The sequence below is a fragment of the Paraburkholderia sp. MM5482-R2 genome (assembly GCF_050436125.1).
Taxonomy (GTDB): Bacteria; Pseudomonadota; Gammaproteobacteria; order Burkholderiales; family Burkholderiaceae; genus Paraburkholderia; species Paraburkholderia tuberum.
In genome coordinates this window covers 1,438,031-1,494,513 of record NZ_JBNDLP010000002.1, presented here as the reverse complement: position 1 = coordinate 1,494,513, position 56,483 = coordinate 1,438,031, and the positions used below count along the sequence as shown (strand labels likewise).

At 61.6% G+C, this 56,483-nt stretch carries 53 protein-coding genes, 3 tRNA genes, 3 rRNA genes and 3 pseudogenes (2 of these 62 running past the window's edge); 19 read left to right on the top strand and 43 right to left on the bottom strand.

Translation table 11 applies throughout. The features are described from left to right. Window positions 1–463 carry the end of an amino acid aminotransferase gene (locus OKW37_RS09810; RefSeq protein WP_429406781.1) on the top strand. 737 nt of this gene lie to the left of the window's left edge, so only the last 463 of its 1,200 coding nucleotides appear in the window; its start codon lies beyond the left edge, outside the window; it ends in the stop codon at window positions 461–463. A gap of 155 nt (window positions 464–618) precedes the next feature. On the opposite strand, the gene OKW37_RS09805 is transcribed toward OKW37_RS09810, so the two are convergent. Beyond that, a complete protein-coding gene (locus OKW37_RS09805; protein ID WP_429406783.1) occupies window positions 619–1,851 on the bottom strand; it encodes a patatin-like phospholipase family protein in 1,233 nt (410 codons plus the stop codon). Window positions 1,852–1,861: 10 nt separating this feature from the next. Then, window positions 1,862–2,659, bottom strand: coding sequence for a 3-hydroxybutyrate dehydrogenase (locus OKW37_RS09800; RefSeq protein WP_184062157.1), 798 nt, complete (start codon window positions 2,657–2,659; stop codon window positions 1,862–1,864). A gap of 235 nt (window positions 2,660–2,894) precedes the next feature. Here OKW37_RS09800 and OKW37_RS09795 point away from each other — a divergent pair, with 235 nt between their 5' ends. Together OKW37_RS09795 and OKW37_RS09790 are read left to right on the top strand one after the other, a co-directional pair. Next, a complete protein-coding gene (locus tag OKW37_RS09795) occupies window positions 2,895–3,866 on the top strand; it encodes a potassium channel beta subunit family protein (RefSeq protein ID WP_184062158.1) in 972 nt (323 codons plus the stop codon). A gap of 119 nt (window positions 3,867–3,985) precedes the next feature. Beyond that, on the top strand, window positions 3,986–4,831 hold the full coding sequence (locus tag OKW37_RS09790; RefSeq protein WP_184062159.1) for a 23S rRNA (adenine(2030)-N(6))-methyltransferase RlmJ: 846 nt from the start codon (window positions 3,986–3,988) through the stop codon (window positions 4,829–4,831). 77 nt (window positions 4,832–4,908) lie between these two features. Here OKW37_RS09790 and OKW37_RS09785 read toward each other — a convergent pair whose 3' ends face one another. The 4 genes from OKW37_RS09785 to cueR form a co-directional block, all read right to left on the bottom strand. Beyond that, a complete protein-coding gene (locus OKW37_RS09785; RefSeq protein ID WP_429406786.1) occupies window positions 4,909–5,949 on the bottom strand; it encodes an ABC transporter substrate-binding protein in 1,041 nt (346 codons plus the stop codon). Window positions 5,950–6,174: 225 nt separating this feature from the next. After that, on the bottom strand, window positions 6,175–6,483 hold the full coding sequence (locus OKW37_RS09780; protein WP_429406788.1) for a hypothetical protein: 309 nt from the start codon (window positions 6,481–6,483) through the stop codon (window positions 6,175–6,177). Window positions 6,484–6,770: 287 nt separating this feature from the next. Then, complete coding sequence (locus OKW37_RS09775; protein ID WP_429406790.1) at window positions 6,771–6,917, bottom strand: DUF3563 family protein; 147 nt, start codon at window positions 6,915–6,917, stop codon at window positions 6,771–6,773. 294 nt (window positions 6,918–7,211) lie between these two features. Further along, a complete protein-coding gene (cueR, locus tag OKW37_RS09770; RefSeq protein ID WP_018418651.1) occupies window positions 7,212–7,634 on the bottom strand; it encodes a Cu(I)-responsive transcriptional regulator in 423 nt (140 codons plus the stop codon). Between the two features lie 134 nt (window positions 7,635–7,768). Between cueR and OKW37_RS09765 the strand changes: the two genes are divergently transcribed. Continuing rightward, complete coding sequence (locus OKW37_RS09765) at window positions 7,769–7,972, top strand: heavy-metal-associated domain-containing protein (protein WP_090803824.1); 204 nt, start codon at window positions 7,769–7,771, stop codon at window positions 7,970–7,972. An 11-nt stretch (window positions 7,973–7,983) separates the two neighbouring features. Further along, window positions 7,984–8,907: a dTDP-4-dehydrorhamnose reductase family protein gene (locus OKW37_RS09760; RefSeq protein ID WP_429406792.1), complete on the top strand. Its 924-nt coding sequence runs from the start codon at window positions 7,984–7,986 to the stop codon at window positions 8,905–8,907. Between the two features lie 59 nt (window positions 8,908–8,966). Here the strand turns inward: OKW37_RS09760 and OKW37_RS09755 are convergent. Then, window positions 8,967–9,158: pseudogene (locus OKW37_RS09755) on the bottom strand (transposase domain-containing protein); the annotation flags it as partial. 403 nt (window positions 9,159–9,561) lie between these two features. On the opposite strand from OKW37_RS09755, the pseudogene OKW37_RS09750 reads away from it, so the two are divergent. Both OKW37_RS09750 and OKW37_RS09745 read left to right on the top strand, forming a co-directional pair. Next, a pseudogene (locus OKW37_RS09750) lies at window positions 9,562–9,914 on the top strand (IS110 family transposase); the annotation flags it as partial. Between the two features lie 75 nt (window positions 9,915–9,989). Then, window positions 9,990–10,148 (top strand): annotated as a pseudogene (locus OKW37_RS09745) (IS3 family transposase); the annotation flags it as partial. Window positions 10,149–10,418: 270 nt separating this feature from the next. Here the strand turns inward: OKW37_RS09745 and rrf are convergent. From rrf to OKW37_RS09715, 6 genes are all read right to left on the bottom strand, one after another. Continuing rightward, window positions 10,419–10,532 (bottom strand): 5S ribosomal RNA (gene rrf, locus OKW37_RS09740). 227 nt (window positions 10,533–10,759) lie between these two features. After that, window positions 10,760–13,641, bottom strand: a 23S ribosomal RNA gene (locus tag OKW37_RS09735). Window positions 13,642–13,985: 344 nt separating this feature from the next. After that, window positions 13,986–14,061 (bottom strand) — tRNA-Ala (locus tag OKW37_RS09730). Window positions 14,062–14,114: 53 nt separating this feature from the next. Then, window positions 14,115–14,191, bottom strand: a tRNA-Ile gene (locus tag OKW37_RS09725). Window positions 14,192–14,265: 74 nt separating this feature from the next. Next, window positions 14,266–15,798, bottom strand: a 16S ribosomal RNA gene (locus OKW37_RS09720). Together the 16S, 23S and 5S rRNA genes with 2 tRNA genes alongside form the textbook arrangement of a ribosomal RNA operon. 469 nt (window positions 15,799–16,267) lie before the next feature. Beyond that, entirely contained in the window at window positions 16,268–17,383 is a 1,116-nt protein-coding gene (locus OKW37_RS09715) for an AI-2E family transporter (RefSeq protein ID WP_090803817.1), read from the bottom strand. Window positions 17,384–17,655: 272 nt separating this feature from the next. Between OKW37_RS09715 and OKW37_RS09710 the strand changes: the two genes are divergently transcribed. The 4 genes from OKW37_RS09710 to OKW37_RS09695 all read left to right on the top strand — a co-directional run bounded on the left by OKW37_RS09710 (window position 17,656) and on the right by OKW37_RS09695 (window position 21,552). Further along, on the top strand, window positions 17,656–18,870 hold the full coding sequence (locus tag OKW37_RS09710) for a DUF2863 family protein (RefSeq protein WP_184028728.1): 1,215 nt from the start codon (window positions 17,656–17,658) through the stop codon (window positions 18,868–18,870). A 213-nt stretch (window positions 18,871–19,083) separates the two neighbouring features. Next, on the top strand, window positions 19,084–19,965 hold the full coding sequence (locus OKW37_RS09705; protein ID WP_090803814.1) for a response regulator transcription factor: 882 nt from the start codon (window positions 19,084–19,086) through the stop codon (window positions 19,963–19,965). A gap of 120 nt (window positions 19,966–20,085) precedes the next feature. Next, entirely contained in the window at window positions 20,086–20,760 is a 675-nt protein-coding gene (locus OKW37_RS09700) for an energy-coupling factor ABC transporter permease (protein WP_184028785.1), read from the top strand. Window positions 20,761–20,934: 174 nt separating this feature from the next. After that, window positions 20,935–21,552, top strand: coding sequence for a BspC domain-containing protein (locus OKW37_RS09695; RefSeq protein WP_429336051.1), 618 nt, complete (start codon window positions 20,935–20,937; stop codon window positions 21,550–21,552). 111 nt (window positions 21,553–21,663) lie between these two features. Here the strand turns inward: OKW37_RS09695 and OKW37_RS09690 are convergent, their stop codons facing one another. Together OKW37_RS09690 and yaaA are read right to left on the bottom strand one after the other, a co-directional pair. Continuing rightward, a complete protein-coding gene (locus tag OKW37_RS09690) occupies window positions 21,664–22,830 on the bottom strand; it encodes a M14 family metallopeptidase (protein WP_184059284.1) in 1,167 nt (388 codons plus the stop codon). 51 nt (window positions 22,831–22,881) lie between these two features. Continuing rightward, window positions 22,882–23,664, bottom strand: coding sequence for a peroxide stress protein YaaA (gene yaaA / locus OKW37_RS09685; protein WP_184059287.1), 783 nt, complete (start codon window positions 23,662–23,664; stop codon window positions 22,882–22,884). 57 nt (window positions 23,665–23,721) lie between these two features. On the opposite strand from yaaA, the gene OKW37_RS09680 reads away from it, so the two are divergent. Then, entirely contained in the window at window positions 23,722–24,228 is a 507-nt protein-coding gene (locus tag OKW37_RS09680) for a putative toxin-antitoxin system toxin component, PIN family (protein WP_429356892.1), read from the top strand. Window positions 24,229–24,414: 186 nt separating this feature from the next. Continuing rightward, a complete protein-coding gene (locus tag OKW37_RS09675; protein WP_429406797.1) occupies window positions 24,415–25,587 on the top strand; it encodes a pyridoxal phosphate-dependent aminotransferase in 1,173 nt (390 codons plus the stop codon). Window positions 25,588–25,696: 109 nt separating this feature from the next. Here OKW37_RS09675 and OKW37_RS09670 read toward each other — a convergent pair whose 3' ends face one another. Then, complete coding sequence (locus OKW37_RS09670; protein WP_429406799.1) at window positions 25,697–26,344, bottom strand: glutathione S-transferase; 648 nt, start codon at window positions 26,342–26,344, stop codon at window positions 25,697–25,699. Between the two features lie 127 nt (window positions 26,345–26,471). Between OKW37_RS09670 and OKW37_RS09665 the strand changes: the two genes are divergently transcribed. From OKW37_RS09665 to OKW37_RS09640, 6 genes are all read left to right on the top strand, one after another. Beyond that, window positions 26,472–28,028: a 3-hydroxyacyl-CoA dehydrogenase gene (locus OKW37_RS09665; RefSeq protein ID WP_429406801.1), complete on the top strand. Its 1,557-nt coding sequence runs from the start codon at window positions 26,472–26,474 to the stop codon at window positions 28,026–28,028. Next, the gene (locus OKW37_RS09660; protein WP_184059295.1) at window positions 28,025–28,813 is read left to right on the top strand and encodes an oxepin-CoA hydrolase, alternative type; all 789 of its coding nucleotides are present in this window, start codon (window positions 28,025–28,027) and stop codon (window positions 28,811–28,813) included. The genes OKW37_RS09665 and OKW37_RS09660 overlap by 4 nt, the downstream gene beginning before the upstream one ends. A 21-nt stretch (window positions 28,814–28,834) precedes the next feature. Then, window positions 28,835–29,551, top strand: a complete 717-nt coding sequence (locus tag OKW37_RS09655; RefSeq protein WP_184059297.1) for a histidine phosphatase family protein — start codon at window positions 28,835–28,837, stop codon at window positions 29,549–29,551. A gap of 20 nt (window positions 29,552–29,571) precedes the next feature. After that, complete coding sequence (locus tag OKW37_RS09650) at window positions 29,572–30,678, top strand: phosphotransferase (RefSeq protein WP_184059299.1); 1,107 nt, start codon at window positions 29,572–29,574, stop codon at window positions 30,676–30,678. A gap of 57 nt (window positions 30,679–30,735) precedes the next feature. Continuing rightward, entirely contained in the window at window positions 30,736–31,995 is a 1,260-nt protein-coding gene (locus OKW37_RS09645) for an acyl-CoA dehydrogenase family protein (RefSeq protein WP_429406804.1), read from the top strand. Window positions 31,996–32,122: 127 nt separating this feature from the next. Then, window positions 32,123–32,824 (top strand): glutathione binding-like protein, encoded by a 702-nt coding sequence (locus OKW37_RS09640; RefSeq protein WP_429406806.1) that lies wholly within the window; start codon window positions 32,123–32,125, stop codon window positions 32,822–32,824. 98 nt (window positions 32,825–32,922) lie between these two features. Here the strand turns inward: OKW37_RS09640 and OKW37_RS09635 are convergent, their stop codons facing one another. From OKW37_RS09635 to OKW37_RS09505, 27 genes are all read right to left on the bottom strand, one after another. Continuing rightward, entirely contained in the window at window positions 32,923–33,399 is a 477-nt protein-coding gene (locus OKW37_RS09635; RefSeq protein ID WP_090803792.1) for a MaoC family dehydratase, read from the bottom strand. Beyond that, window positions 33,396–33,854, bottom strand: a complete 459-nt coding sequence (locus OKW37_RS09630; RefSeq protein ID WP_090803790.1) for a MaoC family dehydratase — start codon at window positions 33,852–33,854, stop codon at window positions 33,396–33,398. Before OKW37_RS09630 ends, OKW37_RS09635 begins: the two co-directional genes overlap by 4 nt. Window positions 33,855–33,887: 33 nt before the next feature. Continuing rightward, window positions 33,888–35,021 (bottom strand): acyl-CoA dehydrogenase family protein, encoded by a 1,134-nt coding sequence (locus tag OKW37_RS09625; protein ID WP_429406808.1) that lies wholly within the window; start codon window positions 35,019–35,021, stop codon window positions 33,888–33,890. A 10-nt stretch (window positions 35,022–35,031) separates the two neighbouring features. Further along, entirely contained in the window at window positions 35,032–36,228 is a 1,197-nt protein-coding gene (locus OKW37_RS09620) for an acyl-CoA dehydrogenase family protein (RefSeq protein WP_429406810.1), read from the bottom strand. A 48-nt stretch (window positions 36,229–36,276) separates the two neighbouring features. Beyond that, window positions 36,277–36,702: a DUF1178 family protein gene (locus OKW37_RS09615; protein ID WP_090803785.1), complete on the bottom strand. Its 426-nt coding sequence runs from the start codon at window positions 36,700–36,702 to the stop codon at window positions 36,277–36,279. Between the two features lie 216 nt (window positions 36,703–36,918). Further along, window positions 36,919–37,443, bottom strand: a complete 525-nt coding sequence (locus tag OKW37_RS09610) for a helix-turn-helix transcriptional regulator (RefSeq protein ID WP_184059308.1) — start codon at window positions 37,441–37,443, stop codon at window positions 36,919–36,921. 85 nt (window positions 37,444–37,528) lie between these two features. After that, window positions 37,529–37,774 (bottom strand): hypothetical protein, encoded by a 246-nt coding sequence (locus tag OKW37_RS09605; RefSeq protein WP_090805657.1) that lies wholly within the window; start codon window positions 37,772–37,774, stop codon window positions 37,529–37,531. Between the two features lie 305 nt (window positions 37,775–38,079). Continuing rightward, on the bottom strand, window positions 38,080–38,670 hold the full coding sequence (locus tag OKW37_RS09600; RefSeq protein ID WP_090803782.1) for an NUDIX domain-containing protein: 591 nt from the start codon (window positions 38,668–38,670) through the stop codon (window positions 38,080–38,082). Between the two features lie 45 nt (window positions 38,671–38,715). Further along, a complete protein-coding gene (locus OKW37_RS09595; RefSeq protein ID WP_018420024.1) occupies window positions 38,716–39,012 on the bottom strand; it encodes a DUF2818 family protein in 297 nt (98 codons plus the stop codon). Next, window positions 39,012–40,484 carry an NADH-quinone oxidoreductase subunit NuoN gene (nuoN, locus tag OKW37_RS09590; RefSeq protein WP_035470481.1) on the bottom strand — a complete coding sequence of 491 codons (1,473 nt, stop codon included), beginning with the start codon at window positions 40,482–40,484 and terminating at the stop codon, window positions 39,012–39,014. Before nuoN ends, OKW37_RS09595 begins: the two co-directional genes overlap by 1 nt. Window positions 40,485–40,508: 24 nt before the next feature. Next, a complete protein-coding gene (locus OKW37_RS09585; protein ID WP_090803779.1) occupies window positions 40,509–41,999 on the bottom strand; it encodes an NADH-quinone oxidoreductase subunit M in 1,491 nt (496 codons plus the stop codon). Between the two features lie 15 nt (window positions 42,000–42,014). Then, the gene (gene nuoL, locus OKW37_RS09580; RefSeq protein WP_184059316.1) at window positions 42,015–44,066 is read right to left on the bottom strand and encodes an NADH-quinone oxidoreductase subunit L; all 2,052 of its coding nucleotides are present in this window, start codon (window positions 44,064–44,066) and stop codon (window positions 42,015–42,017) included. A 17-nt stretch (window positions 44,067–44,083) separates the two neighbouring features. After that, window positions 44,084–44,389, bottom strand: coding sequence for an NADH-quinone oxidoreductase subunit NuoK (gene nuoK, locus OKW37_RS09575; protein WP_187610965.1), 306 nt, complete (start codon window positions 44,387–44,389; stop codon window positions 44,084–44,086). A 20-nt stretch (window positions 44,390–44,409) separates the two neighbouring features. Beyond that, a complete protein-coding gene (locus OKW37_RS09570; RefSeq protein ID WP_090803774.1) occupies window positions 44,410–45,102 on the bottom strand; it encodes an NADH-quinone oxidoreductase subunit J in 693 nt (230 codons plus the stop codon). Between the two features lie 190 nt (window positions 45,103–45,292). Beyond that, entirely contained in the window at window positions 45,293–45,781 is a 489-nt protein-coding gene (gene nuoI, locus OKW37_RS09565; protein WP_090803773.1) for an NADH-quinone oxidoreductase subunit NuoI, read from the bottom strand. A gap of 15 nt (window positions 45,782–45,796) precedes the next feature. Continuing rightward, window positions 45,797–46,861, bottom strand: a complete 1,065-nt coding sequence (gene nuoH, locus OKW37_RS09560; protein ID WP_184059318.1) for an NADH-quinone oxidoreductase subunit NuoH — start codon at window positions 46,859–46,861, stop codon at window positions 45,797–45,799. Then, on the bottom strand, window positions 46,862–49,195 hold the full coding sequence (nuoG, locus tag OKW37_RS09555; RefSeq protein ID WP_429406814.1) for an NADH-quinone oxidoreductase subunit NuoG: 2,334 nt from the start codon (window positions 49,193–49,195) through the stop codon (window positions 46,862–46,864). A gap of 128 nt (window positions 49,196–49,323) precedes the next feature. Beyond that, window positions 49,324–50,652: an NADH-quinone oxidoreductase subunit NuoF gene (gene nuoF / locus OKW37_RS09550; protein ID WP_090803768.1), complete on the bottom strand. Its 1,329-nt coding sequence runs from the start codon at window positions 50,650–50,652 to the stop codon at window positions 49,324–49,326. After that, window positions 50,649–51,134, bottom strand: coding sequence for an NADH-quinone oxidoreductase subunit NuoE (gene nuoE / locus OKW37_RS09545; RefSeq protein ID WP_184059322.1), 486 nt, complete (start codon window positions 51,132–51,134; stop codon window positions 50,649–50,651). The genes nuoF and nuoE overlap by 4 nt, the downstream gene beginning before the upstream one ends. A 133-nt stretch (window positions 51,135–51,267) precedes the next feature. After that, the gene (locus tag OKW37_RS09540) at window positions 51,268–52,521 is read right to left on the bottom strand and encodes an NADH-quinone oxidoreductase subunit D (RefSeq protein WP_184059324.1); all 1,254 of its coding nucleotides are present in this window, start codon (window positions 52,519–52,521) and stop codon (window positions 51,268–51,270) included. Between the two features lie 9 nt (window positions 52,522–52,530). Then, window positions 52,531–53,133, bottom strand: a complete 603-nt coding sequence (locus tag OKW37_RS09535; protein ID WP_090803764.1) for an NADH-quinone oxidoreductase subunit C — start codon at window positions 53,131–53,133, stop codon at window positions 52,531–52,533. Window positions 53,134–53,153: 20 nt separating this feature from the next. Then, a complete protein-coding gene (locus OKW37_RS09530; protein ID WP_006052903.1) occupies window positions 53,154–53,633 on the bottom strand; it encodes a NuoB/complex I 20 kDa subunit family protein in 480 nt (159 codons plus the stop codon). A gap of 62 nt (window positions 53,634–53,695) precedes the next feature. Continuing rightward, window positions 53,696–54,055, bottom strand: a complete 360-nt coding sequence (locus OKW37_RS09525; RefSeq protein WP_184059326.1) for an NADH-quinone oxidoreductase subunit A — start codon at window positions 54,053–54,055, stop codon at window positions 53,696–53,698. A 158-nt stretch (window positions 54,056–54,213) separates the two neighbouring features. After that, window positions 54,214–54,298, bottom strand: a tRNA-Leu gene (locus OKW37_RS09520). Window positions 54,299–54,410: 112 nt separating this feature from the next. Continuing rightward, window positions 54,411–54,788, bottom strand: a complete 378-nt coding sequence (secG, locus tag OKW37_RS09515) for a preprotein translocase subunit SecG (protein ID WP_184059328.1) — start codon at window positions 54,786–54,788, stop codon at window positions 54,411–54,413. A gap of 82 nt (window positions 54,789–54,870) precedes the next feature. Continuing rightward, complete coding sequence (gene tpiA / locus OKW37_RS09510; protein ID WP_184059330.1) at window positions 54,871–55,647, bottom strand: triose-phosphate isomerase; 777 nt, start codon at window positions 55,645–55,647, stop codon at window positions 54,871–54,873. Between the two features lie 129 nt (window positions 55,648–55,776). Continuing rightward, window positions 55,777–56,483: the 3' portion of an NAD(P)H-quinone oxidoreductase gene (locus tag OKW37_RS09505; RefSeq protein WP_429406818.1), read on the bottom strand. It continues 346 nt past the right edge of the window; the window shows 707 of its 1,053 coding nt (coding positions 347–1,053); the start codon falls outside the window, past its right edge; it ends in the stop codon at window positions 55,777–55,779.

Genomic DNA, 56,483 nt, shown 5'->3' with positions numbered 1-56,483 from the left:
CTCGAAGTCGTTCTCGCTGTACGGCGAGCGCGTCGGCGCACTGTCGATCATCACCGCGAGCAAGGAAGAAGCGGCGCGCGTGCTGTCGCAACTGAAACGCGTGATCCGCACCAACTACTCGAACCCGCCGACGCACGGCGGCTCGGTGGTCGCGGCCGTGCTCGCATCGCCGGAACTGCGCGCGACGTGGGAAAGCGAACTGGGCGAAATGCGCGAGCGCATCCGCGCGATGCGCAATGGTCTCGTCGAGCGTCTGAAGGCAAGCGGCGTTGATCGTGACTTCAGCTTCGTGAACGCACAGCGCGGCATGTTCTCGTACTCGGGTCTGACGGCACCGCAAGTGGACCGTCTTCGCGAAGAGTTCGGTATCTATGCGGTCAGCACGGGCCGCATCTGCGTGGCTGCGCTCAATACGCGCAATCTCGACGTCGTCGCCACCGCGATTGCTCACGTGCTGAAGTAAGGCGATTCACAGCGCGGAGGTTTGCCGTGCAAGTGCAGCAGGTTCGCCGCTGCCATCGCCTGCAAAAACGGCGCCCTTTTCTGAAAGGGCGCCGTTTTTTTATTTTCTGACGGTTCGGCCTTGGTTGGCGCGGCGTCGGGGCTCTCCGCGAGGAATCAGCGCGAATCCCGATGAATATCGTGGGTGACGAACCCGGCATCGTTTTCCGGCATATCGAGCCAGTCGGGCTGCTCGAGAGAACGGAGAATATCTTCGAGACCGCTTCGCCAATGCTCGCGCATCGTCGACAGACCGAATTGAAAGTCCTTGTAGTGTCCTTCGTATTCCTTGTGCCGGTAGATCAGGTGAATCACGTTGTAGCGCTTTGAACACGACAGATCTTCGGCCAGCTTGCACCACGGATCGTCGCGTTGGTCTTCTGGCACACGGTCCAGCACCTCGCGCAGTACGTGGCGGAAACGCTGCGAGCGCTGCAGCATGTCGGTCACGAGACGCGTACGGCTCGAATACTGGATGTCTTTCATGCGGCCCTGCACGTCGGTGAGGTTGTCCGGCACCGGCCCGATCGCACTCCATAGGTCGACCTGAAACGCGAGCGTGTCGCGACGCGGCGTGGACTGGAGCATCTCGTAGAGCGGCGTATTCGACATCAGGCCGCCGTCCCAGTAGAACTGACCGTCGATCTCGACAGCCGCGAAGCCCGGCGGCAACGCGCCAGACGCTATGAAATGCTCGGGCCTGAGCGTGGTGCGGGTATTGTCGAAGTACGCGAAATTGCCCGTGCCGCAATTCACCGCGCCCACCGACACGCGTATTTCGCCGGAATTAATCCGGTCGAAATCACACAGCGACTCGAGCGTGGCCTTCAGCGGCGTGGTGTCGTAGTAGCTCGCCAATTGCGGCGGACCGGACACCGTGGGCAACGGCGGTGGGAAACGCGGCACGAAAAAGCCCTTTTGCCCTTCGACGATCGCGCTCATTGCCTGCGCTGCCGTAAATGCCTTGCGCACCGCTTCGCTCGAATTGAACAGCAGGTGTTCGATCGGAGCCGGCAAGGGCGCCCCGAACGCCGGCTGGCAGATCGTCTCCCAGAATTGCAGCAGACGCTCGACGCGTCGTTGCGGTGGATTGCCCGCAATGATCGCCGTATTCAGTGCACCGATCGAGATGCCCGCGATCCAGTTCGGTTCGATGCCGGCTTCGTAAAGTCCCTGAAAGACGCCGGCCTGATAGGCGCCGAGCGCGCCGCCGCCTTGCAGCATCAGCGCGACGGTTTCGTAGTTGGGCAACCGGAGATGCCGGAGCGGGCGGGCGGCGACCGACGGCCCCGCGCCCTCCCCGTCGCCCGACACGCCCACCCGTGCCCGCTTCAGATTGCGTTGCGCCATGGGCCGCCCCTTAGTGCATGTACCAGCCGTGGCTCACGACGAACGACTGGCCGGTCAGCGCCGCGCTCGGGAATGTCGACAGGAACAGCACGGTCTGCGCGACGTCTTCGACCGTCGTGAAGATACCGTCGACGGTACCGCCCAGCATCACGCGCTTGATCACTTCCTCTTCGCTGATGCCGAATTCTTTCGCCTGCTCGGGAATCTGCTTGTCGACGAGCGGCGTGCGCACGAAGCCCGGACACACGACGTGCGAACGCACGTTATGCGCAGCGCCCTCCTTGGCAAGCACGCGCGACAGGCCCAGCAGAGCGTGCTTCGCGGTCACGTACGCCGACTTCAGCGGCGAGGCGAGATGCGAGTGGACCGAGCCCATGTAAATCACGACGCCGCCGCGATTGTCCTTGTACATGTGCTTGAGCGCGGCCTTGGTGGTCAGGAACGCGCCGTCCACGTGAATGGCCTGCATCTTCTTCCAGTCCGAGAACGAATAGTTTTCGATCGGATTGACGATCTGGATGCCGGCGTTGGAAACGAGAATGTCGATCGAACCGAATTCCTCGGCGACCTTGTCGATCCCCTGGTTGACGGCATCTTCGTTCGTCACGTCCATTGCCACGCCGATTGCCTTACCGCCGCCCTTTCTGATTTCTTCAGCCACGGCGTTCGCGCCGTCCTGGTTCAGGTCGGCGATCGCGACCACAGCACCCGCGGCCGACAGAGTCAACGCGATCTGTTTGCCGATGCCGCTCGCGGCACCAGTGACGACGGCAACTTTGCCGTTCAGATTCGAGTTCAGAGACGACATCCAGAACCTCCATGCAGTTGATGAGCAATGAGACCACGAGACCGCGCGCGGCGAGAAGTCGGCCAAACGGTATAGACCGTTCGGCGGATGCAGCGCGGCGGCCGACTTTGCTATTGTGCATGAACCCTGTGAACGACATAGGTAAAACGCACATCGAGCCGTATCTCTTTAAACTGGACGCTTTCGGGCTGAATCCGGGCTCCATTCCCGTGGCATCACCAACCAGGAGACATGCATGAATTATCGACGTCTGGGCCGCTCGGGCCTGCAAGTGAGCGAGTTGTCCATCGGCTCATGGGTCACGTACGGCAACCAGGTGGATCACCGCGCCGCGCGCGAATCGCTTGCCGCTGCGCGCGACGCGGGCGTCAATTTCTTCGACAACGCCGAAGTCTACGCGGGCGGCAAATCCGAGGAGATCATGGGCCATGCGTTGAAGGAGCTCGCGTGGCCGCGCGTGAGCTACGTCGTGTCGACGAAATTCTTCTGGGGACTCAACGAAGCGCCGAACCAGTACCACACGCTGAACCGCAAGTACCTGATGAACGCGATCGACGCGTCGCTGAAGCGCCTGCAGCTCGACTATGTGGATCTCGTGTTCTGTCATCGTCCGGACCCGAACACGCCGGTCGAGGAAACGGTGTGGGCAATGAGCGACATGATCGCGCGCGGCAAGGCGCTGTACTGGGGCACCTCGGAATGGAGCGCCGACGAGATTCGCGCCGCCTATGAAATCGCCGAGCGGCATCATCTGCACAAGCCGGTCATGGAGCAGCCGCAATACAACCTGTTTCACCGCAAACGCGTCGAGCAGGAATACAAACGGCTCTACGAGGACATCGGCCTCGGCCTGACCACGTGGAGCCCACTCGCATCGGGTCTGCTCACCGGCAAATATCGTGACGGCGTGCCAGCCGACAGTCGCGCGCAGTTGCAGGGCTATGACTGGCTGCGCCAGCAGCTCACGGACCCGACCCGGAACAACGTGGTCGGCCAGCTCGGCGCGGTCGCCGACGAGCTCGGCTGCACGGTCGGTCAGCTCGCGATCGCGTGGATTCTGAAGAATCCGAATGTCAGCACGGTGATCACGGGCGCCTCGCGGGTCGAACAGATCGGCGAAAACATGCAGTCCGCCGAGGTGGCCAAGCGCATCACACCGGAGATAAAGCAGCGGATCGAGGAGATCATCGGCGACGCGCACGAGTAATCGCGCGCGCAGCGCCACGCACCGGGTGGCTAACCGGGCACGCGCGGTCGCGTACAATACGCGACCGCGCGTCGCCGGCTCCTTCGGGCCAGCCTGCGCTCTCTCAGCGTCCTCTCATCATGCTCAGCTACCGCCACGCCTTTCATGCCGGCAATCACGCCGACGTTCTGAAACACGCCGTCGTGTTGCAGCTCCTGCGCTACCTTGGCCAGAAGGACAAAGCCTACTGGTATATCGACACCCACGCGGGCGCCGGCGTTTACTCGCTGAAGGAAGGCTACGCGACGAAGACCGGCGAGTTCGAAACGGGTATTGCGAAACTGTGGGGCCGCAACGATCTCCCGCCGCTGTTCGCCGAATACGTCGATGAAGTCAGCGCGCTCAATGCCGATGGCCAGTTGCATTTTTATCCGGGCTCGCCGTATCTTGCGTGGCGACAACTGCGCGCGCAGGATCGTATGCGGCTCTTCGAATTGCACAGCACCGAAATCGACGTGCTGCGCCACAATTTTCGCGACGCGGGCCGACGCGCAATGCTGTATGCGGGCGACGGCTTCGACGGGATTCTCACGCTGTTGCCGCCCGCGCCGCGCCGCGCGCTGATCCTGCTCGACCCGTCGTATGAAGACAAGCGCGATTACGGGCGCACGCTGCGCTGTGTCGAGGAAAGTCTGAAGCGGTTTCCGACCGGCACGTACGCGGTCTGGTATCCGCAGGTCAAGCGCCCTGAGTCGCAGCGCTTTCCCGATCAACTGAAGCAGTTGCAGAAGGACAACTGGCTGCACGTCAGCCTGAGCGTCAGCAATCCGCCGGAAGACGGCTATGGGCTGTTCGGTAGCGGCATGTTCATCCTGAATCCGCCGTATACGCTCGCCAAGACGCTGAAGGATCAGATGCCATGGCTCGTCAAAACGCTCGGCGAGGACAAGGCTGCGACGTTCAAGGTCGAATATCGCGGCAATTGAACGTGATGAGCGGCGCGTGAGCGTGCCGCGCGCGGTTCCCCGTCAGCTGTCTTGCGCAACCCGATCTCCGCATACGCTCACTTGAACTGCGCGGCCGCCTTGCTCGCGAACTGGTTCGTATAGGTAGCACCCAGATCGATCTTCTTCGGATCGAGCCGGCTATCGAACGACGACAACGCGCGCAGCGACGTCGCCGGGCCATCAGCGGGCATCAGTCCGTCCGGCGAATACGCGTCGCGCACGTTGTGAAAGGCGTCGAGATAGAGCGTCGGGTCGCCCAATAGATAGGCTTGCGGCACCATCTTCAGCAGATCCGCGTCGCTCGCAGTCTGCAGCCAATGATTCGCACGCACGATCGCGTTGGTCAGCGCCTGCGTTGTCTTCGGATTTTTCTGGATGAAGCTTTCGGCCGCGTAAAGCGTCGCCGCGGGCATCATGCCGCCGAACACCTCCTGCGTGCCTTTCACCGTGCGCGTATCGACAAGCACCTTGATGGCGCCGCTACGCGTGAGCTTGGTCATCATTGGATCGACATTGGACAGCGCGTCGATCTGCCCACTGCCCACTGCGGCCAGCACCGTCGCGCCGCTGCCGACACCGATCGCCGAAATGTCGCTGCGCTGCACGCCGGCCTTGCGCAACGCAACGGTGAGCACGAGATCCGTCGACGAACCCGGTGCGCTCACGCCGACCTTCGCGCCTTTGAAGTCCGCGAGCGACTTGATCTGATTGGCCTTCGACTTCACCACGCCGATCACGATCTGCGGTGCGCGGCCCATCAACACGAACGCGCGATAGTGCTGCCCCTTCGCCTGCATGAACAACGTGTGCTCGAACGCGCCCGCGCCGACTTCGGCGCTGCCGCCCACCACCGCTTCGAGCGCTTTCGAGCCGCCCGCGAAATCTTCGAGCGTGACGTTCAGGCCTTCGTCCTTGAAGTAGCCGAGCTGCTGTGCGGCGAGGACCGGCAGATAGTACAGGCCAGGTAAGCCGCCGACGGCCATCGTCAGTGTCGGCATTTCCGGTGTGTCCTTCGCGAACCCAGCGCCGGGCAACGCAGCCAGTGCGAGCAGCATCACGCAGGTGCGCGTCGCACGCTGCATCCATTGATTGAGCATGGTGACGTCTCCTTGTTGTGTTTTCCGTTCGAAGCAGTGACGCAGGCGCACATGCCGAGATCGAAGCTCACGGCGGCGAGGCGCGCAACGATTGTCGTCGGACGGTTTCACGGACGCCATGCGCCCAAACCCGAATGAGATTGTCGGGTGCGAGGCAAGCTGGCGTATGGGGGAGAAACGGGACCGCGCAGAAGCACCGCCGACGATCTCTCGCGCCGTCGGTACCTATTGCGGAAGGGGCACCGCTCGAGGCATCGGCCGCGGCACGCCACCACCCGTCGGCAACTGGATATACGGCGCGACCACGAACGGCGGCGACGATTCCGGAGGCAGCTCGACCGGTGCCGCGATTGGCGGCGCGGCGACGATCGGCTCCGGCGCAGGCGGCGAGCTCAGCAGTACGGTACCGCTCTGGCCATTATTGACGCCGCCAAGCGTATCGAGGATCACGGCGGGACGCCCGTTATCGGACACCGCGAATGCGTCCGACGCGGCGCAGAGGGCGGCGAGCGTCGCCATGGCGGCTGCGGCCATCACGGCTCGGAAAGTTTGCAGCGAACGGACGGAGGACATGGACAGCCCGATTGGTTATGAATGCCGTCTTGCGCGAAAAACGCCATACATTACCGCGGGCCGCGTTACGAAGCTAGTCGATATTCGCCATCAGCAGCTTTCTTGCGCCGTTCACTCGAAAAAACGTTGAAGGGACACGCGGATTTCGATGTCCAGATACGACAAAGCCCCGCTTTGACGGGGCTCGACATTGGTACTGCACGGCCGCGCAAAAGCAGGCGCCGCCAGGTCAAACTCAAAGCGGAAACTTACAGCGAATAGCCGTTGGTTTCGAGCGAACGGATGCGCTGTTCGAGCTGAACGATATCCGACGACGAGGCGAGATATGCCTCACGACGGCTACGTTCCGCGGTTTCGAACCAGTTGCTGAGCGTCTCAAGAAGGAATGCAAACATGATGTTCTCCAAGGATCAGATCAAATCCCCGGTGATTTGGCATCAGGGATTTCCCGTAAAGGGTTAACCCGTATTATAGCCTTAAGGTGCAACCTGAACAGTGAAATGCCCGCATGGTGTGCATTCCGTTTTGGAATAGTGCACTCGAAAGGTGCAATGCAGTTCCTGATTTTATTGCGATTCATCCAGGCGTCCTTTAAGTGGACATCGTTTTCGCAATTTTTATGCGCACTTTCGGTGCATGAATCGCTCGACCTTGAGAATCGGCAGGCTGGGTTGCACTTCGATCAGCCGCTAAAGCGGGCGGCAACCTTGTCCGGATACAAGATCGGTGTCCGCCAGTCGCTCGATAATCGGACAATCTGGCCGGTCATCACCATGGCAATGATCGGCCAGATGCGCGAGAGTGTCGCGCATGTCCGTCAGTTCGGCGATGCGGCGATCGAGTTCGGCGACATGTTCGAGCGCGATCCGCTTTACTTCGGCACTTGCACGCGAGCGGTCGTGCCATAGAGCAAGCAGCCGCCGGATATCCTCGACCAGAAATCCGAGCCGGCGAGCCTGGCGAATAAAGCGCAAGGAATGCACTTCCTGCGGGCCATACACGCGATAACCGGCACTCGTGCGCGCCTTCGCAGTCAGTAGGCCGACACTTTCGTAGTAGCGGATCATTTTTGCCGTAACGCCCGACACGCGGGCCGCTTCGCCTATGTTCATGACTGTTTCCTCAAGGTTGCGGCTGAACTCCAATCGATCCTACACCTTCCCATGGTGGGAAGGTCAGCTACCCAAACAGGGTACGGCAGGCATAATTCGACTATCCGCAATCTGATTCCGCCGAGGTCTTTGCAATGACAATCGAACTCCATGTAGAAGGCATGAGCTGCCAGCACTGCGTTGCCGCTGTCACGAGCGCGATTCGCGAGCACGACGCCGCCGCGCAGGTTCAGGTGGATCTCGCGACCGGCCGCGTGCTCGTGGAGTCGGCGCAACCCGTCGATGCGCTGAAGGCCGCGATTGACGAGGCCGGATACACGGTCACGTCTGTGCGCTGAGGGTGCCGCGCATGTTCAAGGTTGCCGTAATAGGTGGTTCCGGATTGCTCGGCCGCGCGCTCAACGACGAACTCGCGCGCCAAACCGGCTGGCAGACCGTCTCCACCGCATATAGCCGAACGTCTCCGCGAATGGTCGCGTTGGATGTTCGCGATAGCGTTGCGGTCGAGCGTTTCATCGACCGCGTAGCGCCGGATGCCGTCGTGATTGCCGCGGCGGAGCGCCGTCCCGATGTATGCGAGCGCGATCCGGCGCTTGCTCGCGCGCTGAACGTCGATGCCGTGCGAATGATCGCCGGGGCGGCGAACCGACACGGCGCGTGGACACTGTCGATCTCGACCGACTACGTGTTCGACGGCACGCACCCGCCCTATCGTCACGACAGCACACCTGCGCCACTGAACGCGTACGGACAGAGCAAGCTCGAAGGCGAGCGAGCGCTGACCGACACGGCCGAGGGCGGATGCGTGCTGCGTCTGCCGCTGCTATATGGTCCGATCGTCAGTTGGTCGGAATCGGCCGTGACTAGCCTCGTGCCGGCGATTGCGGCGGCGGCGGCGCCGGGGGCCCAGGCTGCCAGGATGGACGCTTGGGCGATCCGCTATCCTACGTTCACGCCCGATGTCGCTTTCGTGATCCGACAGATGCTCGAGCGGCACGCGCGCGGCGACACGGTCTCTGGCATCGTGCAATGGTCGGGCGACGAACCGATGAACAAGTACGAGATCGCCATGCGCCTGGCAGAAGCGTTGCAACTCGACGCGCGCCTGACGCCCCAGCGCACACCCACCGACGCGACGCCGCGCCCGCACAACTGTCATCTGGCATCGAGCCGTTTAGAGGTACTCGGAATCGGCCGACGCACGCCTTTCGATATGGCGATCCGGGAGGTGCTGGCCGCGTTTCCGTGGCAGGGACAGGCAACTTCCGTATGATCCGGCGCCTTGCGTGCGTACGGTAAGCGGCTGGCGAACCCACGTTGACGAACGGTGAATCAGGCGACAGCGGTAAGAGGTTGCCAGTTATGTGGCAGCAATGCGGCGATGTCGCTTGCCCTGTGGGTGGGCGGCCGTGTCCCGATGTCTTTCAGATATGCGTGGGGTTCATGACCGTTCAGTTGCGCTGAGCGGATGAGGCTCATGATTGCGGCCGCACGTTGGCCAGCGCGCAGCGACCCGGCGAACAATCAGATCCTATGTAGCGTGAGAGTCGTCAAGGCCCGAGTCGTAAGATTGACCGTGCCAAGGTTTGCTCCACGGAGGGCATCATGGACGCAAATCACGTTACCGGAGCAACATGCTGAGGGCGTCATCCTGGCAGTGTCGCTTGAACTGTCTGCCGCCCAGTGGAAGGTCGCGCTTCACGACGGATTCAGGGAGAAGCCGGCGGTCCGCACGGTCGGCGCGCCACAGGCGATCTTGCGACTGCAGGCCGTTCTCGAACTCATCGCGCAGCACAAGCAGAAGTGGTCGCTGCCGTCGAACGAGCTAGCGTCAAGACTAATGGGATGGACGCCCCCACCCGAAGCGGCATCAATGTGCCAAAGTGGATGTGTCGAAGCAACCACCTGACCGAGGGGAGCGCCCATCGTGAAGATTACGACAGTTGGCATCGATCTGGCGAAGAACGTTTTTGCCGTCCATGGTGTAAATGAGCATGGTCGAACGGTGCTGAAGAAAGTGCTCAAGCGAAATCACGTTGCGGACTTCTTCGCCAACCTCCCCGCTGCGTGATCGGGATCGAAGCGTGCGCCAGCGCGCACTATTGGGCCCGCAAGCTGCAGGCCATGGGCCATACGGTCCGACTGATTGCACCGCAGTTTGTCAAACCGTACGTCAAGACGAACAAGAATGACGCGGCGGATGCTGAGGCAATCTGCGAGGCAGTCGCGCGGCCGAACATGCGTTTCGTGCCGGTCAAGAGCATCGAGCAGCAATCGGTGTATAGGCAACTTGATGAGCAGGGACTTCAGGCGGCGAGTTTCTGCTGAACCCGTTGATCGTCTTTCACCGGTCAGTACGCCAACCACGATGAAGCACGGCGCGACATCAACCAGTACATCGTCGGTTTTTACAACGCAGTACGCTTGCATTCGACTTTGGGCTATCTGTCGCCCGTTGCCTACGAGGCAAAACCGACAGTAAAAGAACCTATCAGCCTGTCCGAAATAACTTGACCACTACATCCTTGTGTCCTTAGATACGTGCGGGAGGCTAGCGTTGAGCGCGGGAACGCCACCGAGCAGCGCTCGGGACGCGCTAGACGCTTGTTTGTGCGCAGGTCGTATGCGCAAAAACGCGTCGATCAACAGGCTACTTTTGGCAGTGGCTGGCAACGGCGTCCGACCACGCTTATTGTTCGTGCCCGGTCGAGCATGTTGTTGTTGATTTGGCCGCGTAAACGCAGAAACCCCACCGCGGCGGGTGGGGTTTCTGACTGGGGGGGAGCCTGACGATTACCTACTTTCACACGGGCAATCCGCACTATCATCGGCGTGGAGTCGTTTCACGGTCCTGTTCGGGATGGGAAGGGGTGGGGCCGACTCGCTATGGTCATCAGGCATGACGGGTTGCTGCGTCGCAGGGTTGGAGTCAACCGGTTGCGCCACAGCCAATCGGGAAGAAGCGTAAAGGATTCGAGTGGGGAGGGTTGTGTTGTTTCTGGCACAACACTGAATCCCAACCGGGCGTTTCTGTGAGCTCCCGCGGGAGTTCACACCAATCCCCTTCGGGGATCGGACCCGCGTAAGTGCTGAAGCACTACCGCGGGTCGAGACACACCTGTTATAGGATCAAGCCTTACGGGCAATTAGTATCAGTTAGCTCAGTACATTACTGTACGTGCACACCTGACCTATCAACGTCCTGGTCTTGAACGACCCTTCAAGGGGCTCGAAGCCCCGGGGATATCTCATCTTAAGGCGAGTTTCCCGCTTAGATGCTTTCAGCGGTTATCTCTTCCGAACATAGCTACCCGGCGATGCCACTGGCGTGACAACCGGTACACCAGAGGTTCGTCCACTCCGGTCCTCTCGTACTAGGAGCAGCCCCCTTCAAATATCCAGCGCCCACGGCAGATAGGGACCAAACTGTCTCACGACGTTTTAAACCCAGCTCACGTACCTCTTTAAATGGCGAACAGCCATACCCTTGGGACCGGCTACAGCCCCAGGATGAGATGAGCCGACATCGAGGTGCCAAACACCGCCGTCGATATGAACTCTTGGGCGGTATCAGCCTGTTATCCCCAGAGTACCTTTTATCCGTTGAGCGATGGCCCTTCCATACAGAACCACCGGATCACTATGACCTGCTTTCGCACCTGTTCGACTTGTCAGTCTCACAGTCAAGCACGCTTATGCCATTGCACTATCAGCACGATTTCCGACCGTACCTAGCGTACCTTCGTACTCCTCCGTTACACTTTGGGAGGAGACCGCCCCAGTCAAACTGCCTACCATGCACTGTCCCCGACCCGGATCACGGGCCAAGGTTAGAACCTCAAACAGATCAGGGTGGTATTTCAAGGACGGCTCCATTGAGACTGGCGTCCCAACTTCATAGCCTCCCACCTATCCTACACAGACCGGTTCAAAGTCCAATGCAAAGCTGCAGTAAAGGTTCATGGGGTCTTTCCGTCTAGCCGCGGGGAGATTGCATCATCACAAACACTTCAACTTCGCTGAGTCTCGGGAGGAGACAGTGTGGCCATCGTTACGCCATTCGTGCAGGTCGGAACTTACCCGACAAGGAATTTCGCTACCTTAGGACCGTTATAGTTACGGCCGCCGTTTACCGGGACTTCAATCAGGAGCTTGCACCCCATCATTTAATCTTCCGGCACCGGGCAGGCGTCACACCCTATACGTCCACTTTCGTGTTTGCAGAGTGCTGTGTTTTTATTAAACAGTCGCAGCCACCAGTTTATTGCAACCCTTTCACCCTTCTGGCGCAGGCCAGTCAGGCTATGAGGGCGTACCTTATCCCGAAGTTACGGTACCAATTTGCCGAGTTCCTTCTCCCGAGTTCTCTCAAGCGCCTTAGAATACTCATCTCGCCCACCTGTGTCGGTTTGCGGTACGGTCACTGTGAAACTGAAGCTTAGAGGCTTTTCCTGGAACCCCTTCCAGTTGCTTCGCCACCGAAGTGGCTCGCCTCGCACCCTTGAATCCCGCGCCCGGATTTGCCAAAGCGCCTTCTCCAATGCAAGGACCGGGACTTCCAACACCCGGACAACCTTCCGCGATCCGTCCCCCCATCGCATTTCACAATGGTGCAGAAATATTAATCTGCTTCCCATCAGCTACGCATTTCTGCCTCGCCTTAGGGGCCGACTCACCCTACGCCGATGAACGTTGCGTAGGAAACCTTGGGCTTACGGCGAGGGGGCCTTTCACCCCCTTTATCGCTACTCATGTCAGCATTCGCACTTCCGATACCTCCAGCACACTTTCCAGTGCACCTTCGCAGGCTTACGGAACGCTCTCCTACCATGCACATTACTGTGCATCCGCAGCTTCGGTATATGGCTTAGCCCCGTTACATCTTCCGCGCAGGACGACTCGATCAGTGAGCTATTACGCTTTCTTTAAAGGGTGGCTGCTTCTAAGCCAACCTCCTGACTGTTTTAGCCTTCCCACTTCGTTTCCCACTTAGCCATATTTGGGGACCTTAGCTGGCGGTCTGGGTTGTTTCCCTCTTGACACCGGACGTTAGCACCCGATGTCTGTCTCCCGTGATTGCACTCTTCGGTATTCGGAGTTTGCTATGGCGTAGTAATCCGCAATGGACCCCACAACCATGACAGTGCTCTACCCCCGAAGGTGAGACACGAGGCACTACCTAAATAGTTTTCGGAGAGAACCAGCTATTTCCAGGTTTGTTTAGCCTTTCACCCCTATCCACAGCTCATCCCCTAACTTTTCAACGTTAGTGGGTTCGGTCCTCCAGCACGTGTTACCGTGCCTTCAACCTGGCCATGGATAGATCACCTGGTTTCGGGTCTACACCCAGCGACTGGACGCCCTGTTCGGACTCGCTTTCGCTACGCCTGCCCTAATCGGTTAAGCTCGCCACTGAATGTAAGTCGCTGACCCATTATACAAAAGGTACGCCGTCACCCCTTCGCAGAGGCTCCGACTGTTTGTATGCATGCGGTTTCAGGATCTGTTTCACTCCCCTCCCGGGGTTCTTTTCGCCTTTCCCTCACGGTACTGGTTCACTATCGGTCGATCACGAGTATTTAGCCTTGGAGGATGGTCCCCCCATCTTCAGACAGGATTTCACGTGTCCCGCCCTACTTCTCGTACACCCAGTTCTTCCATGCTGTTTTCGTCTACAGGGCTATCACCTGCTATGGCCGCACTTTCCAGAGCGTTCGACTAACAATACAGATAACGTGTACCGGCTGATCCCATTTCGCTCGCCACTACTCTGGGAATCTCGGTTGATTTCTTTTCCTGCGGTTACTTAGATGTTTCAGTTCACCGCGTTCGCCTCACGCAGCCTATGGATTCAGCTACGGATACTCCATTAGGAGTGGGTTTCCCCATTCGGACATCTCCGGATCAATGCTCGTTTGCCAGCTCCCCGGAGCTTTTCGCAGGCTACCGCGTCCTTCATCGCCTGTGATCGCCAAGGCATCCACCACATGCACTTGTTCGCTTGACCCTATAACGGGTGTGTCTCTGTGTCGACCCACGTTAGCGCTTTAGCGCTTACGTGGGTCCCATCCCCGGAGGGGATAGACGCACTCGCTACAGGTTGAGTATTCGTGTTGCGCCGTATTCCAAAGCGATCTCTCGATCACCTTTAAAATACATCGATACAATCACAACCCTGATTCACCTACTCGGCACCCATCTCCAGGTGCCTTTCGTGAATCTCTTTACTACTTCTTCCTGATTGTTAAAGAACGACAGCCGATATCACAGTCAAACTGTGTACCGCTCTGACTGGCTCAATCGCCAATGCGCAACGCTCTGCCTTCATGCAGAACCCTGCGCATTGAGGATTGGTGGAGGATGACGGGATCGAACCGACGACCCCCTGCTTGCAAAGCAGGTGCTCTCCCAGCTGAGCTAATCCCCCAGTCCCACAGATAGTCCAGCGGCCCCAGCCCTTCAGCTCACCAGACAAGACCGTGGTGGGTCTGGATGGATTCGAACCATCGACCCCCGCCTTATCAAGACGGTGCTCTAACCGGCTGAGCTACAGACCCTGAGCCTGTCTGCGTTGCTTCTAACCACAGCCGATAAGCGTGAGCACTTGAGTGCAGGGAATGCACAGCTCTGGAAAGGAGGTGATCCAGCCGCACCTTCCGATACGGCTACCTTGTTACGACTTCACCCCAGTCATGAATCCTACCGTGGTGACCGTCCTCCTTGCGGTTAGACTAGCCACTTCTGGTAAAACCCACTCCCATGGTGTGACGGGCGGTGTGTACAAGACCCGGGAACGTATTCACCGCGGCATGCTGATCCGCGATTACTAGCGATTCCAGCTTCACGCACCCGAGTTGCAGAGTGCGATCCGGACTACGATCGGTTTTCTGGGATTGGCTCCACCTCGCGGCTTGGCAACCCTCTGTTCCGACCATTGTATGACGTGTGAAGCCCTACCCATAAGGGCCATGAGGACTTGACGTCATCCCCACCTTCCTCCGGTTTGTCACCGGCAGTCTCCCTGGAGTGCTCTTGCGTAGCAACTAGGGACAAGGGTTGCGCTCGTTGCGGGACTTAACCCAACATCTCACGACACGAGCTGACGACAGCCATGCAGCACCTGTGTTATGGCTCCCTTTCGGGCACTCCCGCCTCTCGGCAGGATTCCATACATGTCAAGGGTAGGTAAGGTTTTTCGCGTTGCATCGAATTAATCCACATCATCCACCGCTTGTGCGGGTCCCCGTCAATTCCTTTGAGTTTTAATCTTGCGACCGTACTCCCCAGGCGGTCAACTTCACGCGTTAGCTACGTTACCAAGCCAATGAAGGCCCGACAACCAGTTGACATCGTTTAGGGCGTGGACTACCAGGGTATCTAATCCTGTTTGCTCCCCACGCTTTCGTGCATGAGCGTCAGTATTGGCCCAGGGGGCTGCCTTCGCCATCGGTGTTCCTCCACATCTCTACGCATTTCACTGCTACACGTGGAATTCCACCCCCCTCTGCCATACTCCAGCGCTGCAGTCACCAATGCAGTTCCCAGGTTAAGCCCGGGGATTTCACATCGGTCTTACAGCACCGCCTGCGCACGCTTTACGCCCAGTAATTCCGATTAACGCTCGCACCCTACGTATTACCGCGGCTGCTGGCACGTAGTTAGCCGGTGCTTATTCTTCCGGTACCGTCATCCCTCACGGATATTAGCCACGAGGTTTTCTTTCCGGACAAAAGTGCTTTACAACCCGAAGGCCTTCTTCACACACGCGGCATTGCTGGATCAGGCTTGCGCCCATTGTCCAAAATTCCCCACTGCTGCCTCCCGTAGGAGTCTGGGCCGTGTCTCAGTCCCAGTGTGGCTGGTCGTCCTCTCAGACCAGCTACAGATCGTCGGCTTGGTAGGCCTTTACCCCACCAACTACCTAATCTGCCATCGGCCGCCCCTTGAGCGCGAGGTCCCGAAAGATCCCCCGCTTTCCTCTCCCGAGCGTATGCGGTATTAATCCGGCTTTCGCCGGGCTATCCCCCACTCCAGGACACGTTCCGATGTATTACTCACCCGTTCGCCACTCGCCACCGGACCGGAGTCCGTGCTGCCGTTCGACTTGCATGTGTAAGGCATGCCGCCAGCGTTCAATCTGAGCCAGGATCAAACTCTTCAGTTCAAACCTGTTACTGTGTTCGGGCTCTCTCGAACCCGGTCGCTCACTCAACGTACTGACGATGATTGATCCGTCTTTCGACAGACAAACCTTCCTCTAATACTGTGTGAGGCTTCTGATACTTCTGCCTGACAGCAGATTCCGGAGAATCCGCCGCCGCATTCCGCATCAAGCGCCCACACTTATCGACTGTTAGTTTTTAAAGATCGGTCCGCCAAACCCGCCGCGCCTGAACCACCACTACCCGGCACTGCTTCGTTTGCGTCGCTGCGTCTGCAGCAGAGAAGCGAAATTATGGAGAACTTCCGTCGGATCGTCAACAGGTTTTTATCACTCGCCTAACCTGCCCACGCCGCCGAAGCCCACGCCATCAAAGGCTTCCCGCTTCTCCGCACCCCGGCGTCCGGAGCGCGAAAGTGCGGAATTCTAGTCGCCGCAGCCAGAACTTGCAAGCGAAATCCTGGGGTTTTCCTTAGGGGATCTTTCCCATACGGCCCGGATCGTCTATCGATGGGGTTTTCACTTCGGGCGCCAGCGTCTGGGCAGCGGATGCGCCGATCGTCCAATCATGCAGCACGGTATAAGCGACCGCCAGCAACGTCGGGCCGATGAAAACACCAAGAAAACCAAACGCAAACGCGCCGCCGAGGATGCCGAGCATCACCAGAATCAACGGCATGTCACTGTTTTTGCCGATCAGGATCGGCTTGATGACGTTATCGGCCATGCCGACTACCAGCAGGCCCCATATGACCACAAAAATCGCCCATCCAGTCGACCCGCCCTGATACAGCCAGATCGCTGCCGGCAACCAGACAATGACCGGACCGCCCGGCACCACCGACAGAAAAAACGTCACGAGCCCGAGCAACGCCGGCGCCGGTACGCCCGCCATCCAGAAACCGAATCCCGCGAGAACCGCCTGTACGAGGGCCGTACCAAGAATCCCGTAGACCACCCCCTTCACCGTGCTGCCCGCCAGCGCCAGCAGATACTCGGCGCGCTCACCGGCTACTCGACGCATGCCGGCGTTCAGCCAGGCGGCCGCCCCCTCGCCACCGGTATAAAAGAAGAACGCGAGCACGATGCTCAACGCCAGCAGCCCCAGCCCATGCGTCACCGCAAGCGCCGCCGCCAGAATCCACTTCCCAGCCGGCGCGGCGAGCGTGTGCAATTGCGCGATCAACTCGGAATTGCTGCTGGTCAAGCGCTCCCAAAAGGCCTCGATGCTCGAACCAACCAGCGGGATCCGCTGCACCCACGGCGGCAGATCGGGCAACCCCGACTCGAAAAGTCTTTGCACCAGCGCAACGATGTCGTGAACATGCGCGCCGAACGCGAAACCCGCATAGACGAACGGCCCGAGCACCACGACCAGAATAATCAGCACGATCAAGGTCGCGGCCAGCTTGCGCCGCCCGCCGACCACGCCAGTGAGTCGCCGGTAGAGTCCCCAGGAACTGTAGCTGAGGATGGCGCCCCACAGCAGCGCGGTCGTAAATGGCGCCAGCACCAGCAACGACCCACCCACGAGCACAATCAATGCGAATACCGCGGCAAGTCGCTCGATCAGTTGGTCAGATTTCACGATGAATCTCCTATTGCGCCAGACCGTGGCAATGACATGACACACGCCCGTCAGGCGCCCGCTGAACGCCGTCAGTATAGAAGCGAGTTGGGCGTCCGAGGTGTCTTATACCATCCCGCCAGGGTGTTGCGAGTCGCTTGCGACTGTGCCGGTGGCGACCGCATTTTTTGAGATGAAAGCGCCCAAATTGCCCGGAGATTGCTGGCCAATCCATATAGCTGCCTGGAAAAGACTAGAATATAAGGTTCCGTGCCCCCAATTTTTCTGGATTTATGCGCTCGCGAATCACCAAACGTCTCCCTCCCGACGCCGACAAGCTCGTCGGTCTCTCGCTCGCGCTTTTCGCGTCGGGCAGCCGTACCGAAGATCGCTTCTGGGAAGCGAAGCTCGACGCGCTGCTGGCCAAAGTCGTGCGCAACGCCAACCAGACTACGCTGGACGCCGCGCTCGACCATCTGCAGCAAAACCATCCGGATGCCTACGGCGCGCTGGCCGACATGGCGGAAACGCACAGCGAATCGTTCGTGATCGAACATGAAGGCGTGTCTTATGAAGCGCTGTTGATCGCCGCGCCTGTGCTCGCCTGGACCCGCTACGTGATTCCGTCCGGCCCGCTCAAGTCCGACGCCGCCGACGCCCTGCGCGCACACCTGCAAGCGCACGTGCTCGCTGCCAACACGCGCGTGGCAATGGCTCCATTCCTGTTCAGCATCGACCAGTTGCCGCGCCATCACGTCGAAACGTGGCGCATCGCCCAGCAACTTGCGCAAGCCGCGGTCAGCGGCGGCAACGCGAAGCTCAATTTCGGCGAACTGCCGGAGACCTCGCCGATTCTGGCGGACCCGCGCTTTCTGCTCGCCGTAGTCGCCGCTCCCGTCGGCGACGCGACGTTCCGCTGGCAGGAAGAAGAGCACGGCACTCGCATCGAGCGCGGCCAATGTCTCGAGCAATGGGCCACCCAAGGCGGCGCGAATCTGTCGGTCGTGCTGCCGGGCTGCGAATTCGAATGTCTGCTGCCGGATGCGTACTACTCGGCGTGCCGCGACGCCGATGAAAGTGTGCGTCCGCACACCGTGCGTACCGCCGTGCGTTATCTTTTCGACACTATTGGCGCGGCGCCGCAGGATCTGCGCGCGGTGGTCGCCGGCTTCGGCGAACGGCGCATCGACGAGTACCGCGTCGGCTTCACGCGCAAGGGCAGCAACGACGTGATCTACGGTGTCGTGTGGCCACTCTACGGCCGCGAAAACGGCGAGGCGGGCATCGACGAGGAGCCGGAGGAAATCACCGGCTCGGACGAACCGCTCGAGGAAATCGTCGCGCTGCTCAAGGAAACCGGCATCACGGATGTGCGCCGCCACGCGGGCCGCTTCGAGCCGGAATATTGCGACGACTGCGGCGTGCCGCTGTATGCGGACCCGCTCGGCGAAATCGTCCACGCGGAAATGCCCGAAGACGCCGAGCCCGCGCAACCCCATTTCCATTGACACCGAAGTCGACATCCCTGCCTTATCGCAAAAAAGCCCCGTATATACGGGGCTTTTTTGTTGATTGTCCGCATTTCTTATGCCTTTTGGACAGCCGTCAAAACGAAGGGAATTTGTCATCATAGGCACGGTGACGCATCGCCGTGATCGAGTCAGCTCCACGAGTCCCACAGATGCGTCGCGCCATTTCGCCCGATACATCTGGAGACATGCATGCGCTTCGCGATTCTCAATTCAAACGCAGAACGACGTGATGGACTCAAGGCCTTGCTGCGGCAGATCGACCGGCTGGCACGCTTCACAGAGGCCGATGAATGGCGTCTGCTCGAACGTCCGTTCAAGCGTTATCGGCCTGATCTCGTCGTGATCGACTGGGAGGACTGGATGTCGGTTGCGCAGGTGCGCGCGTTGCTCAGCCACTTTCCGGACCTGCGCATTAGCGTGCTCACCGACGGGACTTTGCCCGCGCTCGTGCGCGCGCTGATGGACGAAGGTGTGCTCGGCGTTGTTCCACGCGACACCGATCCCTGCCTGATCGTGCGCGCATTGGAAATGGTGCTGCTCGGCGGTCACTACGTGCCGCCCGGCGCGCTGGCGATCGATCCGCCGCTGCCGACCGACACCGCGATCCGTACGTTCGACGAAGAAAGTCCGCCGCCCCGCCGCAACAAGCTCTCGGGCGGGCTGTCACCGCGGCAGGAGCAGATCATGCGCTGCGTGCACATGGGCAGCACCAACAAGATGATCGCGCGCACGCTCGGCATTAGCGAAGGTACGGTCAAGATCCACCTGACGAGCATATTCCAGCAACTTGGTGCGCCCAATCGCGCCGCCGCGGTCGCGCTTTACAACGGATGGCTCACGAATCATTTGCAAGTGCTGCGCAACAACGGCGAGCACAGCGCGCGGCCGGTCATCCGCGGGCAGCCTGGCCCGGTTCCGCTCCGGCGCCGCACACGTGCGCGCTTCCAGTATCCGTTGCCGGGCAGCGACACCAGCAGCGCGCTACCGATGGCCGCGGAGCCCGCCACGTCGTACGGTGAGGCCCCACCCGGCCGGCCCGCGCGGAAGTCGGTCGGGCCGGGTTCCGCATGACCCGGGGCGCGGGGCACGCCGCGCGCATGGGTTGGAACGTCCGCATGCGCGCGGCGTCGAGGGTGGGCTGGCATGGAATCCGCTCACACCTTTTGTCGTCCAACGAGTAATATGAGACACATGGGTTTCCTCTACACACCGCTTCCGTTTTGGGTCGCTGTCGGTGGCTGGATTGCCACTGCGATGGTGATCGCGCTCGCGCTGTGGAAAAAACCTTTCAAAAGACTTCAGGACGGCACGCTCCAGCATGTCTGGCTCGCGATAATCGTCGCGGTGTCGGTGCTGTGGTCGAGCAACGCCTGGCTCGACGACGGCACCGTGATGCACCTGCTCGGCGCCACGCTCGTCGTCACGCTGTTCGACTGGGGGCTCGCCCTGATCGCGATGGCGGTGGTCGCGGGTCTGGCCGCCGTCGTCTTCGATGCGCCGTGGCAGGGCATCGCGCTGACGTTCCTCGTGTATGGAGCCCTGCCCGTCGCCATCTCGACCTTGCTCCAGCGCATCTGCACCGCGTGGCTACCGCGCAATCTTTTCATGTTCATCTTCGGCCAGGGCTTCGTTTCGCCCGCCATTGCCGTGTCGTTGACGGCCGCGGCAGCGCTCGGCATCCATATCGTCGTGTCCGGCGGTTCGATGACCGTGGTGCCAATCGGCTACGCGCTCAGCGTGCTGCTGCTCGCCACCGGCGAAGCATGGTTCACTGGCATGGCGACCGCGCTGATCGCGGTCTACCGTCCCGCATGGGTGACCACCTACGACGTGCGGCGCTATCGTCTGGGCGGCCCGCGCACCTGAGAATGCGCGCTTTGACGTCGCGTGCGGCGCATCTGTGATAATCAGCGCCTCGTCACCGGAGACTTTCCGGGCGTCCCCGCCAGGACAAGGCAGAATATTTGCAGCAACATTGAACTCAACCCTTGCGCGGGGCATCTTATTTGCCTCATCTCCCATTTGCGTCTAAAGAACTAGATGGATCGCACCAATGTACCGAGCCGGTTGCTGCGGGTGATCGGCCGGTTGGCAGCCTGCGCAGCGAGTCTCTCGCTCATCTGCGCGGCTCCCGCACTCGCTGATCAGCTCGAACAGCACAACGACCTCGTCAAAAGATTTATCACCGAAATGCACGCGGATCCGCTCGTCGCGGACTGCGCCGCGCATGGCGACTTCGTCGCGAGCACGTCGACCGCTTTCGACCACGTCGAATTCCCGTCCAGTTCGTTCGACAGTGCGCACTCGTCGGTCACACCATGGAACGACTCGTTCGACGAAGGCAAGCAGCGCGTCAAGGTGGACAGCATCGTCACCGTCGAGGGCGTCGGCGTGCGCCAGGACAACTCGGGCGAGCCGGCCGATCTGAAATTCCGCTGCGGCTACGTCGGCTCGCAGATGCTCGCGTTCAGCTGGAACGATCCGGTACCGCCAAACCGCGCGCATAGCGCGGGATCGGGCAAGCACAAAGGCGGCAAAGGCAAGCATGCGGTCGGCGGCAAGACGTCGAAGAAGTCGTCGAAGACAGGCTCGGGCCAATCGTCGCGCACGACGTCGAGCAAATCGGCAAACAAGAGCTCGAAGAAGAAGAGCCAATGACATCTGGCGCTGATCGAGCCGCGCCAACGTCCGATCAGTCGCCCCAATAAAAAACGAGGCACGCACTTTTGCCGTGCGTGCCTCGTTCTTTGTGTCCATCCGTCCGCTTCTTCAGGCGAACGTCTCCACGTGTCGCAGGATCGCTTGCAACATTGCGGCGCCAAGCGATGCGCTGCGCTCGCCGTTCCAGCCGACCCGCTCGTCGGGCAGATTTGCGTTGTCCTTGAACGGCATTTCCAACGTCAACGACAGACAGCCGAATTCGTTGCCGATGTACTTCGACGCGAGCTTCAACGCATCCTCGCGATACTTGCTCGCCGCATAGCCATACTTGTCCTGAAAATCCGGACTCGCGTGCTTGAACGCCTCGATGAACGCCGTCTGCTCGCGGCCCTGCCGCTCGGTGAAGCCCGGCAACATTTCGGAGCCCGCGACGAACACATACGGCAATGCCTCGTCGCCATGAATATCGAAGAACAGGTCGCAGCCTATCGCATGAATCGCGTCGCGCACCACCAGCACCTCGGGACTGCGCGCGGCGTCCGGTTCCATCCATTCGCGATTCAGGTTCGCGCCGGCCGCGTTGGTGCGCAGATTGCCGCGCACGCTGCCGTCCGGATTCATGTTCGGCACGATGTGAAACACCGCATGATCGTAGAGCTTGCGCGCGACCGGGTCGCCCGCCCAATCGCCCCAACCGACGAGGCGCTTCACGAACCCCTCGATGAACCATTCGGCCATCGTCTCGCCCGGATGCTGCCGGGCAATCAGCCAGATGTTCTTTTTGGGCGCGGCGTTGGCGGCATCGTTGGCGGGCGGCGTGCCGAGCGTGAGCAGCGAAATCGGCCGGCCTTCGACCGTCTTGCCGAGTTCGGTCAGCGACGCGTGCGGCATCTGCTGCACGGCGCCGAGAAACTCGGCATGACGCTCCTCGCTGTACGGTTCGAAGTACGCGTAGTAGATGCTGTCGAAATCGGGCGTATGGTCGATCGTCAGCACGCGGCCGTCGTACGACGTCGGCACGCGAAACCAGTTCACGCGGTCGTAGCTCGCGACCGCCCGATAGTCGCGCCAGCCCTCCGCGAACGCGCACGCGGCGGCGTTCTCGAAGGTCATCACGCAGCGCTCGCCCGCCGCGCCCGACAGGCGGAAATAGAACCACTGCGCAAACTCGGCGTGGCTGTCGGGCCGTACGCGCAGGCGAATATTGCCGGCGTCCTCGCAGGACAACACATCAACTGCGCCTGCGTCGAAATTGCTCGTAATCGATAACGTCATCGGAGTCTTCCCTGCCTGAATTCACGCTGCCTTTTTAGCGCAGCGGCACGCTTATTCCGCAACGCGGCGGCGAAATACGAAAGTGGAGTCGTTCGAGGCTTCGGCACTGAACGCGTAGCCTTCGGTCTCGAAGTCCTTCAACTGCTCGGGACGATCGAGGCGATTTTCCACCGCGAAACGCGCCATCAAGCCGCGCGCGCGTTTTGCATGGAAGCTGATGATTTTGTAGCGGCCGCCCTTCCAGTCTTCGAACACCGGCGTGACGACCGGCGCGTCGAGCAGCTTCGGCTTGACCGACTTGAAATATTCGCCCGATGCGCAATTGACCAGCACGCGCGAGGTGGCCGCATTCTTCTTCAACTGCGCGTTCAACGCGTGCGTGATCCGCTCGCCCCAGAACGCGTACAGATCCTTGCCGCGCGGGTTGACGAAACGCGTGCCCATTTCGAGCCGGTACGGCTGCAGCAGATCGAGCGGACGCAGCAGGCCGTAGAGGCCCGACAGCACCCGCACGTGATTCTGCGCATAGTCGAGATCGGCCGACGACAACGTCTTCGCATCGAAACCTTCGTACACGTCGCCGTTGAAAGCGAGCACCGCCTGCTTGGCGTTGTGCGTGCCGAATTGCGGCGACCAGTCCGCGTAGCGCTGAAAATTGAGGTGCGCGAGCTGATCGGAAATGCTCATCAGCGAAGCGATCTGTTGCGGCGACAAACGGCGCAGGCCGCTGATCAGTTCGGCGGCGTCATCGACGAAATCGGGGATCGTGTGCTTTTTGACGTGCGGCGGGGTGTCGTAGTCGAGCGATTTCGCCGGCGACAGAACGATTATCATAGAGGCTTGCAGGCACGCCGTGCCTGGCGGTCAAAGACGAAAGCCCGATTGTAACGAATGCCCGGTTCCCTCGCCTCAAGCGGCGCGTTGCGCGTCGTACTCGATTCCAATGTCTGGATCGACATACTCGTATTCGACGACCCGCACACGCGGCCGATCGCCGCCGCGCTCGAAAGGGGCACGCTCGCCGCGCTGATCGACGCGCGCTGCCTCGCCGAGCTCGCCTACGTGCTCGACTATCCGCAGTTCGCGCACCGCAATGTCGACAAAGCCGCTGCGCTCGCGGTCGTCGCGCGGCTGGCGCAACTGGTTAAGCCGTGTGAGCCGACCGAGTCCGCCGCCGACGCGCGGCCGCTGCCCCAATGCAAGGATCGCGACGATCAGAAGTTTCTCGAGCTTGCGCATGCGGCGCAGGCCGACTGGCTCGTGTCGAAAGACCGTGCGGTGCTGAAGCTCGCGAAACGGATCGCGCGCGACTTCGGCTTCAGGATCGCGCAACCGGCACCGTTCGTCGCGGCAATCGGCATCGCGCAGAATGCTGGGGGCGAGCCCGTCAACGCGTGAATCCGACCGTCCGTGCGGCGCGTTGAGCCGAGCGCATGTTGAAGGTTCATCGTCAGGCGGCTTCTGACGATCAACGTGACACCCGCGGCGCGCACAGCGTGTCGCGATTCCCTACAATCAGGCTTCGCCCTTCGCAACGACAGTTCGAGAACCGGCCCACCTTATCGCCCTGCTACCCACGACGCCATGAACGCACCGCACGACACGCCCACGAGCCCCACGTTTCCGTCTCGCCTGCCGAACGTCGGCACGACGATTTTCACCGTGATGAGCGCGCTCGCCGCGGAAAAAGGCGCGGTGAATCTGGGTCAGGGCTTTCCCGACTTCGCCTGCGATCCGCGCATCGTCGACGCGGTCGCGAACGCGATGCGCGACGGTCACAACCAGTATCCGCCGATGGCCGGTGTGCTGCCGCTGCGTCAGGCGATTTCGGACAAGATCGCGAATCTGTACGGCCGCCACTACGACGCCAATAGAGAAATCACCGTGACCGCGGGCGCCACACAGGCGTTGCTGACCGTGATTCTTTGCACTGTCCATCCCGGCGACGAAGTGATCGTGATCGAACCGACCTACGACAGCTATCTGCCGTCGATCGAACTCGCGGGCGGCAAGCCGGTTTTCGTCACACTCGACGCACCCGATTACGCCATCCCGTTCGACAAGCTCGCCGCCGCGATCACGCCGAAGACGCGGCTCATCATGATCAATACGCCGCACAATCCGACCGGAACCGTGTGGCGCGAACAGGACATGCGCAAGCTCGAGGAGATCGTGCGCGGCACCAACGTGCTGATCCTGTCCGACGAGGTGTACGAGCACATGGTCTACGACGGCGCGCCGCATGAAAGCGTCGCGCGTTATCCGCAACTCGCGCAGCGCAGCTTCGTCGTGTCGAGCTTCGGCAAGACCTACCACGTGACGGGCTGGAAGGTCGGCTATGTGGCCGCGCCCGCCGCGCTGAGCGCCGAGTTCCGCAAGGTGCACCAGTTCAACGTGTTCACCGTCAACACACCGATGCAGATCGGCCTCGCCAATTACATGAAGGACCCGGCGCCGTACGTGGAGCTACCGGCGTTCTATCAGCGCAAGCGCGATTTCTTCCGCGCGGGCCTCGCGAATTCGCGCTTCAGGCTGCTGCCGTGCACGGGCACGTATTTTCAATGCGTCGACTATTCGGCGATCAGCGACCTGCCCGAAGCCGAATTCGCGCAATGGCTGACCGGCGAAATCGGCGTCGCGGCGATTCCGGTCTCGGCGTTCTATCACGAGGCGCACGAGTCGGGCGTGGTGCGCTTCTGCTTCGCCAAGCAGGAAGGCACGCTCGCTACCGCGCTCGAACGGCTCGCGCGGCTCTAGGATGCCTTGCGCGATGCCACGAACGAACCCACGTTACTTGCCATCGCGCTGCGCGGCACGGGTGTGCGCTTCGCAACCATGCGCGCTTCATGGCACTGCGCTCATTCCCTCAGGACGCACGCGACGCCGCGACACAGGCCTTGCGATCCTCCGTCACGCGCTGCGCAGCCGGCCGCGGGTTGATCGTCTTTACGTAGCGCTTCCAGTCGATCCCCGCTTCGAGCAGAAGATCGCGGCCGTAAATGGTCTGTGTCGCCATACCGACGAGCGGCAGGCTCACGTAGCCGGCGGTATCCGCCACGCTGAATTGCTCGCCGCACAGATACGGCGAGAACTTCGCGATCCGTTTGAAACCGGCGATGTGATGCGTGAGCAGCTGCTCGACGCGCCCTTTCGTCGCGTCGCTGACCGTGCCGCCGAAAAACGCTTCCTTGTACAGATTGCGCGCTGTCAGCTCGAGATGTACATCGACGAAAAAGATCATTTCGCGTTCCTTGGCGGCCTGCCACGGATCGGCGCAGAAGATCCGCTTGTCGGGAAAACGCGCAGCCAGATATTCGACGATGCACTGCGACTCGCAGAGGTCGCCGTGCTCGGTCTGCAGATATGGCACCTTGCCGAGCGGCGAATGCTCGAGCAGCGCTTCTTCCTGACTCGGCTTCACGAACTGCTCCTCGAACTCGATGCCATGTTCGAGCAGCACGAACTTGACCTTGTTGTAGTAGTTGGACAGCGCAAAACCGCACAGCTTGATCATGGGGTGTCTCCTTGTGTCATGGTGTGTGAGACCGCGCGTCGAGGTTGAAGCAGCGGCTTTCCATCGAATCATCCAAGAAATTGCACGATCGTGCTATTCTAAAATAACCATGGAGTCGGGCATCACAATGAACTCTCGCAATTTCAGCATCGAGACCATCGGCATCGTCGGCACCGGCGCGATGGGCCGCGGTATCGCGCAAATCGCGGCGCTCGCTGGCCTGCGCGTGCGGCTCTACGACACCCACGCGGCCGCCGTCGGCGCCGCGCGCGACTATCTCGCGGAGACTTTCGCCAAATTGACGGCCAAAGGCAAGCTGGAGCAGTCGCGCTCGCTCGCCGCGCTCGCCAACGTGAGCGGCGTGCAGGCGATCAGCGAACTGGTCGGCTGCGATCTCGTCGTCGAGGCTATCGTCGAAAAGCTCGAGGTGAAGCAGGCGCTGTTTCGCGAGCTCGAAACCGTGGTCAGCGGCCGCTGCATCCTCGCGTCGAATACGTCGTCGCTGTCGATCACCGCGATTGCCGCGGGCTGCACCGATCCGTCGCGCGTGGTCGGCTATCACTTCTTCAATCCGGTGCCACTGATGAAGGTCGTCGAAGTGATCGACGGCCTGCGCAGCGACCCCGAAGCCGGCGACGCGCTGATGGATCTCGCGCGCCGCATGGGCCACACGCCGGTGCGCGCGAAGGACATGCCGGGTTTCATCGTCAATCACGCGGGCCGCGGCATGAATACCGAGGGCTTGCGCGTGGCGGGCGAAGGCGTCGCGAGCTTTGCGGACATCGACCGCATCATGCGCGAGCAGGCCGGCTTTCGCCTCGGGCCGTTCGAGCTGCTGGACCTGACCGCGCTCGACGTGTCGCATCCGGTGATGGAGTCGATCTATCACCAGTTCTACGAAGAACCGCGTTACACGCCGTCGCCGATCACGGGCACGCGGCTGTCGGGCGGACTGCTCGGCCGCAAGAGCGGCGAAGGTTTCTATCGCTACGTGGACGGCAAGCAGCAGGTTGCCGCCGAAGCGCCCGCGCCGACCACGCTGCCGCAAAGCGTGTGGGTCAGCCAACGCTACCGCGACGCGTATGAGGCCGTCGTGCAACTGGTCGGCAAAGCGGGCGTAAAGCTCGACGAAGGCGCGACGCCCGCCGCCGGTTCGCTGATCCTCGTCACGCCGTTCGGCCACGACGCGACCACGGCCGCGGTCGACGAAGCGCTCGACGCGAGCCGCGTCGTCGCCGTCGACGCACTGTTCCCGCTCCTCAGCGCGCAACGCCGCACGCTGATGACCACACCGGCCACGACACGCGCCGCGCGCGATAGCGCGCATGCGCTGTTCGCCGCCGACGGCATCCCCGTCACCGTGATCCGCGATTCGACCGGCTTCGTCGCGCAGCGGGTGGTCGCGACGATCGTCAACATCGGCTGCGACATCGCGCAGAAGCAGATCGCGACGCCGGAGGACATCGACCTCGCCGTCATGCTCGGCCTTGGCTATCCGCGCGGACCGCTCGCGCTCGGCGACGCGCTCGGCGCCACCACCATTCTCACGATCCTGCGCAACATGCACAGCGTGCTCGGCGAGCCGCGCTACCGTCCGTCGCCATGGCTCGCAAGACGCGCGCAACTCGGCCTCGCGCTCACGCAGCGCGACGCCGCCGACATCCCAACGGAGACCCAATCATGAGCGCCGCCCTGCTCGCTTCACGCCCGGCCAGCAGCGAATCCACGCTGGTCCTCACGCTGTCGAACCCCGGTGCGCGCAACGCGCTGCATCCGGACATGTACGCCGCGGGCATCGAGGCATTCGATACCGTCGAGCGCGATCCGTCGATTCGCGCCGTCGTGATCACCGGCGCCGATGACTTCTTTTGCGCAGGCGGCAACCTGAACCGCCTGCTCGAAAATCGCGCGAAAGATCCCTCCGTGCAAGCCGATAGCATCGACATGCTCGCTCAATGGATTTCGGCACTGCGGCTATCGTCGAAGCCGGTCATTGCCGCGGTGGAAGGCGCGGCGGCAGGCGCGGGATTTTCGCTCGCGCTCGCCTGCGATCTGATCGTCGCCGCGGACAACGCCAAATTCGCGATGTCCTACGCGCGCGTCGGTCTGACGCCCGACGGCGGCGGCTCGTGGTTTCTCGCCGAGGCGCTGCCGCGCCAGCTGGCCACCGAGGTACTGATCGAAGCCAAGCCGATCGGCGCCGCGCGTCTGCACGAACTCGGCGTCGTCAACCGGCTCACCAAAGCCGGCACCGCGCTCGATGACGCGCTCGCCTGGGCCGACGAGCTCGGCGCGATTTCGCCCAATTCGGTCGCGCGCATCAAGGGGCTGATCGCCGCGGCCGGTACGCAGCCGCTCGCGGATCATCTGGTCGCCGAGCGCGACAACTTCGTCGCGTCGCTGCATCATCGCGACGGTCTCGAAGGCATCACCGCGTTCCTCGAAAAACGCGCACCGATCTACAAATAAACGACGAGAGAGCCGCCCGACATGCCCGACTACCAACTGCCGAAACGGCGCCGCATCTTCCTGATGCGTCACGGCGACGTCACCTACTTCGACGACTCCGGCCGCGCGATCGATCCTGAAACCGTACCGCTGAACGCGAACGGCCGCGAGCAGGCGAGCGCGGCGGGCCGCGTGTTCGCCGAACAGCAGGTGCGCTTTGACCGCGTGATCGTCAGCGGCTTGCCCCGCACGATCGAAACCGCGCGGTGCGTGCTTGCAGAAACGGGTCAGCAGATCGAGCCCGAAATCGAGCCCGCGTGGCGAGAAATTCGCGGCGGACGGCTCGGCGGCATTCCGCCGAGCGATATCGAGGCGGCGTTTCTCGGCGTGTTCGACGGCATCGTGCCGGAGAGCATGCGCTTTCTCGACGGCGAAACGATCGGCGAGCTGTTCGATCGCGTTCTGCCGGCCGTCACGGCGCTGCGCGAAGACACGTCGTGGGACACCGCGTTGCTGGTGCTGCACGGCGGCGTCAATCGCGCGATCCTGTCGCACGCGCTGACGGCCGGCGGCCGCACGTTCTTCGGTCATCTGGCGCAGGCGACCGGCTGCATCAATGCGCTCGACGTCGGCGCCGCGCCGCGCGACTGGGTGCTGCGCATGCTCAACTATTCACCGCCGTCGCCGTTGCATCGCGACGTTCGCAACACCACGATGGAAATGCTCTACGCACAGTTCATCCGATACCAGCGTAGCTGACACCGAACTGGAGGAGACACATGGCGCAAGCCACGCAGACCGGCGAACCGGCACGCAGACAGGACTACTCGGCTTTCGAGGGCACCCGCCCGGTCAACGAGCGGCAACGCTTCGACAACGACGCGCTCGCCGCGTGGCTGGCCGGACATGTCGACGGATTCGAGGGGCCGCTCACGCTCGAGCAATTCGCGGGCGGACAATCCAATCCCACGTTCAAGCTGATCACGCCGTCGCGCGCGTACGTGATGCGCGCGAAGCCCGGGCCCGCGGCGAAGCTGCTGCCGTCCGCGCATGCGATCGAACGCGAATATCGCGTGATGCACGCGCTCGCCGACACCGACGTGCCGGTCGCACACATGCTCGCGCTGTGCGAGGACGAAAGCGTGATCGGTCGCGCGTTCTACGTGATGGAGTTCGTGGAAGGTCGCGTGCTGTGGGATCAATCGCTGCCCGGCATGACGCCCACCGAGCGCGCGGCGATCTACGACGAAATGAATCGCGTGATCGCGGCGTTGCACAGTGTCGACGCCGCCACCGCCGGCCTCGCCGACTACGGTAAGCCAGGCAATTACTTCGCGCGCCAGATCGGCCGCTGGAGCAAGCAGTATCTGGCGTCCGAGACCGAGCCGATCGACGCGATGCACCGGCTGATCGAATGGCTGCCGCAGCATATGCCGGCCGAAACGAACGAGCGCGTGTCGGTCGTGCATGGCGACTACCGGCTCGACAATCTGATTTTCGATCGCAACGAGCCGCGCGTGCTCGCGGTGCTCGACTGGGAACTGTCGACGCTCGGCGATCCGCTCGCCGACTTTGCTTACCACTGCATGGCGTGGCATGTCGACCCGACGCAGTTCCGCGGCATCGCGGGACTCGATTGGGCCGCGCTCGGCATTCCCGATGAAGCGCGGTACGTCGAGCGCTATTGCCAACGCACCGGTTTCGAGATTCGTGGCGACTGGAATTTCTATCTGGCCTACAACATGTTCCGCATCGCAGCGATCCTGCAAGGGATCATGAAGCGCGTCGTCGACGGTACCGCATCGAACGCGCAGGCGCTCGACGCCGGCCGGCGTGCGAAGCCGATGGCCGAACTCGCCTGGCACTATGCGCAGAAGGTTCTCTAGACACAAGGGCGCGCCCTGCTCCCCATCATTCGCAGTCCGTTACCCGCGAGGTCCAAGATGAATTTCGATTACACCCCGAAGGTCCAGGCGTTGCGCGAAAAACTGCTCGCCTTTTTCGACGAGCACATTTACCCGAACGAACAGGCGTTCTATGCGGAGATCGCGCGCAACCGCCAGAACGGCAACGCATGGGTGCCGACCGAACTGGTCGAGCAACTCAAGCAGAAGGCGCGCGAGGCCGGTCTGTGGAATCTGTTCCTGCCGCAATCGGAGCGCGGCGCGGGCCTGACGAATCTCGAATACGCGCCGCTGTGCGAGATCATGGGCCGCGTGCCGTGGGCGCCGGAAGTGTTCAACTGCAACGCGCCGGACACCGGCAACATGGAGACGATCGAGCGCTACGGCAGCGAAGAGAACAAGCGCGAGTGGCTCGAACCGCTGCTGCAAGGGCAGATCCGTTCGGCGTTTCTGATGACGGAGCCCGAGGTCGCGTCGTCGGATGCGACGAACATCCAGACCAGCATCGTGCGCGATGGTGACCATTACGTGATCAACGGTCACAAGTGGTGGTCGTCGGGCGCGGGCGATCCGCGCTGCAAGGTCTATATCGTGATGGGCAAGACCGATCCCGACGCGCCGCGCCATCAGCAGCAGTCGATGATCCTCGTGCCCGCCGACGCCACCGGCATCACCGTGCATCGCCCGCTCACGGTGTTCGGTTACGACGACGCGCCGCACGGCCACATGGAGATCACACTCGACAACGTGCGCGTGCCCGCTACCAGCATGCTGCTCGGCGAAGGCCGCGGCTTCGAGATCGCGCAAGGCCGTCTCGGCCCGGGACGCATCCACCACTGCATGCGCCTGATCGGTCTCGCCGAACGCGCGCTCGAATTGATGGTGAAGCGCTCGCTGCAACGTGTCGCGTTCGGCAAGCCGGTGGCGTCGCAAGGGGTCACGCAGGAGCGTCTTGCCGAGGCGCGCTGCATGATCGAGCAGGCGCGTCTGCTCACGCTGAAGACGGCGTACATGATGGATACCGTCGGCAACAAGGGCGCGCGCGGCGAGATCGCGATGATCAAGGTGGTCGCGCCGAACATGGCGTGTCAGGTGATCGACTGGGCGATTCAGGCGCATGGCGGCGGCGGCGTCAGCGACGATTTTCCGCTCGCGTATGCCTATGCGTCGGCGCGCACGCTGCGTTTCGCCGACGGCCCCGACGAAGTGCATCGCAACGCGATCGCCAAGCTCGAACTTGCGCGTCATATGGATGCGGGCTCGGCGGCTCGCGTTGAGATGCCGGTCACACGCGTTTGAGTGCTTCGGCTCGGTGTGAGCGTGGGGACTGAGCCCGCGGCAAGCAGCGTCGCGCGATCTATGCTCTAATTTTCGGCAACGGCGGCGCCCTCTTTGCGGCGCCGCTTCGACGAACAAAGGAGCCAGGATGATCGACGTCTATAGCTGGGCGACCCCGAACGGCCACAAGATTCATATCATGCTCGAGGAAACGGGCCTACCCTACAACGTGCATGCCGTGAACATCGGTGCCGGCGACCAGTTCAAGCCGGAATTTCTCGCCATCAGTCCCAACAACAAGATTCCCGCGATCGTCGATTCCGAAGGTCCGAAAGGCGCCGACGGCCGACCTTTCGCGCTATTCGAATCGGGCGCGATCCTGATTTATCTGGCCGAGAAAACCGGCAAGTTTCTACCGAGCGATCCGGCCGCGCACTACGCGGCACTGCAATGGCTGATGTTCCAGATGGGCGGCCTCGGTCCGATGCTGGGGCAAACGCATCACTTCCGCGTGTATGCACCCGAGCAGATCGAATACGCGGTCAATCGCTACACCAATGAGGCGCGACGTCTGTACGGCGTGATGGACACGCAACTCGGCAAGACGCGTTACCTGGCCGGCAACGACTATACGATCGCGGACATCGCCGCGTTTCCGTGGACCCGTTCGTGGAAAAACCAGGGCATCGAGCTCGATACCTTGCCGAACGTGAAGCGCTGGCATGAAGAGATCGCTGCGCGGCCGGCGGTGGTGCGCGGCGTCGACGTGCTGGCGTCGGCGCGCGCGCCGCTGATGGACGACAAGGCGAAAGAGATCCTGTTTGGCGCGACGCAGTACGCGAAACACTAGTTTCGGTCGTCTCGCTGACGCGGCTCGACACAAACCGAAAGCGCGAGCGGCATGCCTGCCGGCTCGCGCTTTTTCATTTCGTCTGCGAAGGGAAAACGCTAGAAGTAATGCCGCGTGATGAACTCCGCGACGCACACCGGTCGTTCGCTGCCCTGACGCTCCAGCGTCACGTTCCACGCGAGTTGCACACCGCTGTTGTCGACGTCGGTCACCGACTCGACGGCAAACTTCCCGCGCAGCGACGACCCCACGAGTACCGGCGACACGAAACGCACGCGGTTCAAGCCATAGTTGACACCCATGCGCTGCTCGATCTTCACCGTTTTGCCGAGCAAAGCCGGAATCAGCGACAGCGTCAAAAACCCATGCGCGACCGGGCCGCCAAACGGCGATTCGCGTTTGGCCCGCTCGGGATCGATGTGAATCCACTGATGATCGCCGGTTGCCTCGGCGAAACGGTCGACCCTCTCCTGATCGACGCTCAGCCATTCGCTGACGAGCGGCTCGGCGCCAATGAGCGCGCGCAAAGCACCCGCATTGTCGAAAGCGACTGGCGTCGCCGCGCTCGCCGTCATGCCGCCGCTCCCGGATTGCGCAGGCCGAACATGCCGTTCGAGCGCACGGTGATCACCGTTTCGCCGTGCTGATTGATGCCCTCCCAGCGTGTCGACACGATGCCGCGATCCGGCTTGCTCTGCGACACGCGCTTGTCGACGATGACGTTCATCATCGTGATCGTGTCGCCGACTCGTACCGGCTTGAGCCAGCGGATCTCGTCGATCCCGGGCGAACCCATCGATGTCGAATCCGCCAGTACCTTGCGCACGAGCATGCCCATCATTACCGAGCAGGTGTGCCAACCACTCGCGACGAGGCCGCGGAACGGCGATTCGGCCGCGGCGGCTTCGTCGAGATGAAACGGCTGCGGATCGAACTTCTGCGCGAACTCGACAATCTCCTCGCGCGTGAACATGTGCTTGCCGATTTCGCGGCTCGAGCCCACTTCCATGTCTTCGAAACTGATTTTCATCGTGCACCTCCTTTGTCCGGTGGAACGGCCCGATCAGTCTTCGGCGACCGCAAATCCGGGCAGCGTGGCAAACCGCGCGAGATGATGATCGACGTCGCCGAGCGTGGTCTCGATGATCGCGAGGCGCTTGAAAAGATGCGCGGCCGCCACTTCGTTCGTGACACCCATGCCGCCGTGCAACTGCACCGCCTGTTGACCAACGAAACGCGCGGCCTGGCCGACCCGAACTTTTGCCGCGGAGATCGCTCGACGGCGCTCGTTCGCGTCTTCACTCGCGTAGCGCATCGCGGCCAGATACGTGATCGAGCGCGCCTGCTCCGCGTGGATCAGCATCTCGACCATGCGATGCTGCAACGCCTGGAAACGCGCGATCGGCTGGCCGAACTGCTGGCGCGTTTTGGTGTACTCGACGGTGGCGTGATTGAGCGCGTCGAGCGCGCCGAGCGCTTCCGCGCACAGCAGCAGCGTGCCGTAGTCGGCGATCTGCTCGAGGGTTGCCGCCCCCGCGTGTTTGCCGGCGAGCCGGCGCGCGGGCGTGCCATTGAATTCGAGCGTCGCGGCGCGTTGACCGTCGATCGTGCGGTACTCGGTGAGCGTGACGCCGGCCGCGTCACGCGCGACGACAAAGAGTGCGATCTCGCCATCGAGGCGCGCCGGCACGATCCAGTGGTCCGCCTGCGCGCCGTGCAGCACGACCGATTTGGTGCCGCTCAGCGTCTGCTGCGCACCCTGCCCGCTCGCGGTCGTCGCGACTTCGAACAGATCGTAGCGCGCATGCGGCTCGTGAAACGCCACGGCCAGCCTCGCTTCGCCCTGGGCCGCCCGTTCGAGTAGCGCGGCATCTTCGCCGTCGCCGGTGCCGGTGCCGGCAAGGCGCAGCGCTTCGATGCCGACCGCGGTCGCCCAAAACGGCTCGACGACGAGCGCGCGACCGAGCTCCTGCATGACCACGAGCATGTCGATCGGACCACCGTTGAAGCCGCCCTGCGTTTCGGGCACCGGCAACGCGGTCAGCCCCAGTTCGGTGAACGCGGCCCAGTGCACAGCCGATACGCCCGCCTCCGAGCGCACGATCTGCTGGCGCGCTTCGAAGCCGTAGCTCCTGTCGAGATAGCGGCGCAGCGCATCGGCAAATTGCTGTTGTTCGTCGTTGAAAGTGAAGTCCATGCGCCGCTCCTCAAAGTCCGAGAATCATCTGCGCGATGATGTTCTTTTGAATTTCGTTCGAGCCGCCGTAAATCGACGTCTTGCGGAAGTTGAAGTAGTACGCGGCAAGCGGCGCGGCATCGTCGTCGCCGGCAAGACTGTGCTCGCGTTCGCCTTCGAGGAACGGCACGTCCAACGGCGCGGCCAGCGGGCCGATTGCTTCGAACATCAGCTCGGTGAGCCCCTGTTGCACTTCCGTGCCCTTGATCTTCAGCATCGACGCTTCCGGGCCCGGGCCGCGACCGCCCGCCTCGTTGGCTACCACCCGTTGCACGGTGACTTCCAGCGCCATCAACTCGATTTCGAGACTCGCTACCTTCGCCGCAAACACCGGATCGTGCAGCAGCGGCTTGCCGTTCTTTTTCCGATTCAGCGCGACACGCTTCAGAAACGCCAGCTCACGCTTCGACGCTCCGACTCGCGCAATGCCGGTACGCTCGTGGCCGAGCAGATATTTCGCGTACGTCCAGCCGCGATTTTCTTCGCCGACGAGATTGTCGACCGGCACTTTGACGTCCTCGAAGAACACCTCGTTGACTTCGTGATCTTCGTCGAGCGTGATGATGGGCCGCACCGTGATGCCCGGGGTTTTCATATCGATCAGCAGGAACGAGATGCCCTCCTGCTTTTTGGCGCCGCTGTCGGTGCGCACGAGGCAGAACATCATGTCGGCGTGCTGGCCGAGCGTGGTCCAGGTCTTCTGGCCGTTGACCACGTAATGATCACCGACGCGCTCCGCGCGGGTGCGCAGCGACGCAAGGTCGGAACCCGATCCCGGTTCCGAGTAGCCCTGACACCACCAGTCCGTGCCGTCGAGAATACGCGGCAGATAGTGGCGCTTCTGCGCCTCGTTACCGTACTTCATCAGCACCGGCGCAACCATCGACACACCGAAAGGCAGCACGGAAGGTGCGCCGATACGCGCGCACTCTTCTTCCCAGATATGTCGTTGCGTCGCGTCCCAGCCGGGGCCGCCGTATTCGCGCGGCCACGCGACCGCCGACCAGCCTCGCGTGCCGAGCAGCCTGTGCCAGCTTGCGAAGTCTTCGCGGGAAAGCCGTTTGTGATTGAGAACCTTGTCGCTCAGCTCGCGAGGCAGATTCGCTTCGAGCCAGGCGCGGATGTCGGCGCGGAACGCGTCTTCAGCGGGGGAATAGTCCAGATTCATGCGTAGTGTCTCCTGGCCGCCACCGCCCGGCCGCCTGGAGCCACCGCGCTATTGCAGTGGTTCCTTCAGCGCAGCTGGGACCGGCAGCGGCATCACTTCGATGCCTTCCTCGACCAAGGCACGCGCATCCTCCGGTGTCGTGACACCGCGAATACTGCGCACAGGCGCTTCGTTGTAGTGAATGCGTCGTGCTTCCTCGGCGAAGCGGTCGCCCACGTTCTCCGTCTTCTCCAGTACCTCGCGCAGCGCGCGCATCATGTGCGCCTGCATTTGCTCCACGCCCGCCGGCACCTTGGAGTCGGTCGCGCCCGACAGATTCAGACGCGGTGCCGAAGGCAAACGGCTCACCTCGTTCGCACCGCAGATCGGACATTCGACGAGCTTGCGGGACTGCTGCGACTCGAAGTCATCGGTCGAAGCGAACCAGCCTTCAAACCGATGGCCATGCGGACACTGTAAATCGAGGACCTTCATATGGAATCAGGGCTTGCGTGCCAGTTTAGCGCAAAATGGAAATTTGTGAACGATCGTTCGCAAAACTTTAGAGGCGGCGTGCAACCGCCAGCGGCCGCAAGGGAATATGACGCGGGTGGGCGATTTTAACGCTTTACGGCAGGTGCTGCCGAAGGCGGCCCGGCTAGTAAGCGGTGCCACATCTGCTCCGCTCTACGGCCCGCTTGCGGCGCACTGCTACGCCACGAGATTGCTCAGTTGACGGCTCACACGCGGTTCAATCTGACGGGCCTCCTTCGTCAGATTGATCTGCTTCGCGAGTTTTGCGACATCCGCCACACCGACCTCAATCTCGTACCCGCCGCGCGCGGTCAGCCATTCGAGCACGTCCGCCAGATGCCACACCGACGCACTGCCTTCGTGGACCGGTGACGGGAAGTCGATTGCGTTGTTCAGCATCAGCTTGCGCATGTTTTGCCGCGACACGCCGGCCACCTCGGCCACGTCGGTCAGCCCTACGAAGTCAGGTCCCGCCTCGATCAGCTGCGCGGACGGCACCGCACCTTTCACGTCCTTGAGCGCGCTGGTGACAGCCGCGAGCGCGCTCGCGCCTTCACGGGTGAAAAGCAGCCCGAGGCGGCCGGGTTGCCCGACGCCAATCGTGGCGTCGTCGCACCCCGCTTCGCCCAACCGCTCGACGATTGCGTCTGCATCGCATTCTTCCGCGGCGAGGCGGTATTTCAACGTGAACACATATTCCATACGTTACTCCTGTCTTCGTTGAGCCCAGGTTGTTGCGATTCCTGCTCGATACCTGCTTGATACCTGCGTGATACCTACGAACCCACTAGCGCCGTGCCGTGCAGTTGCCGACGATGCGCCGCAAGTGCCTGGCGTGATTGCCGGCATTCTTCGGCGTACTCCAGACGCTCGATATACAGAACTCCCCGCAACGACATTCGGCGTCTCTGTACGGGCAATGGATTTTTCCCCACGCATGACCTCTTCCGCCGTCCTGAACGCGCCAGCCGTGCTGCTCCGCGTATGCCAATGCGGCCTCGATCTCTTTCTTCATGTGCCTTGCTCGAACCATCGAGACCTCCAATTTAGTCGCTCCAGCACAGGTTGTCAATTGACAACCTGTGCTGGAGCAGAAATGAGATCACTGCGATCTTTAACTTCAGTCATCCAAAACAGAATCGACGACGAATTCGGTGATCGAGAGGTTCATATTAGCCGGCCGCCGGCGCCACGACGAGCCAGCCAGATGGCATAGGAGACGGCTTATTTTTCGAGCCAGAAAGAAACCGCGAAGCCAATGAAAAGCCCCTGCCGGTCATCGACCAACAGGGGCTCCGTTCACCTGCAACGCGGATCAGCTACCGGGCAGACGCGAACTTATACCGTTTCGGGCGCCTCGGTCGGCCACGTACCCGACAGCACTTTCTCGAGCCAGAAGGTACCGATGATCGTCTTCACATCGGTGATCTTGCCCGTGCGCACCCACTCGGATACCTGCTCCACGGTCGCGGTGAAAAGTTCGAGAAACTCGCCTTCATCGAGGTTGCGCTCACCCGCGGTCAAGCCCCGCGCGAGATAGATATCAATGAATTCGGTCGAGTAAGAAATGATCGGGTGAATCCGAGTCAGGTACACGTACTCGCGCGCGGTATAGCCGGTTTCCTCGCGCAGTTCCCGGACCGCGCAGGCCAGCGCGCCCTCGTTCGGGTCGAGCTTGCCGGCCGGATATTCGACCATCACCTTGCCCATCGGATAGCGATACTGACTTTCGAGCAGCACGCGAGCGTCGTCGAACAAGGGGATCACCATGACGGCGCCAGGATGCTGAACGTATTCGCGCGTTGCCTGTTTGCCGTCGGGCAGTCGGACCGTATCGTACTTGACCGTCATGAACGGTCCTTGATGGACCGTCTTGCTGTCGATACAAGTCTCGGTTAGCGCGGCGTCGTGATTGGGAAGCTCAGCCATGTGCGGACCTCAGAACAGCCAGGCGCGCGCGACGGCGAGACGCCGTCAGCGGCGTTTGACGAGATATTGGAAGGTAAAGCCGGGGAAAGCGAACACGACGAACAGCGCGAACGTGATCGCGTAGAACTGCCAGCCCTGCTCGAAGCGATTTCCCGCGCGCGCTTCGAGCAAAAAGCCCAGCGCGCCGACCACGAAATACAGCACGATCAATTCGGCAATCCGGAGCCAGGCGCTTTTCTTCGCCGCTTTCAACGGCACCGCGGCGAAGAGGCGCTGATTCAGGAACGGCAGGTTGGCGCCGACCAGCGCCAACAGCACGATAAACCAGCCCGCAGCGGACATCAGAGCAGCAGCGTGTGCTGGATCGCCTGCAAGCAGGCGCGCAACAGCGGATCCGGCACGATACCGAGCACCAGCACGGCGACGCCGTTCAACGCGAGCAACGCGCGCGTGCTCGTGTCCGCCACGATCGGCGACTTGTCTTGCGGCTCGTCGAAGTACATCAGCTTGACGATACGCAGGTAGTAGAACGCGCCGAACAGCGACGTGATCACGGCGAGCACGGTGAGCCAGGTCAGGCCGGCGTTCATCGTCGCTTGCAGCACGGCGAGCTTCGCATAGAAGCCGACTGCCGGCGGAATACCCGCGAGCGAGAACATCATGATCATCATCACGAACGCGAATACCGCGCTGCGCTGATTGAGGCCCTTGAAGTCCTCCAGCGTGTCCGCTTCGAAGTCGCGGCGCGCGAGCAGCATGATGACGCCGAACGTGCCGAGCGTCGTGATCAGGTAGACGATGCTGTAGAACATCGCCGAGCCGTACGCGTTCGCGGCGCCCGTGGTCTTCTGGTCGACCACGCCGGCGAGCAGGCCGAGCAGCACGAAGCCCATGTTCGAGATCGCCGAATACGCGAGCATCCGCTTGACGTTGCGCTGCACGATCCCGGTGATGTTGCCGACGATCAGCGACAGCGCCGCCAGAATCACCAGCATCTGCTGCCATTCGACCGCCAGCGGCAGCAGGCCCATTACGAGGAAACGCAGACCCCACGCGAACGCCGCGACCTTCGGGCCGCCGCCGACGATGAGCGTCATCGCCGTCGGTGCGCCCTGGTACACGTCAGGCACCCACATATGGAACGGCACCGCACCCATCTTGAACGCCACGCCCGCCACGATGAAGATGACGCCGAACAGCAGCACGGTCGGATCGTAGTGGCTCGTGCTGATCGCCTTGAACACTTCGTTCAGGTCGAGCGAGCCGGTCGCGCCATACAGCATCGAAACACCGTACAGCAGGAAGCCGGAAGCCAGCGCGCCGAGCACGTAGTACTTCATCGCCGCTTCGTTCGACGACGCCACTTCGCGACGCAGCGCGATCACCGCGTACAGCGACAGCGACATCAGTTCCAGACCGAGATACAGCGTCAGGAAGTTATTGCCCGAGATCATCACGATCTGGCCGAGCAGCGAGAACATGCCGAGCAGGAAGAAGTCGCCGCGGAACAGGCTACGGTCTTCGAGGTAGCGACGCGAATAAACGATCGTCACCGCATAGCCGAGCGACACCACTGCCTTCATCACATTGGCGAACGGATCGACCACGTACATGTGATCGAAGAAGTAATGCACTTGCGGGTCAAACGCATTGATCGCGAACCAGATCCCGGCGACGAGCGTCGAGAAGAACGCAATGAAATACGTGGTACGGCGACCCTCCTGGCCGACGAACGTGTCGTTGAGCCACGCGATGACAATGGCGAACATCACCAGTGCGTCGGGCAACAGAGCAGTCATAGGGGCGTTTTGCATGGTCTTAAATTCCTCCGCTCGTCGTTACTGAGGCAACGGCAGCTTCGATTGGGCAACGTGGGAGAGGAGGTTTTCCACGGATACGTGCATCACATCGGTAAAGGGCTTCGGGTACAGGCCCATGAACAGCGTCAGTGCGGCGAGCACAGCCAGCATGAAAAATTCGCGACGGTCGATGTCGAGCAGGTTCTTCACGTGGTCGTTCGCGACCGCGCCGAAGTACACGCGCTTGTACATCCACAGCGTGTAGGCCGCGCCGAGAATCAGCGTGACCGCCGCGCCACTCGCGATCCAGAAGTTGTACTGGACGGAGGCCAGAATGACCATGAATTCGCCGACGAAACCGGAAGTGCCCGGCAAGCCGCAATTCGCCATCGCGAACAGCATCACGAATGCCGCGAACTTCGGCATCACGTTGACGACGCCGCCGTAATCGGCGATCTGACGCGAGTGCATGCGGTCGTACAGTACGCCGATGCACAGGAACATCGCGCCCGACACGAAACCGTGCGAGATCATCTGCACGATCGCGCCTTCCGCGCCGAGCTGATTGAAGATAAAGAAGCCGAGCGTGACAAAGCCCATGTGCGCGATCGACGAATACGCGACCAGTTTCTTCATGTCGGCCTGCACCATCGCGACGAGACCGATGTAGATCACCGCGATCAGCGACAGCGTGATGACGACCGGTGCGAGGAAATGGCTCGCATCAGGCGTGATCGGCAGCGAGAAGCGCAGGAAACCGTACGCACCGAGCTTCAGCATGATCGCGGCCAGCACGACCGAGCCGCCGGTCGGCGCTTCCACGTGCGCGTCCGGCAACCACGTGTGCACCGGCCACATCGGCACCTTCACCGCGAAGGCCAGGAAAAACGCGATAAACAGTAGCACCTGCGGCGTCATCGCAATCTGCGCGTGCTGCCACGTGGCGATGTCGAACGAGCCGGTCTGGTTGTACAGATAGATCAGCGCAACCAGCATCAGCAGCGAGCCCGCCAGCGTGTACAGGAAGAACTTGAATGCCGCGTACACGCGGTTCGCCCCGCCCCACACGCCGATGATGATGTACATCGGGATCAGCGTCGCTTCGAAGAACACGTAGAACAACAGGCCGTCGGCCGCGCTGAACACGCCGACCATGATGCCCGACAGGATCAGGAAGGCCGCGAGGTACTGGCCGACGTTCTTCGTGATCACTTCCCACGCCGCGATCACGACGATCACCGTGATCAACGCGGTCAACGCAACGAACCACATCGAAATGCCGTCCACGCCGAGGTGATACGTGATGTGGAAGCGCTCGATCCAGTTCGCCTGCTCGACGAACTGCAGCTCGGCGGTGCTCGAATCGAAGCTGGTGATCAATGGCAGCGTGACGAGGAAGCTCAGAACCGAGCCGATCAGCGAAATCCAGCGCGCGGGGGCGGGGTTCTCGTCGTTGCCGATCGCGAGAACCAGCAGACCGAAGAAGATCGGCAACCAGATCGCGATGCTCAGAATCGGATAAGCGTGCATGGGTGTCCCTCGCCTTTATTTGCCGCCGAGCGTTACGAACAGGGTCAGGAGCCCCAGCATGCCGATGATCATGGCGAACGCGTAGTGGTAGATGTAGCCGGATTGGAGGAAGCGGATCACGCTCGCGAACCAGCCGATAAAGCGTGCGCTGCCGTTGACGATGCCGTCGATCACGACCACGTCGCCTTCCTTCCACAGACCCCGGCCAATGGCCACCGCGCCCCGCGCAAACACGACTTCGTTGATCTTGTCCATGTAGTACTTGTTATCGAGCAACGTGTAGATCGGGCCGAATGCGCGCTTGATGACAGCGGGCAGATCCGGACGGACCAGATACAGGAACCATGCGACCACCACGCCTGCGAGCGCGAGCCACACAGGCAGGCCCGACACCGAGTGCAGACCCATCGACGCCCAGCCCTGGAATTCTTCGGTCATCTCATGCAGCGCCGGATGGTTCTCGCTGATGTAGATCACCTTGTCGAACGCGACGCCGTGCTGGAAGAAGTCGCCGAACAACATCGGACCGACGCCGATCGCGCCGATCACGATCGACGGAATCGCCAGCAGCACGAGCGGCACCCACACGACCCACGGCGTTTCGTGCGGCTCGTGAGCGTGGTCGTCGTGACCATGACCATGGTCGTCATGCCCATGCGACTCGGCCTCCGCGCCCATCGGCGATTCCGGGTGCTTCGGATTGCGGAAGCGCTCCTCACCGTGGAACACCATGAAATACATACGGAACGAATACAACGCGGTCACGAACACGCTTGCGACCACGGCGAAGTACGCGAAACCCGAGCCTGGCAGATGCGACAGTTTCACCGCGTCGATGATCGAGTCTTTCGAGTAGAAGCCCGAGAAGAACGGCGTGCCGATCAGCGCGAGCGAACCGATCAGCGACGTGATCCACGTAATCGGCATGTACTTGCGCAGGCCGCCCATGTTGCGCATGTCCTGATCGTGATGCATGCCGATGATCACCGAACCCGCGCCGAGGAACAGCAGCGCCTTGAAGAACGCGTGCGTCATCAGGTGAAACACGGCGACCGAATATGCCGACGCGCCGAGCGCGACCGTCATGTAACCGAGCTGCGACAGCGTGGAATAAGCGACCACACGCTTGATGTCGTTCTGGACGATCCCGAGGAAACCCATGAACAGCGCGGTAATCGCACCGATGACCATGACGAACGACAGCGCCGTATCCGACAGTTCGAAGAGCGGGGACATGCGCGTGACCATGAAGATACCGGCCGTCACCATGGTCGCCGCGTGAATCAGCGCGGAGATCGGCGTCGGGCCTTCCATCGAGTCCGGCAGCCACACGTGCAGCGGGAACTGAGCCGACTTACCCATCGCGCCGATGAACAGGCAGATGCAAGCCACCGTCAGCAGGCCCCAGTCGGTACCCGGGAAGTTCAGCGCCGCGAGTTCGGTACGCTTCGCGAAGACTTCGCCGTAGTTCATCGAGCCGGCGAACGCGAACAGCAAACCGATGCCGAGCAGGAAACCGAAGTCGCCGACGCGGTTCACGATAAACGCCTTCATGTTCGCGTAGATCGCACTCTCACGCTTGAAGTAGAAGCCGATCAGCAGGTACGACATGAGACCCACCGCTTCCCAGCCGAAGAACAGCTGCAGGAAGTTGTTGCTCATCACGAGCATCAGCATCGAGAACGTGAACAGCGAGATGTACGAGAAGAAGCGCTGGTAGCCGTCGTCGTCGGCCATGTAGCCGATCGTGTAGATATGCACCATCAGCGACACGAAGTTCACCACGCAGATCATCATCGCGGTCAGCGAGTCGACCAGGAAACCGACTTCGAGCTGGGTCTTGCCGATTGACATCCATTGATAAATGGTCGCGTTGAAGCTCGCGCCGTCCATCACCTGGAAAAAGACCATGACCGACAGGATGAACGAAATCGCGACGCCGAGGATCGTGACCGAATGCGCACCCGCCCGCCCTATTGCCTTGCCGAACAGCCCCGCAATCAGGGAACCAGCGAGCGGTGCCAGCGGAATTGCCAACAGCAGGTTTTCATTGAGTATCGTGGACATAACCGCTTTTCCTGAAATTAACCTTTGAGCTGATCGAGATCCTCGACATTGATCGTGTCGAGACTACGGAACAGGGTCACCAGAATTGCGAGACCGATCGCCGCTTCGGCTGCCGCAACCGTCAGCACGAAGAAGACGAAAATCTGGCCATGCACGTCGCCCAGGTAGTGCGAGAACGCGATGAAATTGGTGTTCACCGCGAGCAGCATCAGTTCGATCGCCATCAGGATGATGATGACGTTGCGGCGGTTCAGGAAAATGCCGACGATGCTGATCGCAAACAGGATCGCGCCGAGGACAAGGTAATGGGCAAGGGTCAACATGATTTCTATCTCCTGTCCGCTCAGCTGTTCTTGGCCGGCGCCGAGTCGGCTGCTGCTGCAGCTGCCGCGGCAGCCGCCTGTTCCGCAGCGAGGGTCGCCGCGGTTTTCTCTGACGGCATCTTCACAACGCGCACGCGGTCCTGCACGCGCACCTTGACCTGTGCGCTGACGTTCTGACGCTTGCTGTCCTTCTTGTGGCTCGTGGTCAGCGCGATCGCCGCGATGATGGCAACCAGCAGGATCAGGCCGGCAATTTCGAACGCGAAGATGTAGTCGGTATAGATGACCTTGCCGATCAGGCGCGTGTTCGACCAGTCGCCCATGCCAGCGGCAGCCGCGGCCGTGTCGTGCAGCGCCGTGGTGGTCGCGCCGTAGCCGTGCCACAGGATCAGCGCGGTTTCGATCACGATGATCGCGCCCACCGCCGAGGCCATCGGCACGAAGCGTTTGAAGTCCTTGCGCAGCACGTCGAGATTGACGTCCAGCATCATCACGACGAACAGGAACAGCACCATCACCGCGCCGACGTAGACCAGCACCAGCAGGATCGCGAGGAACTCGGCCTCCAGCAGCATCCAGATGGCCGCTGCGTTGAAGAACGCCAGCACGAGAAACAGTGCGGATGACACCGGGTTGCGCGAGGTGATCACCTTCAGCCCTGAAACCACCAGGAGCAGCGCGAAGATGTAGAACAGTACGGTCGTGAATTCCATGATTACCGGTTCATCGTTAGGCCATCGTCAGGCATTGTTCTTTGGCACCCGTGGCTGGCAAAAGCGGACGAAACCGCCAGAACCGCCACACAGGTGCGCCGTGCCGCGGCGTTCAGGCCGCGGCGGTCGGCCCGACAGCAGGCCGTGTTACTGCTTTTACTGCCGCATTTGCTGCAAGCGGGAAAACGCTTCAACGATACGGTGCGTCGGCTGCCTTGTTGGCGGCGATTTCTGCTTCGTAACGATCGCCAACGGCCAGCAGCATTTCCTTCGTGAAGTAAAGGTCGCCGCGCTTCTCGCCGTGATACTCGAGAATGTGCGTCTCGACGATCGAATCGACCGGGCAGCTTTCTTCGCAGAAACCGCAGAAGATGCACTTGGTCAGGTCGATGTCGTAGCGCGTCGTGCGGCGCGTGTTGTCCGCGCGCGTTTCCGATTCGATTGTGATCGCGAGCGCCGGGCACACTGCTTCGCACAGCTTGCACGCGATGCAGCGCTCTTCGCCGTTTTCATAGCGGCGCAGCGCATGCAGACCGCGGAAACGCGGCGAGATCGGGGTCTTCTCTTCCGGGAACTGCACGGTGATCTTGCGCTGGAACGCGTAGCGTCCGGTCAGCGCGAGGCCTTTCAGGAGTTCCGTGAGGAAGAAAGTCTTGAAGAAGTTTTGGATTGCGGTCATAGGTTCGTCCGCCCTTTATTTCCAGATGTTCAACGGCGACATGATCCAGAAGCCGACCACCACGAGCCACACCACGCAGACCGGAATGAAAATCTTCCAGCCGAGACGCATGATCTGGTCATAGCGGTAGCGCGGGAACGTGGCACGCGCCCAGATGAACACCGACAACAGGAAGAAAACCTTGGCGACGAGCCAGACGATGCCCGGGATGAACGACAGGAACCCGAACGGGGCGCTCCAGCCGCCGAGGAACAGTGTTGCAGCCAATGCCGAGATCACGATCATGTTGATGTACTCGGCGAGGAAGAACAGCGCGAACGCCATACCCGAGTAATCGATCATGTGGCCCGCGACGATTTCCGATTCGCCTTCCACCACGTCGAACGGGTGACGGTTCGTTTCCGCGATGCCCGAGATGAAGTAGACGACGAACATCGGCAGGAGCGGCAGCCAGTTCCACGACAGGAAGTTCAGGCCGTGCGAGGCGAAGAAGCCCTGTTCCTGCGAGCCGACGATGCCCGACAGGTTCAGCGTGCCGGCCGTCATCAGCACGACCACCAGCGCGAAGCCCATCGAGATTTCGTACGAGACCATCTGCGCGGCGGCGCGCATCGCGCCGAGGAACGCGTACTTCGAGTTCGACGCCCAGCCGGCCAGAATCACGCCATACACGCCGATCGACGAGATCGCCATCGCGTATAGCAGACCCGCGTTGATGTCACCGAGCACCGCGCCCGCCTGGAAAGGAATCACCGCCCAGACCGCGAAGGCCGGCACCACCACCATGATCGGCGCGATCACGTAGATCCAGCGGCTTGCTTGAGCGGGCTGGATCACTTCCTTGAGCAGCAGTTTCAGCACGTCGGCGATCGGCTGCAAGAGCCCGGCGGGACCGACGCGGTTCGGACCGAGACGCACATGCATCCAGCCGATCAGCTTGCGCTCCCACAGGATCAGGTAAGCGACGCACAGCAGGATCGCGACGGCCACCACCAGGATGCGCACGAGCGCCCACACCGTGGGCCATGCCACACCGAGAAGTTGGGCGCCGCCCGAGTTGATCGTATCGAACAAGCTCATTTACGCCTTCTCCACCACCAGTTCACCGAACAGGCTGCCCAGCGCTGCACCGGCAGGCGTAGCCGCCGATACGCGGACGACCGTCTCCGCAAGATTCGCATCGCGCACGGCCGGCAACTGCACCGCTTGCTCGCCCTGACGAACGCGCACCGCGTCGCCCTCTTTCAAACCCAGTTTGTCGAACAGCGCAGCCGGCAGGCCGACCGAATTCGCCGTACGGGCCGCCGCGGTCAGATGCAGCGACTCCGCGCGACGCACGAGCGCATCGGCATGATAGATCGGCACGTTCGCGAGACGTTCGAACTTGCCTTCCGCCGCCTTCGCGGCCTGGCCGCGCGTCACCGCGACGCTGGTGCGGTTCGATAGACGCGACTTCAGCTCGCCGTCGCCGAGCGCGGCCGCACGCACTTCTTCGACCGTGTCGTATTCGAAGCCCGGCGCGCCGAGCAGGCTGCCCAGCACACGCAACACCTTCCAGGCCGGACGCGTGTCGCCGAGCGGACGCACGACGCCGTTGAACGCCTGCACCGTGCCTTCAGCGTTGACGAACGTACCGCCCGTTTCGGTGAACGGCGCGATCGGCAGCAGCACGTCGGCATAGTCGGCGCCGGTCTGGAACGGCGACATCACGACGACCATCTCGGCCTGCTTCAGCGCGGCAAGCGCCTGCGCCGGGTTGGCGGTATCGAATTCCGGCTCGAGATTCAGCAGCAGATAGCCCTTGCGCGGCTGCTCGAACACTTCACGCGCGCTCAGGCCGCCTTCGCCCGGCAGCGCATTCACGAGGTGCGCCCCGACCGTGTTGGCCGCTTCGGTAAGGAAACCGAGCGTTGCGCCGGTTACTTCGGCAATCCATTGCGCCGCGGCGTGGATCGCCGCGAAGTCCGGATGACGAACCGCTTCGTTACCGAGCAGCACGACGCGATGCTCGCCGGTGGTCAGCGATTTCGCGATCTGCTTGTGCGCGTCCGTCGGCTGTGTGCCGGCGAATGCTTCCGGCAATGCGACGCCCTTCGCTTCGCCCACCGCACCGGCGATGCCTGCCAACACCTCGAGCCATGCCGACGGCGCCGCGACCACGCGTTGCGCCTGAGGGATCATCGCGTCGTCGTTGGTGGCCTGGAGCAGCGTAAGTGCCGAACCGCCTCGTGCGACCTGGCGCAAACGCGCGGCGAACAGCGGATGGTCACGGCGCAGATCCGAACCGATCACGAGCGCCGCATCGACGTTCGACAGATCGGCGATCGTGCTGCCGAGCCACGGCGCGCCGGTAACGGGCGCCGAGAAATCAGACTGACGCAGACGGAAGTCGACGTTCGGCGTGCCGACCGCTTGAGCGATCTGCTTCAACAGGAACAGTTCCTCGACGGTGCTGTGCGCGCTCGACAGTGCGGCAAGCGCGTTCGCGCCGTGGTCACTCTTGATGCCCTTCAGACCCTTGACCACGTATTCGAGCGCGGTCTGCCAGTCGGTTTCGACCCACTGGCCGCCTTGCTTGAGCATCGGTTTGGTCAGACGCTCGGGGCTGTTCAGGCCTTCGTACGAGAAGCGGTCCTTGTCCGAGATCCAGCACTCGTTGATCGCCTCGTTTTCGAACGGCAGAACGCGCATCACGCGATTGTTCTTCACCTGCACGATGAGGTTCGCACCGACGGAATCGTGCGGGCTCACCGACTTGCGGCGTGACAGCTCCCACGTACGGGCGCTGTAGCGGAACGGCTTGCTCGTGAGCGCGCCGACCGGGCACAGGTCGATCATGTTGCCCGACAGTTCGGAGTCGACCGTCTTGCCGACGAACGATGTGATTTCCGCATGCTCGCCGCGGCCCAGCATGCCGAGTTCCATCACCCCGGCGATTTCCTGGCCGAAGCGAACGCAACGCGTGCAGTGAATGCAGCGCGACATCTCTTCCATCGAGATCAGCGGACCCACGTTCTTGTGGAACACCACGCGCTTTTCTTCGCTATAGCGTGACGACGACTTGCCGTAACCAACGGCCAGATCCTGCAACTGGCATTCGCCACCCTGATCGCAGATCGGGCAGTCGAGCGGATGGTTGATCAGCAGGAATTCCATCACGGCTTGCTGGCCCTTCACCGCCTTGTCCGACCTGGTGCGCACGATCATGCCGGCCGACACCGGCGTCGCGCACGCGGGCACGGCCTTCGGCATCTTCTCGACATCGACCAGACACATCCGGCAATTGGCCGCAATCGACAGCTTCTTGTGATAGCAGAAGTGAGGAATGTAGGTGTCGACCTTATGCGCAGCCTGGATCACCATGCTGCCTTCAGGCACCTCGACTTTCTTGCCGTCTATTTCCAGTTCAACCATGATGGTCAATCTTCCTTAACCTGTTACCGCTCAATCGTTCGCGTGTTCATCGCCCGCTTCGGGCGATGAATCCTGCGGTTGAGGTGTTCGTCTGGTAGTTATCCGTCAGCCAAACCTGTCGGCCCGACTCAGGCAGCCACGGTTTCGGGCGCCGCCGCCATGCCGGCATGACCGCCGACGAGGCAATGCTTGTGGGCGACGTGATATTCGAATTCGTCCCAGTAGTGCTTGAGCATGCCCCGAACCGGCATCGCGGCCGCGTCGCCGAGCGCGCAGATCGTGCGGCCCATGATGTTTTCCGCGACGGAGTTCAGCAGATCCAGATCTTCCTGGCGGCCGAGACCATGCTCGATACGATGCACGACGCGATACAGCCAGCCCGTGCCTTCACGGCAAGGCGTGCATTGACCGCACGACTCTTCGTAATAGAAGTACGACAGGCGCAGCAGCGAGCGCACCATGCAGCGCGTCTCGTCCATCACGATCACTGCGCCCGAGCCGAGCATCGAGCCGGCCTTCGCGATCGAGTCGTAATCCATGTCGGTCTGCATCATCATCTCGCCCGGAATCACCGGCGCCGACGAACCACCAGGAATCACAGCCTTGATCTTCTTGCCGCCGCGCATGCCGCCGGCGAGTTCCATCAGCGTCGCGAACGGCGTGCCGAGCGGAATTTCGTAATTGCCCGGACGCTCGACGTCGCCCGACACCGAGAAAATCTTCGTGCCGCCGTTGTTCGGCTTGCCGATTTCAAGGTAATTCTGCGGGCCGATGGCGAGCAGGAACGGCACCGCCGCGAACGTTTCGGTGTTGTTGATCGTGGTCGGCTTGCCGTACACGCCAAAGCTCGCCGGGAACGGCGGCTTGAAGCGCGGCTGCCCCTTCTTGCCCTCGATCGATTCGAGCAGCGCGGTTTCTTCGCCACAGATGTACGCGCCGTAACCGTGATGCGCATGCAGCTCAAACGAAAAGCCAGAGCCCATGATGTTGTCGCCGAGGAACCCGGCGCGGCGAGCTTCTTCCAACGCTTCTTCGAAGCGCTTATAGACTTCCCAGATTTCGCCGTGAATATAGTTGTAGCCGACCGTGATGCCCATCGCGTACGCGCCGATCGCCATACCTTCGATCAGCGAATGCGGATTGAAGCGCAGAATGTCGCGGTCCTTGAACGTACCCGGCTCGCCCTCGTCCGAATTACAGACGAGGTACTTCTGGCCCGGGAACTGACGCGGCATGAAGCTCCACTTCAGACCGGTCGGGAAGCCCGCGCCGCCGCGGCCGCGCAGACCCGACGCCTTGACGTCGGCGATCACCTGCTCGGGCGCGATCTTTTCTTCCAGGATACGGCGCAGCTGGGCGTAACCGCCGCGCGCCACGTAATCTTCGAGATGCCAGTTGTCGCCGTTCAGGCCGGCGAGAATCAGCGGTTTGATGTGACGATCGTGTAAAGACGTCATTTCGAAAGTTCCTCGAGCAGCTGGTCGATCTTCTCGCGGCTCATGAAGCTGCACATGCGTTGGTTGTTCACCAGCATCACGGGCGCGTCGCCGCACGAACCCATGCACTCACCCTCTTTCAGCGTGAATTTGCCATCGTGCGTGGTTTCGCCGAAGTCGATGCCGAGCTTCTGCTTCAGGTATTCAGCGGCGCTTTCGGAACCGCCGTCCGGGCCGAGCTGGCACGGCAGGTTCGTACAGAGCGTGATCTTGAACTTGCCGACCGGCGAGGTCTCATACATCGTGTAGAAGGTCGCTACCTCCTGCACGGCGATTGCCGGCATGCCGAGATAATCCGCGACGAACTGCATGAGTTCGGGCGACAGCCAGCCATGCTCCGTTTGAGCAATGGCCAACGCCGACATCACGGCGGACTGTTTCTGATCCGCGGGGTACTTTGCGACCGCACGATCGATTTCTTTCAGGCCTTCAGCTGAGATCATTTTCAGACACGACTCTTTCAATTCCTACCGAACGAAAACCTGTCGCTCACGTCAAACTGCGACAGACCCGGCGTTCCTTTGCTTGACCCGCGCGGCGGTGCGACGACCGCAGACGCGCGTCGATGAATACGTCCTAGCGATCCACTTCGCCGAACACGATGTCCTGCGTGCCGATGATCGTCACGGCGTCGGCGATCATGTGGCCGCGCGCCATTTCGTCGAGCGCGGACAGGTGCGCATAGCCCGGGGCGCGGATCTTCAAACGATACGGCTTGTTGGCGCCGTCCGAGATCAGATAGATGCCGAACTCGCCCTTCGGATGTTCGACTGCGGCATACGCCTCGCCTTCGGGCACATGGAAGCCTTCGGTGAACAGCTTGAAGTGGTGGATCAGATCTTCCATGTTCGACTTCATGCCGACGCGCGACGGCGGCGCAACCTTGTGATTGTCCGTCATTACCGGGCCCGGATTTTTGCGCAGCCACTCAATGCACTGTTTCGCGATACGCGTGGACTGGCGCATTTCTTCGACGCGCACCAGATAGCGGTCATAGCAGTCGCCATTCACGCCGACCGGAATGTCGAAGTCGAGCTTGTCATAAACCTCATACGGCTGCTTCTTGCGCAGATCCCACTCGATCCCCGAGCCACGCAGCATCGCGCCGGTCATGCCGAGCTGCAGCGCGCGCTCCGGGCTGACCACGCCGATACCAACCAGACGCTGCTTCCAGATCCGGTTGTCGGTGAGCAGCGTTTCGTATTCGTCGACACACTTCGGGAAGCGCATAAAGAAGTCGTCGATGAAGTCGAGCAGCGAACCCTGACGGTTTTCGTTCATCTTCGACAACGCCTTCGCATTGCGAATCTTCGACGCCTTGTATTGCGGCATTGCGTCAGGCAGATCGCGATAGACGCCGCCCGGGCGATAGTAGGCCGCGTGCATGCGCGCGCCCGACACCGCCTCGTACACGTCCATCAGGTCTTCGCGCTCGCGGAACGCATACAGGAACACCGCCATCGCACCGACGTCGAGCGCGTGCGAGCCAATCCACATCAGGTGATTCAACACGCGCGTGACTTCGTCGAACAGCACACGAATGTATTGCGCGCGCAGCGGCACGTCGATGCCGAGCAGCTTTTCAATGGCGAGCACGTAGCCGTGCTCGTTGGCCATCATCGACACGTAGTCGAGACGGTCCATGTACGGCACCGACTGGATGAACGTCTTGCTTTCGGCGAGCTTTTCAGTCGCGCGATGCAGCAGACCGATGTGCGGATCGGCGCGTTGGATCACTTCGCCGTCGAGTTCGAGCACGAGACGCAACACACCGTGCGCTGCCGGGTGCTGCGGACCAAAGTTGAGCGTGTAGTTCTTGATCTCTGCCATGACGTTCTCTTAGTGTTTCAGACCGCCATAGCGATCCTCGCGGATCACGCGCGGCGTGATTTCCCGCGGCTCGATCGTCACCGGCTGATAAACGACGCGCTTCTCTTCCGGGTCGTAACGCATCTCGACGTAGCCGGAGACCGGGAAATCCTTGCGGAACGGATGACCGATGAAACCGTAGTCGGTCAGAATGCGGCGCAGGTCCGGGTGGCCTTCGAAGACGATGCCGTACAGGTCGAACGCTTCGCGCTCGTACCAGTTGACCGAATTCCAGATATCGACGACGGACGGCAGGATCGGCATGTCGTCGTCCGGCGCGAACACGCGCAGCCGCAGACGCCAGTTGTTTTGTACCGACAGCAGATGCAGCACTGCCGCAAAACGCGGGCCGTCGTAAGCGCCTTCGGCATAGGTCTGATAATCGACGCCGCACAGGTCGACACACTGCTCGAAACCGAGCGAGCGATCGTCGCGCAGACGCTTTGCCACGTTGAGGTAGTCGCCGGCCTTGACGACGATCGTCAATTCACCGACCGACTCGGTCACGCTCAACAGGAGGCCGCCAAAGGCCGCCTCGAGGTTCGCTTTCAGGGTCTCGAGTTTGCTTGCCATATTGTGGGGAGGCGTTGGCCTTATTGACGGGCGATGGTGTTAGTGCGGCGAATCTTGGCTTGCAGCTGGATCACGCCGTATACCAGCGCTTCCGCCGTGGGCGGACAACCCGGCACGTACACATCGACCGGGACGATCCGGTCGCAGCCGCGCACCACCGAGTATGAGTAGTGATAATAGCCACCGCCGTTCGCGCATGAGCCCATCGAGATCACCCACCGCGGCTCCGCCATCTGGTCGTAAACCTTGCGCAGAGCGGGCGCCATCTTGTTGCACAGCGTGCCGGCGACGATCATCACGTCCGACTGACGCGGACTCGGACGAAACACCACGCCGAAACGGTCGAGATCATAACGGGCAGCGCCCGCATGCATCATCTCGACCGCGCAGCACGCAAGACCGAACGTCATCGGCCACAGCGAGCCGGTGCGCGTCCAGTTGATCAGTTTGTCCGCCGTAGTGGTGACAAACCCTTCCTTCAAGACCCCTTCGATACTCATTTGCTTTCCACTCCAGACGGGGCGGCAAGCCTGGCCACCCACGCAAACCGGCGATTAATCCATCATTCCCAGTCGAGGCCGCCCTTCTTCCAGATGTAGGCAAAGCCAAGCAGGAACTCGAGCAGGAAAATCATCATTGCCGTGAACCCAGTCCAGCCGATGTCACGCAACGCCACGCCCCACGGGAACAGGAATGCGGTCTCAAGGTCGAAAATGATGAAGAGAATGGCGACGAGGTAGTAGCGCACGTCGAATTTCATGCGCGCATCTTCGAATGCTTCGAAGCCGCACTCGTACGGTGCGTTTTTCTCGGTGTCGGGCTTGTTGGGACCGAGGAGCTTGCCAATACTGACCAGTGCTACGCCTAAACCGGTGCCCACAATAAGGAACAGCAAAACGGGGAAATAGGCTGCGAGGTTCAAGACAATCCTCAATCGGTTGGTTCTGAGTGCCGTCAGGAGCATAGCACCCCTGACGCGAAATCACTTCCTCAACGCGCATGACGTAAGCTGTACAGCGATACGCCAGAAGTGAAAATGCCAGCCGAAGCGAAGCAAACGGCTGGCATTTAGATAACATTTGGTGCCGACGGCGAGACTCGAACTCGCACAGCTTTCGCCACTACCCCCTCAAGATAGCGTGTCTACCAATTTCACCACGTCGGCACTATATGCAATCCGGGAAAACAACTTGCAAAACCCGCGAATCGCTTCAAGACTTGAATTGTAACTTGCTTAAGCAGATTGTTCAACGCACAAGACCACGTCCGCCGAAAATTTATTTCGGCACGCCCGTCGCCGGAACCGACGCAGGCGAAGCCGGCGCTGCCGCCACCGGGGCCGAGCCCGCAGCCGGCGCCGAAGCCGCGACCGGCGCAGTAGCTGCCGCGCCCAGCACGCCTGCCGACGGCTTCACGTGATACGCACCAAGGTAAGTGAGTGCCAGTGTCGTGGCAAAGAACAGCGCTGCGAGCACTGCCGTGGTACGCGACAGGAAGTTCGCCGAACCCGTCGCACCGAACAGGCTACCCGACGCGCCGCTGCCGAAAGCCGCGCCCATATCGGCACCTTTGCCGTGCTGCAGCAACACAAGTCCGATGACCCCGAACGCCGACAACAACTGAACGACGATAATCAATGTTTTCAAATACAGCATCACACTCACCTGAGTCTTTATTTAACCGCGCCGCACACTGTGTGTTGCGCGAAATGGAGTCATCCTCGCCGAGACGCCCAGCTTAACCAGCTACGCTGGTCGCAGCGGCCGCCTTGCAGATCGCCAGGAAATCCTGATCTTTCAACGACGCGCCGCCGATCAGGCCGCCGTCGATATCGAGCTGACGGAACAGTTCTTCCGCGTTGTCCGGCTTAACGCTGCCGCCGTATAGCAACGGCACGTCCGCCGCACCCTTGGCCGCGAGACGTGCGCGCAGGAACCCATGCACGGCCTGCGCCTGTGCCGCCGATGCGCTCTTGCCGGTGCCAATTGCCCACACCGGCTCATACGCGACGACGAGGCGAGCCGCTTCCTGAGCCGACAGCTTCGCGAGCACCTCGTCGAGCTGACCGCCGACGACCTGCTCGGTGCAATCCGCTTCGCGTTCTTCGAGCGTTTCGCCGACGCACACGATCGGCGTCAAACCCGCCTCGAGCACACGCTGCGCTTTCACCGCGACCAGTTCGGCGCTTTCGCGGTGATACGCGCGGCGCTCCGAGTGCCCGACGATTGCAAACGTGGCGCCGAAGTCCGTCACCATCGGCGCAGCCACTTCGCCGGTATAGGCGCCATGCGTGAACGCGGACACGTCCTGCACGCCCCACACGACCGGGCTGCCTTCGAGCAGCGACTGAGTCTGCCCGAGATAGAGGCTCGGCACGCACACACCGACGCGCACGTCGGCCGGCAATTCACTGGCGCCCTGTGCCACTGCCTGCAGCAACGCGGCGTTCGCGGCGAGCCGCCCATGCATCTTCCAGTTACCGACTACCAGTTTGGCTCGTTGTTGATTCGACATCGTCTCGTATTGTCCTGTCTTGCCAGTCCGGCCTGCTGCCGGCGGACTTCGCTCGCGCCTCGCTGCAGTTCGTTCCTGCGCTCGCGGCCCGCCCGTCGGATTGATCCGGCGCGCGCAAAACGCGCAATTTTACTGCGTGGGGTGGATCGGGTCAAACCGATGACGTCCAGCCTCCTGACCCCACGTCAACACGATCTTGCCGACGTGCGTGCCGCTTTCCATCAGCGCATGCGCGTCGGCAGCCTGGGCGGCCGGAAACACGCGATGCACGACCGGCTTGATGCGCCCAGCTTCGAGATGCGGCCACACGCGCTCCTTCAGTTGCGCGGCGATCTGCGCCTTGAACTCGATCGGCCGTGGTCGCAGTGTGGAACCGGTAACCGTCAGACGGCGGCGCAACACTTCGTTCAGGTTCAGCTCCGCCTTCGCGCCGCCGAGCAGCGCAATTAGTACGACACGGCCACCGTCGGCGAGAGCCGACAATTCGCGCGGCACGTAGCTGCCTGCCACCATGTCGAGGATCACGTCGACGCCACGATCGTTGGTCAGCGACTTGATGACTTCGACGAAATCTTCAGTCCTGTAGTTGATCGCGCGTTCGGCGCCGAGCGCTTCGCACGCGCGGCACTTTTCGTCCGAGCCCGCGGTCGCGAACACACGGAAGCCGAGCGCGTGCGCAATCTGGATCGCCGTCACGCCGATGCCGCTCGAACCACCCTGCACGAGCAGCGTTTCATTCGCACCGCCCTCGCCCTGGCCGAGCTGCGCGCGATTGAAGACGTTGCTCCACACCGTGAAAAAAGTCTCGGGCAGCGAAGCCGCTTCGATATCCGACA

What these genes read in the sequence shown, in the direction of transcription:
- OKW37_RS09805 (WP_429406783.1), bottom strand. Translation starts at nt 1,851, where the DNA reads ATGGCGCAACGCAATCTGAAGCGGGCACGGGTGGGCGTGTCGGGCGAC.
- OKW37_RS09800 (WP_184062157.1), bottom strand. Translation starts at nt 2,659, where the DNA reads ATGTCGTCTCTGAACTCGAATCTGAACGGCAAAGTTGCCGTCGTCACT.
- OKW37_RS09795 (WP_184062158.1), top strand. Translation starts at nt 2,895, where the DNA reads ATGAATTATCGACGTCTGGGCCGCTCGGGCCTGCAAGTGAGCGAGTTG.
- OKW37_RS09790 (WP_184062159.1), top strand. Translation starts at nt 3,986, where the DNA reads ATGCTCAGCTACCGCCACGCCTTTCATGCCGGCAATCACGCCGACGTT.
- OKW37_RS09785 (WP_429406786.1), bottom strand. Translation starts at nt 5,949, where the DNA reads ATGCTCAATCAATGGATGCAGCGTGCGACGCGCACCTGCGTGATGCTG.
- OKW37_RS09780 (WP_429406788.1), bottom strand. Translation starts at nt 6,483, where the DNA reads ATGGCCGCAGCCGCCATGGCGACGCTCGCCGCCCTCTGCGCCGCGTCG.
- OKW37_RS09775 (WP_429406790.1), bottom strand. Translation starts at nt 6,917, where the DNA reads ATGTTTGCATTCCTTCTTGAGACGCTCAGCAACTGGTTCGAAACCGCG.
- cueR (WP_018418651.1), bottom strand. Translation starts at nt 7,634, where the DNA reads ATGAACATAGGCGAAGCGGCCCGCGTGTCGGGCGTTACGGCAAAAATG.
- OKW37_RS09765 (WP_090803824.1), top strand. Translation starts at nt 7,769, where the DNA reads ATGACAATCGAACTCCATGTAGAAGGCATGAGCTGCCAGCACTGCGTT.
- OKW37_RS09760 (WP_429406792.1), top strand. Translation starts at nt 7,984, where the DNA reads ATGTTCAAGGTTGCCGTAATAGGTGGTTCCGGATTGCTCGGCCGCGCG.
- OKW37_RS09710 (WP_184028728.1), top strand. Translation starts at nt 17,656, where the DNA reads ATGCGCTCGCGAATCACCAAACGTCTCCCTCCCGACGCCGACAAGCTC.
- OKW37_RS09705 (WP_090803814.1), top strand. Translation starts at nt 19,084, where the DNA reads ATGCGCTTCGCGATTCTCAATTCAAACGCAGAACGACGTGATGGACTC.
- OKW37_RS09700 (WP_184028785.1), top strand. Translation starts at nt 20,086, where the DNA reads ATGGGTTTCCTCTACACACCGCTTCCGTTTTGGGTCGCTGTCGGTGGC.
- OKW37_RS09695 (WP_429336051.1), top strand. Translation starts at nt 20,935, where the DNA reads ATGGATCGCACCAATGTACCGAGCCGGTTGCTGCGGGTGATCGGCCGG.
- OKW37_RS09690 (WP_184059284.1), bottom strand. Translation starts at nt 22,830, where the DNA reads ATGACGTTATCGATTACGAGCAATTTCGACGCAGGCGCAGTTGATGTG.
- yaaA (WP_184059287.1), bottom strand. Translation starts at nt 23,664, where the DNA reads ATGATAATCGTTCTGTCGCCGGCGAAATCGCTCGACTACGACACCCCG.
- OKW37_RS09680 (WP_429356892.1), top strand. Translation starts at nt 23,722, where the DNA reads ATGCCCGGTTCCCTCGCCTCAAGCGGCGCGTTGCGCGTCGTACTCGAT.
- OKW37_RS09675 (WP_429406797.1), top strand. Translation starts at nt 24,415, where the DNA reads ATGAACGCACCGCACGACACGCCCACGAGCCCCACGTTTCCGTCTCGC.
- OKW37_RS09670 (WP_429406799.1), bottom strand. Translation starts at nt 26,344, where the DNA reads ATGATCAAGCTGTGCGGTTTTGCGCTGTCCAACTACTACAACAAGGTC.
- OKW37_RS09665 (WP_429406801.1), top strand. Translation starts at nt 26,472, where the DNA reads ATGAACTCTCGCAATTTCAGCATCGAGACCATCGGCATCGTCGGCACC.
- OKW37_RS09660 (WP_184059295.1), top strand. Translation starts at nt 28,025, where the DNA reads ATGAGCGCCGCCCTGCTCGCTTCACGCCCGGCCAGCAGCGAATCCACG.
- OKW37_RS09655 (WP_184059297.1), top strand. Translation starts at nt 28,835, where the DNA reads ATGCCCGACTACCAACTGCCGAAACGGCGCCGCATCTTCCTGATGCGT.
- OKW37_RS09650 (WP_184059299.1), top strand. Translation starts at nt 29,572, where the DNA reads ATGGCGCAAGCCACGCAGACCGGCGAACCGGCACGCAGACAGGACTAC.
- OKW37_RS09645 (WP_429406804.1), top strand. Translation starts at nt 30,736, where the DNA reads ATGAATTTCGATTACACCCCGAAGGTCCAGGCGTTGCGCGAAAAACTG.
- OKW37_RS09640 (WP_429406806.1), top strand. Translation starts at nt 32,123, where the DNA reads ATGATCGACGTCTATAGCTGGGCGACCCCGAACGGCCACAAGATTCAT.
- OKW37_RS09635 (WP_090803792.1), bottom strand. Translation starts at nt 33,399, where the DNA reads ATGACGGCGAGCGCGGCGACGCCAGTCGCTTTCGACAATGCGGGTGCT.
- OKW37_RS09630 (WP_090803790.1), bottom strand. Translation starts at nt 33,854, where the DNA reads ATGAAAATCAGTTTCGAAGACATGGAAGTGGGCTCGAGCCGCGAAATC.
- OKW37_RS09625 (WP_429406808.1), bottom strand. Translation starts at nt 35,021, where the DNA reads ATGGACTTCACTTTCAACGACGAACAACAGCAATTTGCCGATGCGCTG.
- OKW37_RS09620 (WP_429406810.1), bottom strand. Translation starts at nt 36,228, where the DNA reads ATGAATCTGGACTATTCCCCCGCTGAAGACGCGTTCCGCGCCGACATC.
- OKW37_RS09615 (WP_090803785.1), bottom strand. Translation starts at nt 36,702, where the DNA reads ATGAAGGTCCTCGATTTACAGTGTCCGCATGGCCATCGGTTTGAAGGC.
- OKW37_RS09610 (WP_184059308.1), bottom strand. Translation starts at nt 37,443, where the DNA reads ATGGAATATGTGTTCACGTTGAAATACCGCCTCGCCGCGGAAGAATGC.
- OKW37_RS09605 (WP_090805657.1), bottom strand. Translation starts at nt 37,774, where the DNA reads ATGGTTCGAGCAAGGCACATGAAGAAAGAGATCGAGGCCGCATTGGCA.
- OKW37_RS09600 (WP_090803782.1), bottom strand. Translation starts at nt 38,670, where the DNA reads ATGGCTGAGCTTCCCAATCACGACGCCGCGCTAACCGAGACTTGTATC.
- OKW37_RS09595 (WP_018420024.1), bottom strand. Translation starts at nt 39,012, where the DNA reads ATGTCCGCTGCGGGCTGGTTTATCGTGCTGTTGGCGCTGGTCGGCGCC.
- nuoN (WP_035470481.1), bottom strand. Translation starts at nt 40,484, where the DNA reads ATGCAAAACGCCCCTATGACTGCTCTGTTGCCCGACGCACTGGTGATG.
- OKW37_RS09585 (WP_090803779.1), bottom strand. Translation starts at nt 41,999, where the DNA reads ATGCACGCTTATCCGATTCTGAGCATCGCGATCTGGTTGCCGATCTTC.
- nuoL (WP_184059316.1), bottom strand. Translation starts at nt 44,066, where the DNA reads ATGTCCACGATACTCAATGAAAACCTGCTGTTGGCAATTCCGCTGGCA.
- nuoK (WP_187610965.1), bottom strand. Translation starts at nt 44,389, where the DNA reads ATGTTGACCCTTGCCCATTACCTTGTCCTCGGCGCGATCCTGTTTGCG.
- OKW37_RS09570 (WP_090803774.1), bottom strand. Translation starts at nt 45,102, where the DNA reads ATGGAATTCACGACCGTACTGTTCTACATCTTCGCGCTGCTCCTGGTG.
- nuoI (WP_090803773.1), bottom strand. Translation starts at nt 45,781, where the DNA reads ATGACCGCAATCCAAAACTTCTTCAAGACTTTCTTCCTCACGGAACTC.
- nuoH (WP_184059318.1), bottom strand. Translation starts at nt 46,861, where the DNA reads ATGAGCTTGTTCGATACGATCAACTCGGGCGGCGCCCAACTTCTCGGT.
- nuoG (WP_429406814.1), bottom strand. Translation starts at nt 49,195, where the DNA reads ATGGTTGAACTGGAAATAGACGGCAAGAAAGTCGAGGTGCCTGAAGGC.
- nuoF (WP_090803768.1), bottom strand. Translation starts at nt 50,652, where the DNA reads ATGACGTCTTTACACGATCGTCACATCAAACCGCTGATTCTCGCCGGC.
- nuoE (WP_184059322.1), bottom strand. Translation starts at nt 51,134, where the DNA reads ATGATCTCAGCTGAAGGCCTGAAAGAAATCGATCGTGCGGTCGCAAAG.
- OKW37_RS09540 (WP_184059324.1), bottom strand. Translation starts at nt 52,521, where the DNA reads ATGGCAGAGATCAAGAACTACACGCTCAACTTTGGTCCGCAGCACCCG.
- OKW37_RS09535 (WP_090803764.1), bottom strand. Translation starts at nt 53,133, where the DNA reads ATGGCAAGCAAACTCGAGACCCTGAAAGCGAACCTCGAGGCGGCCTTT.
- OKW37_RS09530 (WP_006052903.1), bottom strand. Translation starts at nt 53,633, where the DNA reads ATGAGTATCGAAGGGGTCTTGAAGGAAGGGTTTGTCACCACTACGGCG.
- secG (WP_184059328.1), bottom strand. Translation starts at nt 54,788, where the DNA reads ATGCTGTATTTGAAAACATTGATTATCGTCGTTCAGTTGTTGTCGGCG.
- tpiA (WP_184059330.1), bottom strand. Translation starts at nt 55,647, where the DNA reads ATGTCGAATCAACAACGAGCCAAACTGGTAGTCGGTAACTGGAAGATG.